This is a genomic window from Microbacterium sp. LWO12-1.2 (assembly GCF_040675875.1).
Taxonomy (GTDB): domain Bacteria; phylum Actinomycetota; class Actinomycetes; order Actinomycetales; family Microbacteriaceae; genus Microbacterium.
Genome location: NZ_JBEGII010000001.1, coordinates 2,196,260 through 2,251,670 on the forward strand (window position 1 = coordinate 2,196,260; position 55,411 = coordinate 2,251,670).

Annotated in this window: 54 protein-coding genes and 1 tRNA gene (2 of these 55 cut by a window edge); 12 read left to right on the forward strand and 43 right to left on the reverse strand. The window is 68.5% G+C overall.

Translation table 11 applies throughout. The annotated features are described in order from the left end of the window. A protein-coding gene (locus tag MRBLWO12_RS10535; RefSeq protein ID WP_363555237.1) for a LysE/ArgO family amino acid transporter crosses the window boundary here: on the forward strand, nt 1-590 show its 3' portion. Its footprint begins 73 nt before the window's first position; the window shows 590 of its 663 coding nt (coding positions 74-663); its start codon lies off the left edge, out of view; its stop codon occupies nt 588-590. Nucleotides 591-596: 6 nt separating this feature from the next. Here the strand turns inward: MRBLWO12_RS10535 and MRBLWO12_RS10540 are convergent, their stop codons facing one another. The 9 genes from MRBLWO12_RS10540 to MRBLWO12_RS10580 form a co-directional block, all read right to left on the reverse strand. Next, nucleotides 597-950 (reverse strand): iron chaperone, encoded by a 354-nt coding sequence (locus MRBLWO12_RS10540; protein WP_363555239.1) that lies wholly within the window; start codon nt 948-950, stop codon nt 597-599. Between the two features lie 49 nt (nt 951-999). Then, entirely contained in the window at nt 1,000-1,782 is a 783-nt protein-coding gene (locus MRBLWO12_RS10545) for an amino acid ABC transporter ATP-binding protein (RefSeq protein ID WP_363555241.1), read from the reverse strand. Beyond that, complete coding sequence (locus tag MRBLWO12_RS10550) at nt 1,769-2,431, reverse strand: amino acid ABC transporter permease (RefSeq protein WP_363555243.1); 663 nt, start codon at nt 2,429-2,431, stop codon at nt 1,769-1,771. Before MRBLWO12_RS10550 ends, MRBLWO12_RS10545 begins: the two co-directional genes overlap by 14 nt. A gap of 3 nt (nt 2,432-2,434) precedes the next feature. Beyond that, nucleotides 2,435-3,253, reverse strand: coding sequence for an amino acid ABC transporter substrate-binding protein (locus tag MRBLWO12_RS10555; RefSeq protein WP_363555245.1), 819 nt, complete (start codon nt 3,251-3,253; stop codon nt 2,435-2,437). Between the two features lie 222 nt (nt 3,254-3,475). Continuing rightward, nucleotides 3,476-4,165: a 50S ribosomal protein L1 gene (gene rplA, locus MRBLWO12_RS10560; protein WP_141871010.1), complete on the reverse strand. Its 690-nt coding sequence runs from the start codon at nt 4,163-4,165 to the stop codon at nt 3,476-3,478. A gap of 11 nt (nt 4,166-4,176) precedes the next feature. Then, nucleotides 4,177-4,608, reverse strand: coding sequence for a 50S ribosomal protein L11 (gene rplK, locus MRBLWO12_RS10565; protein WP_363555248.1), 432 nt, complete (start codon nt 4,606-4,608; stop codon nt 4,177-4,179). A 325-nt stretch (nt 4,609-4,933) separates the two neighbouring features. Continuing rightward, complete coding sequence (gene nusG, locus MRBLWO12_RS10570; RefSeq protein WP_363555250.1) at nt 4,934-5,977, reverse strand: transcription termination/antitermination protein NusG; 1,044 nt, start codon at nt 5,975-5,977, stop codon at nt 4,934-4,936. 42 nt (nt 5,978-6,019) lie between these two features. Then, nucleotides 6,020-6,292 (reverse strand): preprotein translocase subunit SecE, encoded by a 273-nt coding sequence (secE, locus tag MRBLWO12_RS10575; protein WP_141871008.1) that lies wholly within the window; start codon nt 6,290-6,292, stop codon nt 6,020-6,022. 40 nt (nt 6,293-6,332) lie between these two features. Continuing rightward, nucleotides 6,333-6,405: transfer RNA gene (locus tag MRBLWO12_RS10580), tRNA-Trp, on the reverse strand. Nucleotides 6,406-6,579: 174 nt separating this feature from the next. Here MRBLWO12_RS10580 and MRBLWO12_RS10585 point away from each other — a divergent pair. Together MRBLWO12_RS10585 and MRBLWO12_RS10590 are read left to right on the forward strand one after the other, a co-directional pair. Continuing rightward, complete coding sequence (locus MRBLWO12_RS10585; RefSeq protein WP_422656401.1) at nt 6,580-8,424, forward strand: HSP90 family protein; 1,845 nt, start codon at nt 6,580-6,582, stop codon at nt 8,422-8,424. A gap of 35 nt (nt 8,425-8,459) precedes the next feature. Beyond that, a complete protein-coding gene (locus MRBLWO12_RS10590) occupies nt 8,460-11,258 on the forward strand; it encodes a hypothetical protein (protein WP_363555254.1) in 2,799 nt (932 codons plus the stop codon). Nucleotides 11,259-11,294: 36 nt separating this feature from the next. Here MRBLWO12_RS10590 and poxB read toward each other — a convergent pair whose 3' ends face one another. The 8 genes from poxB to gabT form a co-directional block, all read right to left on the reverse strand. Further along, a complete protein-coding gene (gene poxB / locus MRBLWO12_RS10595; protein ID WP_363555256.1) occupies nt 11,295-13,019 on the reverse strand; it encodes a ubiquinone-dependent pyruvate dehydrogenase in 1,725 nt (574 codons plus the stop codon). A 115-nt stretch (nt 13,020-13,134) separates the two neighbouring features. Next, nucleotides 13,135-14,022 (reverse strand): endonuclease domain-containing protein, encoded by an 888-nt coding sequence (locus tag MRBLWO12_RS10600; RefSeq protein WP_363555258.1) that lies wholly within the window; start codon nt 14,020-14,022, stop codon nt 13,135-13,137. Between the two features lie 360 nt (nt 14,023-14,382). Beyond that, the gene (locus MRBLWO12_RS10605; RefSeq protein ID WP_363555260.1) at nt 14,383-15,747 is read right to left on the reverse strand and encodes an NAD-dependent succinate-semialdehyde dehydrogenase; all 1,365 of its coding nucleotides are present in this window, start codon (nt 15,745-15,747) and stop codon (nt 14,383-14,385) included. Between the two features lie 23 nt (nt 15,748-15,770). After that, nucleotides 15,771-17,246 (reverse strand): NAD-dependent succinate-semialdehyde dehydrogenase, encoded by a 1,476-nt coding sequence (locus tag MRBLWO12_RS10610; protein ID WP_363555262.1) that lies wholly within the window; start codon nt 17,244-17,246, stop codon nt 15,771-15,773. A gap of 27 nt (nt 17,247-17,273) precedes the next feature. Further along, nucleotides 17,274-18,815 carry an APC family permease gene (locus tag MRBLWO12_RS10615; RefSeq protein WP_363555264.1) on the reverse strand — a complete coding sequence of 514 codons (1,542 nt, stop codon included), beginning with the start codon at nt 18,813-18,815 and terminating at the stop codon, nt 17,274-17,276. After that, nucleotides 18,815-19,702, reverse strand: a complete 888-nt coding sequence (locus MRBLWO12_RS10620; RefSeq protein WP_363555266.1) for a universal stress protein — start codon at nt 19,700-19,702, stop codon at nt 18,815-18,817. The genes MRBLWO12_RS10615 and MRBLWO12_RS10620 overlap by 1 nt, the downstream gene beginning before the upstream one ends. Next, entirely contained in the window at nt 19,702-21,105 is a 1,404-nt protein-coding gene (locus MRBLWO12_RS10625; protein WP_363555268.1) for a flavin monoamine oxidase family protein, read from the reverse strand. Before MRBLWO12_RS10625 ends, MRBLWO12_RS10620 begins: the two co-directional genes overlap by 1 nt. Before the next feature lie 109 nt (nt 21,106-21,214). Then, nucleotides 21,215-22,576 (reverse strand): 4-aminobutyrate--2-oxoglutarate transaminase, encoded by a 1,362-nt coding sequence (gene gabT / locus MRBLWO12_RS10630; protein WP_363555270.1) that lies wholly within the window; start codon nt 22,574-22,576, stop codon nt 21,215-21,217. A gap of 103 nt (nt 22,577-22,679) precedes the next feature. On the opposite strand from gabT, the gene MRBLWO12_RS10635 reads away from it, so the two are divergent. After that, nucleotides 22,680-24,188 carry a PucR family transcriptional regulator gene (locus MRBLWO12_RS10635; RefSeq protein WP_363555272.1) on the forward strand — a complete coding sequence of 503 codons (1,509 nt, stop codon included), beginning with the start codon at nt 22,680-22,682 and terminating at the stop codon, nt 24,186-24,188. Nucleotides 24,189-24,197: 9 nt separating this feature from the next. Here the strand turns inward: MRBLWO12_RS10635 and MRBLWO12_RS10640 are convergent, their stop codons facing one another. The 6 genes from MRBLWO12_RS10640 to MRBLWO12_RS10665 are packed head-to-tail and all read right to left on the reverse strand — an operon-like array spanning nt 24,198 to nt 29,183. Next, nucleotides 24,198-25,064, reverse strand: coding sequence for a MurR/RpiR family transcriptional regulator (locus MRBLWO12_RS10640; protein ID WP_363555274.1), 867 nt, complete (start codon nt 25,062-25,064; stop codon nt 24,198-24,200). After that, a complete protein-coding gene (phnE, locus tag MRBLWO12_RS10645) occupies nt 25,051-25,866 on the reverse strand; it encodes a phosphonate ABC transporter, permease protein PhnE (protein WP_363555276.1) in 816 nt (271 codons plus the stop codon). Before phnE (MRBLWO12_RS10645) ends, MRBLWO12_RS10640 begins: the two co-directional genes overlap by 14 nt. Then, a complete protein-coding gene (phnE, locus tag MRBLWO12_RS10650) occupies nt 25,863-26,675 on the reverse strand; it encodes a phosphonate ABC transporter, permease protein PhnE (protein WP_363555278.1) in 813 nt (270 codons plus the stop codon). The genes phnE (MRBLWO12_RS10645) and phnE (MRBLWO12_RS10650) overlap by 4 nt, the downstream gene beginning before the upstream one ends. Then, nucleotides 26,672-27,475, reverse strand: a complete 804-nt coding sequence (gene phnC, locus MRBLWO12_RS10655) for a phosphonate ABC transporter ATP-binding protein (RefSeq protein WP_363555280.1) — start codon at nt 27,473-27,475, stop codon at nt 26,672-26,674. Before phnC ends, phnE (MRBLWO12_RS10650) begins: the two co-directional genes overlap by 4 nt. Before the next feature lie 22 nt (nt 27,476-27,497). Beyond that, nucleotides 27,498-28,487 (reverse strand): phosphate/phosphite/phosphonate ABC transporter substrate-binding protein, encoded by a 990-nt coding sequence (gene phnD, locus MRBLWO12_RS10660; protein ID WP_363555282.1) that lies wholly within the window; start codon nt 28,485-28,487, stop codon nt 27,498-27,500. 57 nt (nt 28,488-28,544) lie between these two features. After that, the gene (locus MRBLWO12_RS10665) at nt 28,545-29,183 is read right to left on the reverse strand and encodes an HAD family hydrolase (protein ID WP_363555284.1); all 639 of its coding nucleotides are present in this window, start codon (nt 29,181-29,183) and stop codon (nt 28,545-28,547) included. A 118-nt stretch (nt 29,184-29,301) separates the two neighbouring features. Here MRBLWO12_RS10665 and MRBLWO12_RS10670 point away from each other — a divergent pair, with 118 nt between their 5' ends. Next, entirely contained in the window at nt 29,302-29,955 is a 654-nt protein-coding gene (locus MRBLWO12_RS10670) for an amino acid deaminase (RefSeq protein WP_363555286.1), read from the forward strand. Here MRBLWO12_RS10670 and MRBLWO12_RS10675 read toward each other — a convergent pair. Further along, nucleotides 29,952-30,356, reverse strand: coding sequence for a riboflavin kinase (locus MRBLWO12_RS10675; protein ID WP_363555288.1), 405 nt, complete (start codon nt 30,354-30,356; stop codon nt 29,952-29,954). The two genes, MRBLWO12_RS10670 and MRBLWO12_RS10675, sit on opposite strands and share 4 nt — an antisense overlap. Further along, nucleotides 30,353-30,862: a flavin reductase family protein gene (locus MRBLWO12_RS10680; RefSeq protein WP_363555290.1), complete on the reverse strand. Its 510-nt coding sequence runs from the start codon at nt 30,860-30,862 to the stop codon at nt 30,353-30,355. The genes MRBLWO12_RS10675 and MRBLWO12_RS10680 overlap by 4 nt, the downstream gene beginning before the upstream one ends. 103 nt (nt 30,863-30,965) lie before the next feature. Here MRBLWO12_RS10680 and MRBLWO12_RS10685 point away from each other — a divergent pair, with 103 nt between their 5' ends. Further along, entirely contained in the window at nt 30,966-31,559 is a 594-nt protein-coding gene (locus tag MRBLWO12_RS10685; RefSeq protein ID WP_363555292.1) for a PadR family transcriptional regulator, read from the forward strand. Between the two features lie 22 nt (nt 31,560-31,581). Here the strand turns inward: MRBLWO12_RS10685 and MRBLWO12_RS10690 are convergent, their stop codons facing one another. From MRBLWO12_RS10690 to MRBLWO12_RS10715, 6 genes are all read right to left on the reverse strand, one after another. Beyond that, entirely contained in the window at nt 31,582-32,466 is an 885-nt protein-coding gene (locus tag MRBLWO12_RS10690) for a PfkB family carbohydrate kinase (protein ID WP_363555294.1), read from the reverse strand. After that, on the reverse strand, nt 32,459-33,838 hold the full coding sequence (locus tag MRBLWO12_RS10695) for an NtaA/DmoA family FMN-dependent monooxygenase (RefSeq protein ID WP_363555296.1): 1,380 nt from the start codon (nt 33,836-33,838) through the stop codon (nt 32,459-32,461). Before MRBLWO12_RS10695 ends, MRBLWO12_RS10690 begins: the two co-directional genes overlap by 8 nt. A 107-nt stretch (nt 33,839-33,945) precedes the next feature. Next, on the reverse strand, nt 33,946-34,797 hold the full coding sequence (locus MRBLWO12_RS10700; RefSeq protein ID WP_141870992.1) for an ABC transporter permease: 852 nt from the start codon (nt 34,795-34,797) through the stop codon (nt 33,946-33,948). Then, nucleotides 34,790-35,587 carry an ABC transporter ATP-binding protein gene (locus tag MRBLWO12_RS10705; RefSeq protein WP_363555298.1) on the reverse strand — a complete coding sequence of 266 codons (798 nt, stop codon included), beginning with the start codon at nt 35,585-35,587 and terminating at the stop codon, nt 34,790-34,792. Before MRBLWO12_RS10705 ends, MRBLWO12_RS10700 begins: the two co-directional genes overlap by 8 nt. Beyond that, nucleotides 35,587-36,687 (reverse strand): ABC transporter substrate-binding protein, encoded by a 1,101-nt coding sequence (locus MRBLWO12_RS10710; RefSeq protein ID WP_363555300.1) that lies wholly within the window; start codon nt 36,685-36,687, stop codon nt 35,587-35,589. The genes MRBLWO12_RS10705 and MRBLWO12_RS10710 overlap by 1 nt, the downstream gene beginning before the upstream one ends. Nucleotides 36,688-36,965: 278 nt before the next feature. Further along, the gene (locus tag MRBLWO12_RS10715) at nt 36,966-38,510 is read right to left on the reverse strand and encodes a helix-turn-helix domain-containing protein (RefSeq protein WP_363555302.1); all 1,545 of its coding nucleotides are present in this window, start codon (nt 38,508-38,510) and stop codon (nt 36,966-36,968) included. A gap of 140 nt (nt 38,511-38,650) precedes the next feature. Here MRBLWO12_RS10715 and aceB point away from each other — a divergent pair, with 140 nt between their 5' ends. The 3 genes from aceB to MRBLWO12_RS10730 all read left to right on the forward strand — a co-directional run bounded on the left by aceB (nt 38,651) and on the right by MRBLWO12_RS10730 (nt 42,500). Further along, nucleotides 38,651-40,297, forward strand: coding sequence for a malate synthase A (aceB, locus tag MRBLWO12_RS10720; protein WP_363555304.1), 1,647 nt, complete (start codon nt 38,651-38,653; stop codon nt 40,295-40,297). Nucleotides 40,298-40,324: 27 nt separating this feature from the next. Continuing rightward, entirely contained in the window at nt 40,325-41,920 is a 1,596-nt protein-coding gene (locus tag MRBLWO12_RS10725; protein ID WP_363555306.1) for an isocitrate lyase, read from the forward strand. Nucleotides 41,921-42,065: 145 nt separating this feature from the next. Continuing rightward, nucleotides 42,066-42,500 (forward strand): hypothetical protein, encoded by a 435-nt coding sequence (locus MRBLWO12_RS10730; protein WP_363555308.1) that lies wholly within the window; start codon nt 42,066-42,068, stop codon nt 42,498-42,500. A gap of 259 nt (nt 42,501-42,759) precedes the next feature. On the opposite strand, the gene MRBLWO12_RS10735 is transcribed toward MRBLWO12_RS10730, so the two are convergent. Further along, entirely contained in the window at nt 42,760-43,836 is a 1,077-nt protein-coding gene (locus MRBLWO12_RS10735; protein WP_363555310.1) for an AraC family transcriptional regulator, read from the reverse strand. Between the two features lie 237 nt (nt 43,837-44,073). Further along, nucleotides 44,074-44,592, reverse strand: coding sequence for an Lrp/AsnC family transcriptional regulator (locus MRBLWO12_RS10740; protein ID WP_363555312.1), 519 nt, complete (start codon nt 44,590-44,592; stop codon nt 44,074-44,076). A gap of 101 nt (nt 44,593-44,693) precedes the next feature. On the opposite strand from MRBLWO12_RS10740, the gene ald reads away from it, so the two are divergent. Then, nucleotides 44,694-45,779 (forward strand): alanine dehydrogenase, encoded by a 1,086-nt coding sequence (ald, locus tag MRBLWO12_RS10745; RefSeq protein WP_363555314.1) that lies wholly within the window; start codon nt 44,694-44,696, stop codon nt 45,777-45,779. 93 nt (nt 45,780-45,872) lie between these two features. Further along, nucleotides 45,873-47,072 (forward strand): pyridoxal phosphate-dependent aminotransferase, encoded by a 1,200-nt coding sequence (locus tag MRBLWO12_RS10750; RefSeq protein WP_363555316.1) that lies wholly within the window; start codon nt 45,873-45,875, stop codon nt 47,070-47,072. 122 nt (nt 47,073-47,194) lie between these two features. Here the strand turns inward: MRBLWO12_RS10750 and MRBLWO12_RS10755 are convergent, their stop codons facing one another. From MRBLWO12_RS10755 to MRBLWO12_RS10775, 5 genes are read right to left on the reverse strand one after another with little or no spacing between them, the layout of a single operon-like run. Continuing rightward, the gene (locus tag MRBLWO12_RS10755; protein WP_363555318.1) at nt 47,195-47,596 is read right to left on the reverse strand and encodes a VOC family protein; all 402 of its coding nucleotides are present in this window, start codon (nt 47,594-47,596) and stop codon (nt 47,195-47,197) included. 26 nt (nt 47,597-47,622) lie between these two features. Beyond that, nucleotides 47,623-48,753: a UDP-N-acetylmuramate dehydrogenase gene (locus tag MRBLWO12_RS10760; RefSeq protein WP_363555320.1), complete on the reverse strand. Its 1,131-nt coding sequence runs from the start codon at nt 48,751-48,753 to the stop codon at nt 47,623-47,625. Between the two features lies 1 nt (nt 48,754). After that, the gene (locus MRBLWO12_RS10765; protein ID WP_363555322.1) at nt 48,755-49,153 is read right to left on the reverse strand and encodes a MaoC/PaaZ C-terminal domain-containing protein; all 399 of its coding nucleotides are present in this window, start codon (nt 49,151-49,153) and stop codon (nt 48,755-48,757) included. Beyond that, the gene (locus MRBLWO12_RS10770; protein WP_363555324.1) at nt 49,153-49,617 is read right to left on the reverse strand and encodes an FAS1-like dehydratase domain-containing protein; all 465 of its coding nucleotides are present in this window, start codon (nt 49,615-49,617) and stop codon (nt 49,153-49,155) included. Before MRBLWO12_RS10770 ends, MRBLWO12_RS10765 begins: the two co-directional genes overlap by 1 nt. Before the next feature lie 41 nt (nt 49,618-49,658). Continuing rightward, entirely contained in the window at nt 49,659-50,459 is an 801-nt protein-coding gene (locus MRBLWO12_RS10775) for a sulfite exporter TauE/SafE family protein (RefSeq protein WP_363555326.1), read from the reverse strand. A 422-nt stretch (nt 50,460-50,881) separates the two neighbouring features. Here MRBLWO12_RS10775 and MRBLWO12_RS10780 point away from each other — a divergent pair, with 422 nt between their 5' ends. Next, nucleotides 50,882-52,456 (forward strand): AMP-binding protein, encoded by a 1,575-nt coding sequence (locus tag MRBLWO12_RS10780; protein ID WP_363555328.1) that lies wholly within the window; start codon nt 50,882-50,884, stop codon nt 52,454-52,456. 186 nt (nt 52,457-52,642) lie between these two features. Here the strand turns inward: MRBLWO12_RS10780 and rplQ are convergent, their stop codons facing one another. The 5 genes from rplQ to rpmJ all read right to left on the reverse strand — a co-directional run. Next, nucleotides 52,643-53,158 carry a 50S ribosomal protein L17 gene (rplQ, locus tag MRBLWO12_RS10785; RefSeq protein WP_363555330.1) on the reverse strand — a complete coding sequence of 172 codons (516 nt, stop codon included), beginning with the start codon at nt 53,156-53,158 and terminating at the stop codon, nt 52,643-52,645. Nucleotides 53,159-53,191: 33 nt separating this feature from the next. After that, complete coding sequence (locus MRBLWO12_RS10790; RefSeq protein WP_141870974.1) at nt 53,192-54,181, reverse strand: DNA-directed RNA polymerase subunit alpha; 990 nt, start codon at nt 54,179-54,181, stop codon at nt 53,192-53,194. Nucleotides 54,182-54,323: 142 nt separating this feature from the next. Beyond that, nucleotides 54,324-54,722: a 30S ribosomal protein S11 gene (gene rpsK, locus MRBLWO12_RS10795; RefSeq protein WP_017829189.1), complete on the reverse strand. Its 399-nt coding sequence runs from the start codon at nt 54,720-54,722 to the stop codon at nt 54,324-54,326. A 32-nt stretch (nt 54,723-54,754) separates the two neighbouring features. Then, complete coding sequence (gene rpsM, locus MRBLWO12_RS10800) at nt 54,755-55,129, reverse strand: 30S ribosomal protein S13 (RefSeq protein WP_017829190.1); 375 nt, start codon at nt 55,127-55,129, stop codon at nt 54,755-54,757. 181 nt (nt 55,130-55,310) lie between these two features. Then, nucleotides 55,311-55,411, reverse strand: partial view of a 50S ribosomal protein L36 gene (gene rpmJ / locus MRBLWO12_RS10805; protein ID WP_005050492.1) — the 3' portion only. 16 nt of this gene lie beyond the right edge of the window; the window shows 101 of its 117 coding nt (coding positions 17-117); its start codon lies off the right edge, out of view — the gene reads right to left on this strand; the stop codon is at nt 55,311-55,313.

The window sequence follows — 55,411 nt, forward strand, 5'->3', positions numbered from 1 at the left end:
TGCTCCGACAGGGCATCCGTCGAGAGCACGTGCTCGCGGTCGTCATCATCTGCGCGGTGTCCGACGCGCTGCTGATCATCGCCGGCGTCGCCGGGCTCGGGTACGTGATCTCCACCGCCCCCTGGCTCGTGGTCCTCGCGCGCTGGGCGGGCGCCGTATTCCTGCTGGTCTACGGCGTGCTGGCCGCCCGTCGCGCGTGGACAGGAACCGGCGAGGCTCTGCAGGTCGAGAACGAGGAGGAGCCTGCCACGCAGGCCCCTGGCAGCACACTCACCCGGACGCGCACGCGCACTCCCCTGGCCCCGGTGATCCTCACGGTTCTGGCCCTCACGTGGCTCAACCCGCACGTGTATCTCGACACAGTGCTGATGCTCGGCTCGATCGCCGCGACGCACGGTGAGGACCGCTGGCTGTTTGCTGCAGGAGCGGTGGCCGCGAGCATCCTGTGGTTCACCGCGCTCGGATTCGGTGCGCGCTACCTGGGTCGCTGGCTACGGACGCCGCTGTCGTGGCGCATCCTCGACGCGGTGATCGCGGTCGTGATGATCGCGATCGCCGTGAGCCTGGTGCTGCCTGTCCTGGCCGCGTGAACGCGCTCAGCCGTCGATCTGCGCCATGCGCGCCTGCACCAGTGCCTCGATGGCGCCCTCGGGCAGAGGATGCTCCGGCTGGAACCGGATCGTGCCCTTGTCGAGACCGATCCCCGGGTGGTCCGCCAGGATACCGGCGACCGCCGCGACCGCCGCGGGGCTGAACGGGTAGACCCCGATGTGCTTCTGGGCACGCATCACCGAGAGCAACGGCTTGCCCCGGTAGACCAGGGCCGGCATGCCGTACCCCTTGCCCTGTTCCGCCTCGGGCGCCAGAGCGCTCGCGAGGGCGTACACACGCTGGATGCTGTCACGATCCGCCGGTGCGAGCTCGGCCACGTACTCGTCGATGGTGCCCATCCCGGCATCCTGCCACCTCGGCCGGATGCCGTGCCACCGAGGGCGCGGTCTAGATCCCGTCGAGGGGGCGGAGGAGGCGAGTGAGGAAGCGCTGCGTGCGCTCGTGCTGCGGCGCCGTGAAGACCTGCTCCGGCGTCCCCTGCTCGACCACCACACCGCCGTCCATGAACAGCACGTGGTCGGCGGCCTCGCGGGCGAAGCTCAACTCGTGCGTGACGACCGCCATGGTCCAACCCTCGTCGGCCAGCTCCTTGATGACGACGAGCACGTCGCCCACGAGCTCGGGGTCGAGCGCGCTGGTCGGCTCGTCGAACAGCAGCAGGTCCGGCTTCAGCGCGAGCGCACGGACGATGCCGACGCGCTGCTGCTGGCCGCCGGAGAGCTGGTGCGGACGAGCATCCGCCTTGTCGCTCAAGCCGACGCGTTCGAGCAACGCCAGCGCCTCGGCGACGACCTCGTCCTTCGGGCGGCGCTGCACGCGCCACGGCCCCTCGATCACGTTCTCGAGCACGGTGAAGTGCGGGAAGAGGTTGTGATGCTGGAACACCATCGCCGAGCGGTCGCGCAGGGCGAAGCGGTCCGTCTGCGACGGACGGGTCGCGAAATCGATCTCCGGGCCGCCGTCGACCGAGATCCGGCCGGCATCCGGCGTCTCCAGCCCGTTGAGCGAACGGAGCACGGTGGTCTTCCCCGAACCGCTGGGACCGATGAGCACGACGACCTCGCCGCGATGCAGCGTCAGATCGATGCCGCGCAGCACCTCGTTCGAGCCGAAGCTCTTGTACAGTCCGCGAGCGGTGAGCAGGGGTTCTGCGGGGCTAGTTCGCGACACGGCTGTCCAGCCTCCTCTCCAAGAAGCTCTGGCCGGTCGACAGCACCAGGCAGAACACCCAGTACACCAGCGCCGCCGTCAGGTAGACGACCATGAACTGATAGGTGGATGCCGCGATCTGCTGCGACACCTTGAACAGCTCGGTCACCAGGATCAGCGACGCCAACGAGGTGTCCTTGACGAGCGAGATGAACGTGTTCGACAGGGGCGGCACCGAGACGCGCGCAGCCTGGGGCAGGATGACGCGGGTCAACGTGCGGGTGCGGCCCATCCCGACCGTGTACGCGGCCTCCCACTGCCCCTGCGGGACCGAGATGATCGCGGCGCGGATGACCTCAGCCGCATATCCACCGACGTTCAGCGAGAACGCGATGATCGCGCACGGCCACGGGTCGATCGTGACCCCGATGGACGGGAGCCCGTAGAAGATCACGAACAGCTGCACCAGCAGCGGCGTACCGCGGATGATCGAGATGTAGACGCGCGCGATGCCGGACACGATGGACCGCGTCGAGATGCGCATGAGCGCGACCCCGAGCGCGATCAGGAGGCCCAGCGCGAACGAGCTCAGCGCCAGCGGGATGGTGCCGATCAGCCCACCGAAGGCGATCGGTCCGATCGAGGCGAGGAAGAGCTCCCAGGGCGACATCGGCTACTCGGTGACGTCAGCGCCGAAGTACTTCTCGCTGATCTCGGCCAGGGTGCCGTCCGCGCGCAGCTCCTCGAGAGCGCCATCGACGGCGTCGACCAGGCTCTGCTTGTCCTTGGTGAACACGAAAGCCTGCTTGCCGGCATCCTCGGTCTCAGCGGCGATCTTCAGGCCCGTCGGGCCATCCGTCTTCTCGTAGTCGAGGAAGGTGAGCTTGTCGTTGATGGTCGCATCGACACGGCCCTGGCGGAGCAGCGTGACAGCCTGCGCCCATCCCTCGACGCCCTGGACCTTCGCACCGGACTCCTCGGCGAGGTCGTTCCAGTTGCTGGTCAGCGACTGCGCCGTGGTCTTGCCGTCGAGGTCGGCGAACGAGGTGATCGAGTCGTCATCGTCCGCGACCACGATCACGCCGGGCGACACGGTGTACGGGGCGCTGAAGAGGTACGCGGCTTCACGCTCGTCGTTGATGGTGACCTGGTTCGCGATCACGTCGAAGCGGCCGGCGTCGAGGCCCGCGAAGATCGCGTCCCACTGCGTCTCCTCGAACTTCACCTCGAGGTCGAGTTTGTCAGCGACCGCCTGGATGATCTCGACGTCGAACCCGGTCAGCTCGCCGCTGCCGCCGTCGTCGTGGAAGCTGAACGGGCGGTAGGTGCCCTCGGTCGCGACCGTGAGCGTGCCGTCGGTGACGAGGCCGAAGTCGGACGACGCGGAGCTGTCGCTGCCGCCCGTCGACTCGGGGGCGCTGGTGCCGCTGCAGGCGGTGAGAGCCGCGGCGGTGAGGACGAGAGCCGTGACGGCGATGAAGCGACGAGACATGGGCGGACCCTCCTGGGGTGCAGTGTGCGCGAGTGCTGTGGCGCGCGGTGTCAAAGGAACTCATTCACAGTATGCGTGCCCGGCCGCGACCGCGCATCGCATGACGCCGAGTTTCAGCATCCCCTCCACCGTGAATGCAGAAATGCCCCCGGGCGGACCCGGGGGCATTCCTCTGCGACTGGGTCGCTGCCCTTCGACAGGCTCAGGAACCGCGTCGAAGCGTCAGATGGCGTTGACGTCCAGCGGGATGCCGGGGCCGAACGTGGTCGACACCGCACCCTTCTGGATGTAGCGGCCCTTGGAGCTCGACGGCTTGAGGCGGACGATCTCCTCGAGAGCGGCGTCGATGTTCTCGTTCAGCTGCTCGGTGGTGAAGGAGGCCTTGCCCACGACGAAGTGCACGTTGGCGTGCTTGTCGACGCGGAACTCGATCTTTCCGCCCTTGATCTCCTCGACGGCCTTGGCCGTGTTCGGGGTCACGGTACCGGTCTTCGGGTTCGGCATCAGGCCACGCGGACCCAGGACCTTTCCGAGACGACCGACCTGGCCCATGAGCTCAGGGGTGGAGACGGCCGCGTCGAACGCGGTCCAGCCTGCGGCGACCTTCTCGATGAGCTCGGCGCCGCCGACCTCATCTGCACCTGCGGCGATCGCTGCCTCGGCCGCGGGGCCGGTGGCGAACACGATGACGCGGGCGGTCTTGCCGGTTCCGTGGGGCAGGATGACGGTGCCGCGCACCATCTGGTCTGCCTTGCGGGGATCGACGGCGAGCTTCAGCGCGACCTCGACGGTCGAGTCGAACTTCGCCGAGCCGGTCTCCTTCGCCAGGGCGACAGCCTCAGCGGGAGTGTAGAAACGGTCTGCCTCGATCTTCTCGACGGCAGCCTTGTAAGCCTTGGACTTCGTAGCCATGATTATTCTCCTCAGCCCTCGACCGTGATGCCCATGGAACGGGCGGTGCCGGCGATGATCTTCGAGGCGGCCTCGAGGTCGTTCGCGTTCAGGTCGGCCTGCTTGGTCTCGGCGATCTGACGGACCTGGTCCTTGGTGATCTTCGCGACCTTGACCGTGTGCGGGGTCGCAGAGCCCTTGGCCACGCCTGCGGCCTTCTTGATGAGCTCCGCCGCCGGCGGGGTCTTCAGGACGAAGGTGAAGCTGCGGTCCTCGTAGACGGTGATCTCGACGGGGATGACGTTGCCGCGCTGCGACTCGGTCGCGGCGTTGTACGCCTTGCAGAACTCCATGATGTTGACGCCATGCTGACCGAGCGCGGGGCCGATCGGCGGCGCCGGGTTGGCTGCACCGGCGTTGATCTGAAGCTTGATCAGGCCGGTCACCTTCTTCTTCGGTGCCATTCTCTTTCCTTTCATCGAATCGGATGCCGGAGCATCCGCTTCTCCCACAGATCCGGCATCTCCGGACCGTGGTCGTCTGTGCGCGCGCCGAAGCGGCACACAAACCACGTAAGTCTACCTGATCCCGGCCCACCCGGCGACCCCGCCCAGACCCGGGTGCCCCTGCCATCCCCAGGCCCACGGCACAGATGCACGATCGATGGACGGATGCACACCCGAACGAGCGGATGCGCCGTGCATCCGTCCCCTGATCGTGCAGGTGTACCCGCCCCCACACGCGAGAACGGCCGCCCCGGAAGGGACGGCCGTTCTCGTGAAGTGGGTGTCAGATCATCTTGGTGACCTGGTCGAACGAGAGCTCGACCGGGGTCTCGCGCTCGAACAGGGAGACGAGCACGGTGAGCTTGCCGCTCTCCGGCTTGATCTCGCTGATCGAACCGGGCAGACCCGCGAACGAGCCTTCCTTGATCGTGATGGTCTCGCCGACCTCGAAGTCGACCTCGGCCGGGAGCGGACGGGCCACGGCCACGCCACCCTTCGATGCGATGTTCTTCGCGGTGGGGAGGTCCTTGACCTCGACGAGGGACTTCAGCATGTTGAAGGCCTCTTCGAAACGCAGCGGCGTCGGGTTGTGGGCGTTGCCCACGAAGCCGGTGACACCGGGGGTGTGACGCACGACCGACCAGGTGTCTTCCGTGAGCTCCATGCGCACGAGCACGTAGCCCGGGATGCGCACACGGGTGACCATCTTGCGCTGGCCGTTCTTGATCTCGACGACGTCCTCCATCGGGACCTCGATCTGGTAGATCTCGTCCTCGACCTCGAGCGTCGACTTGCGCTGCTCGATGTTCGCCTTGACCTTGCGCTCGAAACCGGCGTAGGAGTGGATGACGTACCACTTGCCCGGGAGCATGCGGAGGTCCATGCGGAAGGCCTCGTACGGGTCCTCCTCCGCGTCCTCGTCGTCCTCATCGGAGGAGTCCTCGTCGGCCTGCTCGTCATCGGCACCGAGGTCGGGACCGTCGTAGGGGGTGACCTCGTCGGCCGCAGCGGCCTCCTGGTCAGCCGTCTCTTCGGCCACAGCGTCGTTCAGGACCTCAGCGGCTGCCTCAGACTCGGCCGCTTCGTCCAGGTTGAGAGCGTCGTTCACGATCGCGTCCGCCTCCGGGTCTTCGACGACGATGTCGCCATCGGTGTCAGTGTCTTCTTCTTCGCCGTCCACATCCTCGATGTGCAGGGCGACGTGCTCTGCCGCGGTGACCGAGAGTTCCTCTGCGGCGAGGACGTTGCCCTCCTGGGCCTCGTCTTCCTCGCTGGACTGCTCAGCCGCGGTCGCCCAGTCGGCGTCGTCGGAATATCGTTCAGACACGTTTCTTCTTCTCCATAGCTGCGGCGCGAGCCGCGGGCATCATCAGCCGGGGATTCCGAAAACCCAGTGCGTCACGAATGCGAACAGAGTGTCCAAGCCGTAGACGATGCCCATCACGATCAGAACGAAGACGAGCACCACCCCGGTGAACTTGAACAGCTCCTTGCGAGTCGGGGTGACGACCTTGCGGAGCTCGGAGATGACCTGGCGGATGAACAGGGCGATGCCCCCGAAGAACCGGGAGAAGGGGTTGCCCTTCTTCTCGCGGGTGGCGCCAGCCGCGACGACCTCGCCGCGCGGTTCGTCCTGATCCATCCTGAATGTACCTTTCGTGTGTCAGCGTTGCGCTGACGCGCAGGGCGGACAGGAATCGAACCTGCAACCTGCGGTTTTGGAGACCGCTGCTCTGCCAATTGAGCTACCGCCCTAGAGACCGTGTGGACTCGGGGGTGTCCTCTCCACTCTGCCACCGATTCCAGGATCGAGGACCCCAGGCATGGCGAAAGAATGCAGAAAACAACTGCCACATCAGTGTACGGCATCCGTCCGCTGCTGCCGAACCGAAGGCGCACGCGCGTGTTGTTGTTAGGCTCGGCGAGCGGATGCATCAGGAGGGAGCGCCGGTGAGCGCTGAAGTACAGCAGTTCCAGGTGGATCTGCGCGGGGTCGTCGATCTGCTCAGCAGGCACATCTACTCCAGCCCGCGGGTGTACCTGCGGGAACTCCTGCAGAACGCGCGCGACGCCATCACCGCCCGACGCGAGGTCGACGGCGGGGGCGGACGCATCCGGATCACGCCGCTGACCGCCGAGAACGGCGAGTTCGTGCTGCGCGACGACGGCGTCGGGCTCACCGCCTCCGAGGTGGCAGATCTCCTCGCCACCGTGGGCCGCAGCTCCAAGCGCGACATCTTCGATCTGCCCCGCAGCGACTACCTCGGCCAGTTCGGCATCGGGCTGCTGAGCTGCTTCATGGTCGCCGACACCATCGTCATCCGCTCCCGCAGCGCCCGCGGCGGTGCCTCGGTCGAGTGGACGGGCAGCTCCGACGGCACCTTCCAGGTGTCCGAGATCGACGAAGAGCTGCCGATCGGCACCAGCGTGCACCTGGTTCCCCGCTTCGACGCCGACGAGCTGCTCCGCCCCGCCGCAGTGCACGAGCTCGCGAAGACCTTCGGCGAGTTCCTGCCGGTGCGCGTCACGATCGACGCCCCCGGCGATGACATCGAGGTCACCCGCACCCCTCCGTTCCTCGACGTCGCGGACGACATCGACGCCGCGGTGGGCTATGGCCGCACCCTGCTCGGCGCCGGGCCGCTCGACGTCATCGAGCTCAGTGAGCCAGCCACCGGCACCCGAGGCCTGGCGTACGTGCTCCCCTACGCGCCGCCGCCCGGCGCACGGCAGGCGACCCGCATGTACCTCGGACGGATGCTGCTCTCGGAGCGCGTCGACGACGTGCTGCCGGACTGGGCGTTCTTCGTGCGCGCCGTGGTCGACTCGACCGGACTCGCCCCGACCGCCAGCAGGGAGTCCCTGGTCGAGGACGCAGCGCTGGAGCGGGTGCGCGAGCAGCTCGGCGCCGGGATCCGCCGCTGGGTGCTCGAGCTGGGCCTGCGCGAACCGCACCGCCTGGCGCAGTTCGTGGCCATCCACGAGGTGGGGCTCAAGTCGCTCGTGCGCCACGACCCGGAGCTCGCGCAGTTCATCACACGCTGGCTGACCCTCGAGACCACGCACGGCACGATCCGCATCGGCGACCTCGTCGAACGCTACCCGCACGTGCGCTACGCCGCATCGGTCGACGAGTTCCGCCAGGTGGCGGGCATCTCGCCGTCGTCCGAAGTGCTCGTCAACGGCGGCTACCTGTTCGACGCCGACCTGGTGCGGATGCTGCCCGAGCTGTACCCGAACGTCACGATCGAGCAGGTCGACGTCACCGGAGAGCTCGACCGCCTCGACCCTCCCCCTCTCGACGACCGCGACGCCGCCGTCGCCCTCGAGGCCCGTGCCGGCGCGGTGCTCGCCACCGCCGACTGCTCGGTCGTGGTGCGGTCGATCGACCGGCCGGAGCTTTCGGCGCTCTACGTCGCCGACCCCGAGGTGCTGCGCGCGATCGACCGCACGCGCACCAAGGGCATCACCGGCGCACTCTGGGGCGGTGTGCTCGACAAGATCGACCAGAGCCGCTCGCTCGGCCGTGACGACGACCTGCGCGCGCGACTGTGCCTGAACTGGAGCAACCGCGTCGTGCGGGCGCTCGTGCGGGTGCAGGACGACGCCGTGTTCGCCCGCACGCTGCAGCTGCTGTACATCCAGGCCCTGCTCGCGGGGCACCATCCGCTCACCGACGCCGACCGCGGGCTGATGACCACCGCGCTCAGCGATCTCGTCTCGCTCTCGGCCGGCCTCGAAGGGGACACCATCCCGTTCGACGAGGCCCGCTGAGCCACCACGTACCGACCCATCGAAGGGACCCGTCCATGGCACGTCCGAAGAAGCGCTTCCAGCAGCTGCTCGAGGAGATCGACCGCACCCCGTGGGGTCCTGCGGAGCAGGCCCTCGTCAGCGAGGCCGTCGCCCTGGCGCAGGAGATCGGCGACGAGCGTCTCGAGTACGAGGCACGCATGCGGCAGACCGCGTCGGCGAACATGAACGGCGCGACCGACGTCATGCTGAACTCGTTCGCATGGTGTCTCGCACATCACGACGCCGACCCGCAGCGCTTCCCGAGCGACCTCGACTACGGCGGCGCCGACCTGATGTGGCAGTTCAAGTGGATGGCCTCATCGCTGCGCTCCTCCCCCGCGTTCTCGCAGGAGCAGATCGTCGCGGTGCTCGACGACATGGAAACCCACTACCGCACCGCCGGTCTCGGCCTCAGCGGTGTGCTGACGGCCCGATTCGAGGACGCCTGGGATGCCGGACGGATCGCGGATGCCGAGGCGCTGCGCGTACAGCTCGAGGCCACTCCCCGCGACGAGCACAGCCACTGCGACGCGTGCGGCCGCAGCCAGTTCGCGGGCTTCTTCGCCGAGACGGACCGGGATGCCGACGCCATCCGCCTGGTCGAGGAGATGATCGAGGGCGGCTTCTCCTGCGGTGAGGAACCGGAGCACGCCCTGTCGCGCGTGCTGATCCCCTATCTCCGCGCCGGCCGCGGCGAAGAGGCGAAGACCGCGCACCTGCGCAGCTACCGCCTCGCCAAGGACAATCCGGACAACCTGCGCATCGTCGCCAACAACATCGTGTTCGCGGCGCTGACCGGCAACGAGGCGCGTGCGCTGGCGCTGGTCGAGCGGCACATCTCCTGGCTCGCGCATGACGGGCTCAACGTCGACGCGCACTTCGCCGCGCTGGCGGCCTTCGCGTTCGCCCTCGACCGCGTCACGGCGGCGGGCCACGGCGACACCCCGGTGCGCGGAGCGGACGCACCCGCCCTCGAGCCGTTCTTCGGCGCGCACGACGGCGCCTGGACGGCGCAGGAACTCGCGGCGACGGCCTGGGCCACCGCCGAGCGCATCGGTGCGCAATTCGACCAGCGCGACGGCACCGACGGCCACGCACAGGCCCTCGGGCGCATGCGGGCGCTGGCCTCCGAGCAGTACGACGTGCCGATCCGCTCCGACGCCTTCGTGGCGGCACCCGCGGCGGCGACCCCGGTCGACGCCGACGGCTGGTTCGACAGAGCGATGGAACTCGCACAGTACGGCGCCGAGCACGAGACGCTCGAAGCCCTGCCCCGCGCGAGCGGCGTCGCGGACCCGTACAAGCGGGCGCAGCTGCTGTCGATGCGCATCGGCATCCTGGTCGCGCTCGACCGCGCCGCGGAGGCGGCTGAGCTGCTTCCCGAGCGCGTGGCCGCGTTGCGTGAGGCCGGCAAGGACACGCAGGCTGCCCTCGAGGAGCGTCTGGGCCTCGCCACCTTCGGCCTCAACACCCCGGAGACCACGGCGGACCTCGAGGATGCCCTCGCCGACGCCGCGTCGCTGCCCGCCTGGTCGCGCGGCGACCTCGCGATCAGCCGTGCGTCGCTGCATCTGCAGTCCGATGAGGCGGATGCCGCGCTGGACATGGCGGAGCACGCAGCACGCGCCTTCGCGGAGGCCGAGGACACACGCCTGTCGAACACGACCACGCTCGTCGCGATCCACGCCGTGTTGAGCAAGGGCGACATCGAATCGGCCGCATCCCTGCTCGATCGCTTCCTGGCGCAGGACGATCTCAGCATCGGCCACCGCGCCCAGGCCCTGCAGACGCGCGCCCGCGTGCGCGGCGGCTCCGATGCCTATGTGGACGGCGCGACGGATGCCGATGAGGCATGCCGTCTGCTCGCCGGCCTCGGCGCCACCCAGGCCCTCGCCGCAGCCCACCTGCTCGCCGGCGCACTCTGGGAGGACGCCGGTCAGCCGGAGAAGTCCCTCGCGCGGTATCGGGTGACCTCACGACTGGTCGCGCAGGAGGGCGGCGACATCGCCGGAGCCAACTTCCGTCTGGCGCGCGCCATGCTCGCCGTGGGCGACGCCGAAGAGGCCGCGGAGCTGTTCGGCACGGTGCTCGAGCAGGAGGAGCAGGCCGAGGTGCCCGCCGCGTCCCGCGCCATGACGGCGTCGATGCTGGCACGCGCCCTGACCGGTGCGGGCGAGTACGGCCAGGCCGTCGGCGCATTCGGCTACGCGGCGACGCTCTACGGCGAGGCCGAGGAGCACGCCGACCAGGCGATCTCGATGACCGAGCAGGCCAAGATCCTCGCCCGGTTCGACGAGAACGACGACGCCCTCGCGCTGCTGGAGTCGGCGGCCGAGATCGTGCGCCGTGCGCCCGACGCCGTCGGCGCGCACGTCGAGGTGCTGCACAACCTCGGCCAGGTGTACGGCGGACGACAGGACGAGCGCGCGTTCGCCCTGTTCGACGAGGTCACCGCGCTCGCGCAGCAGCATGAGGCGCAGTGGCTGCTCGCCGACGTCACCGACTCCCGGGGTCGGGCGCTCGCCGAGATCGGCCGCATCGACGAAGCGGTCGCCGCCGCACTGACCGCTGCCGACGCGTTCGCAGAGATCGGCGACAGCGGAGCAGCCGGCGGGTCGGAGCTGTTCGCCGCCCGTCTGCTCGCCGGCAACGAGCGTGCGGGTGACGCGGTGGCCGTGTACCGCAGCGCGCTCGAGCACGGTGCCGAGCACCCTCCCCTGCGCCAGGTCGCGGGGCTGGAGCTCGGCGACACGCTCGAGGCGCTCGGTCGTCACGGCGAGGCCGCGGAGGTGCGCGCGCTCATCGAGAGCTGAGCGCGCGCCGGCAGCGGGCTCAGAACAGCGGCGGGCTCAGAACAGCTGGCGCCAGTTCGCTCGGGCGAGATCGAGCAGCTCGTCGCCGCGACCCGACATGACCGTGCGGATGGCGTAGAGCGCGAAGCCCTTCACCTGCGCGGCCTCGATCGCCGGCGGCATCGACAGCTCCTGCCGCTCGGTGACGACGTCGAGCAGGGCGGGGCCGTCATGGGCGAGGACTTCGCGGACGGCATCCGGCAGGTCCTCGCTGCGTTCGACGCGCCGCGCGAAGATGCCCATGGCCTCGGCGATCGCGGCGAAGCTCGGGTTCTTCAGGTCGGTGCCGTACGTCACGAAACCGGCGGCCTTCATCTCCAGCTCGACGAAGTTCAAAGAGGAGTTGTTCACCACGATCGTCTTGACCGGCAGATCGTTCTGCGTCAGGGTGATGAGCTCGCCGAGCATCATCGCGAGCCCTCCGTCGCCGGCCAGAGCGACCACCTGGCGGTCCGGATGCGCGACCTGCGCCCCGATGCCGTGCAGCAGTGCGTTCGCCATCGAGCCGTGGTTGAACGAGCCGACCAGGCGCCGGTGCTCGCTCATCTTCAGGTACCGTGCCGCCCAGACGGTGGGCGAGCCGACATCGGCCGTGAAGATCGCGTCATCCGCCGCCTGCTCGTTGAGCAGCCGCGCGAGGTACTGCGGGTGGATCGGGCGCCCGGCCTTGGTCGGCACCGCGAGGTCGTCGAGCTTCGCCCTGGTCTTGCGGTAGTGGGCGGTGGAGTCGTCGAGGTGCGAACGGTCCTGCCTCTCGGCCAGACGCGGCAGCAGTGCCTCTGCGGTGGCGCGGACGTCGCCGACCAACCCCAGATCCAGTGGATGCCGCTTGCCGAGCTGAGAGCCACGGATGTCGACCTGGATCGTCGTGGCGTGCTCGGGGTAGAACTGCTCGTAGGGGAAGTCGCTGCCCAGCACGAGCAGCGCGTCCGCGGCCTCCATCGCGCGGTATCCCGAGGCGAAGCCGAGCAGCCCCGTCATCCCCACGTCGAAGGGGTTGTCGTACTCGATGAACTCCTTGCCGCGGAGTGCATGCACGATCGGTGCGCCCAGTCGGTCGGCCAACGCGATGACCTCGTCATGCGCTCCTTCGACTCCGGCGCCCGCGAGGATCGTGACCTTCTTGGCCGCGTTCAGCAGCGTCGCCGCCTGCTCGAGCTCGGGGCCGCTCGGCACGATCACCGGACGGGCGCGCTCGATCACCACGGCGCGGTCGTCGGCGATCTCGGCCAGTGCCACGTCGCCGGGGATCACGAGCACAGCGACGCCGCGCTGCTCGATCGCGGCGCGCATTGCGATCTCCAGCAGCCTCGGCATCTGCTTCGGGTCTGCGACGTACTCCACGTAGACGCTGCACTCGCGGAACAGCTCCTGCGGGTGCGTCTCCTGGAAGTATCCGGTGCCGATCTCCGTGGTCGGGATGTGCGCGGCGATCGCGAGCACCGGCACGCGTGAGCGGTTCGCGTCGTAGAGGCCGTTGATCAGATGCAGGTTGCCCGGTCCGCAGGAGCCTGCGACGACCGCGAGCTCGCCGGTGGTGGCGGCATCCGCTGCGGCAGCGAAGGCCGCGGCCTCCTCGTGCCGCACATGGACCCAGCGGATCGTGCCGTCCTTGCGGAGGGCATCCGTGAATCCGTTGAGCGAATCACCGGGAAGGCCGTAGACACGGTCGATCCCGTTGGCGTGCAGAGTCTTGACGATGTTCTCAGCGACATTGGCCATGCTTCGACCCTACGCCCGGCCGGGTCGCAGGGCTCCGCGGCGACCCATGCTCGGGTGAGGGGTCACGACACGCCCTGGGCTGCAGCGGGCGCACGGCGTGTTCTGACCCCTCACGTCACGCGGCGGCGATCAGACGGCGGATGCGACGCACCAGCGCGACCGGATCGTCGAAGTCGCGCCTCGTCACGGTGGTGTAGCGGTAGCCGAGGGACTCCAGCTCAGCCCGCCGGATCTGATCGCGGCTCCACTGGTCGGGGTCCCGGTGGTGGTCGCCGTCGTACTCGATGATCAGTCCGAGGTCGCGGTAGAGCATGTCGACACGGGCGACGAACCGGGGCCCATTCCAGATCTCGACATTGCACTCCGGAGCAGGCAGTCCGGCATCGATGAGGATCAGGCGCAGCATCGACTCCCGTGGCGATTCGGCGCGCTCGTCGGCGAGCTCCAGCGACCGCTCTCGCGCGCGCGAACCACGTCCGCCTCTGAACCGCTCGTGCAAGTCCGTGAGCTCGGCGAGAGATACCAGCGGTCGCCGCCGGCTGATGAGCGCATCCGTCAGCGCGAGCAGGCGCGGCGGGGTCACGGCGCGTGAGACGTCGATCCACGTACGAGCCGGCGATAGCACGGCCACGCCATTCACGAACCGGATGTCGCCGTCGTCGATCGCGAGACGGTGGCCGACCATACCGGCACGTCGCACCCTTGTCTCATGCTGCGGGACACCGATGCGTGGTGCCGCCCAGGCATCCGCTTCGATGACACCCGGCAGCGGAAGCCTCCACACGGCAGCGGCCGTGGTGCCGCAGATGAAGGCATGAGCAGGTACCGCGTCGAACAGCAGCCGTACTCGCTCCGCATCTGTCAGAGCTTCGCGGGACCGCGTCCCGTGGAAGGGACTGCTCAGATCCTTCGCGCGCAGGCGCTGGGGGGCGACGCCGTGCACGAACGCCTCCGAGACCGTGAAGGCGACAGGGAGTTGGGAGGGAAGCGGGGCTGGACGCATCCGCCGATCGTGGCCGCACCCGCATCCGCTGCCTGACCCGTTCCCCAGCACCCGTGCATAACTCGCCGTGACGCCCGCCTGGGCAGACCAGGTGAGGGGTCAAGACACGCCGCAGCCGGGCTCGTGCGTGCGGCGTGTCTTGACTCCTCACCTCAACCCGGTCACGGGGCGCGAAGGCGCGCGCCCCGGCACGTCGTGAGGGGTCAGGACACGCCGCAGGTCCGCGTCCGCAGAGGGCGTGTCTTGACCCCTCACCGAGGCGAAGGCCCGACCGGGTACGCGAAAGCGCCGCCTCCCCGGTCGGGAGGCGGCGCTGGTGCCCCTCGATGCGCGGGTGAGCGCGTGAAGGGGCGCGAAGGCTCAGCCGATGCGGATGAGCTTGCGGTTCACGAACTCGTCGGCGGCCAGGTGGCCGAGCTCGCGCGAGGTGCCGCTGCGCTTCACGCCGCCGAAGGGCAGCTCCGGGCTGTCGGCCAGCACGAGGTTGACGTAGACCATGCCCGCCTCGATCTTGTCGGCCACGCGCTCGGCCTGCTCGGCATCCGTCGTGAAGACGTAGGAGCCGAGGCCGAACGACGTGTCGTTCGCGAGGGCGACGGCCGCATCCTCATCCGCGACGCGGTACACGACGGCTGCGGGGCCGAAGAGCTCCTCGTGGTAGACGTTCATCTCGGGCGTGACGTCGGCGAGCACGGTGGGTGCGAAGAACGCACCGTCACGGGTGCCGCCGGTGAGCAGCGTCGCGCCCTGATCGACGGCCTGGTCGATCTGCTTCTGCAGGTTCTCGGCCGCGGTCTCCGAGGCCACCGGTCCGAGCACGGTGTCGTCGAGGGTGGGGTCGGTCGCCTGCACGGATGCCATCGCCGCCGTGAACTTCTCGACGAAGGAGTCGTAGAGACCGTCGACGATGATGAACCGCTTGGCGCCGTTGCAGGCCTGGCCGTTGTTATCCAGACGTGCGTCGACACCGGCCTGGACCGTGGCGTCGAGATCGTCCGTGGAGAGCACGATGAACGGGTCGGAGCCGCCGAGCTCGAGCGCGACCTTCTTGAGGTGACGACCGGCGATCTCGGCGACCGCCGCTCCCGCACGCTCGGAACCGGTGAGCGAGACGCCCTGCACGCGGGGGTCGGCGATCATCGTGGCGATCTGCTCGTTGGTCGCCAGCACGTTCTGGTAGGCGCCCTTCGGGAATCCGGCATCGTGGTAGATCGCTTCGAGGGCAGTCGACGACTCGGGGCACTGCGGGGCCGGCTTCAGCAGGATCGTGTTACCGACGATGAGGTTCGGGGCTGCGAAACGCACGATCTGGTAGGCCGGGAAGTTCCACGGCATGATGCCGACGAGCGGGCCCAGCGACGAACGGCGGATGATCGCCGTGCCGTCTCCGAGGATCGCGATCGGCTGGTCGGCCATGATGGCCTCCGCCTGGTCGGCGTAGTACTCGGCGATGTCGGCGGCGAAGTCAACCTCCCCCAGGGCCGCCTCGCGCGGCTTGCCCATCTCACGCACGAATACGTCGGCGAGAGCCTCACGGCGCTCGCGGTGCAGCTCGGCGGCGCGACGCAGGAGCGCAGCACGCTCAGCCACGGTCGACGAGCGGGACCACTCGCGGTGCGCCTCGTCGGCGGCCGCGACGGCCTCCTCGATCTGCGCATCCGTGAAGGTGTCGAAGGACGCCAGCGTCTCTCCGGTGGCGGGGTTGATGACGGCGTAGTCGGTCATGTCTCGTCCTCTCTGCAGGCCGGTCAGGAGACCGGGATCAGCGTGTACTTGGTGGACAGGTACTCGTGGATGCCTTCGAAGCCGCCCTCGCGGCCGACGCCGGACTGCTTGACGCCGCCGAAGGGAGCGGCCGCGTTCGACACCACGCCCACGTTGAGACCCATCATGCCGGTCTCGAGCGCGTCGATCATGCGCTGGCCGCGCTGCAGGCTCTCCGTGAACACGTACGACACCAGGCCGTACTCGGTGTCGTTGGCCAGGCGCACGGCCTCTTCCTCGGTCTCGAAGGTCGCGATCGCGAGCACCGGTCCGAAGATCTCCTCACGCAGGATCGCGCTGCCGGCGACCACGTCGGTGAGCACGGTCGGCTCGTAGAAGCTGCCGACGCCGTCGAGCGCCTTTCCTCCGGCGAGCAGCGTGGCGCCCCGGCCCACGGCCTCGTCGACGAGCTCCCCGGCCTTGGCCACGGCGTCGTCGTCGATCAGCGGTCCGATCGCCACACCATCCTCGGTGCCGCGACCGATCTTCATGGCGTCGACGCGCTCGGTGATGCGCTTGGCGAACTCGCCCGCGATGTCCTTGTGCACGATGAAGCGGTTGGCCGCCGTGCACGCCTGCCCGATGTTGCGGAACTTCGCGGCCAGCGCCCCCTCCACTGCCTTGTCGAGATCGGCGTCGTCGAACACCACGAACGGCGCGTTGCCGCCGAGCTCCATCGACACGCGCAGCACGCCCTCGGCGGCCTGCGCGATGAGCTTGCGGCCCACCTCGGTCGAGCCGGTGAAGGAGAGCTTGCGCAGACGCGGGTCGGCGATGATCGGAGCCGACAGCGCGCTCGATCGCGAGGTCTGCACGACGTTCACGACGCCGGCCGGAAGACCCGCCTCCTCCAGCAGCGACACGAAGAACATGGTCGTGAGCGGCGTGAGGGCCGGGGGCTTGATCACCACGGTGCATCCGGCTGCCAGAGCGGGCGCGATCTTGCGCGTGGCCATCGCGAACGGGAAGTTCCACGGGGTGACGAAGAACGACGGTCCGACCGGACGCTGCGACACGACCATGTGGCCAGTGCCTTCAGGGTTGAGCCCGTAGCGGCCGTTGATGCGCACGGCCTCCTCGCTGAACCAGCGGAGGAACTCGCCGCCGTAGCCGACCTCGCCGCGCGCCTCGGCGAGCGGCTTGCCCATCTCCAGCGTCATCAGCAGCGCCAGATCCTCCTTGCGCGCCTGCACCAGGTCGAACGCACGGCGCAGGATGTCGCTGCGCGTGCGCGGCGCCGTGGCCGCCCACGCGTCCTGTGCGGCCACCGCGGCATCGAGCGCACGGATGCCGTCGCCCGGTGTCGCGTCGGCGATCGTGCGGATGACCTCACCGGTCGCCGGATCCTTCACATCGAAGGTGCCGCCGGTCTCGCCATCCGTCCACTCTCCGCCGATGAAGAGGCCGGTGGGGATGCTGTCGAGCAGCGCCTGCTCGGCCGGTGCGATCTGAGTGCTCATGGATTCTCTTTCTGTGGGGAGTGTGGGTCAGCGGCGACGCAGGCTCGGCGGAGCATCCATGCCGAGCGTCTGGCCGCGGAAGAAGGCGGGCCGCTTGATGGCGTTCCAGATCATCACCGCGATACCGACCACGATGATGACCATGCCGAGGATGAACACGATCCCTACGCCGCCGATCTGCGATCCGGATCCGTACCCCGGGTCCATCGAGTCGATGAGGGTCGTGAAGAACAGCACCGCGAGGATGGCGCCTCCCACCAGCGGGAACAGGAACGTGAAGAAGAAGTTGCGCGTCGAGTCGAACCACTGCTTGCGGAAGTACCAGACGCAGGCGAACGCGGTGATCCCGTAGTAGAAGCAGATCATCATGCCGAGCGTGAGGATCGTGTCCCACAGGGTGTCTTCGCTGACCACGCGCATGACGGCGTAGAAGGCGGAGGCGACGATGGCGGACACGATGGTCGCGAAGCCCGGGGTGAAGAACCGGGGGCTGACCTTGGCGAACGACTTCGGGAGTGCGCCGTAGTGGCCCATCGCCAGTAGCGTGCGGGCCGGTCCCACGAAGGTGGACTGCAGCGACGACGCGGAGCTGGTGAGCACGGCGAGCGAGACGAGGAACGCGAGTGGTCCGAGGATCGGACCGGACAGGTGGAAGAACACGTTCTCCTGGATGTCCTCGTTGCCGAGGCCCAGAGCCCCCGTGCCGACGCCCGCGAACATGATCATCGCGACCGCGAGGAGCAGGTACAGCGAGACGATCGTGAGAACGGTCGCCGTGGCAGCACGTCCCGGCGTCTTCTCGGGATCCTTCGTCTCCTCGTTCATGGTCAGGGTGACGTCCCAGCCCCAGAAGATGAAGATCGAGAGCGAGAGTCCGGCAGCGACGGCGCTGAAGGACGAGATCGCGAACGGGTTGAACCAGTTCAGGTCGAACGGCTGGTAGTCGAATCCGTTTCCGTTGACGGCCTGCGTGATCGCGGCGACCGCGAAGAACACCAGGACGAGGATCTGGAAGCTGACCAGCCAGTACTGCAGCTTCTGCGTCGTCTGCATGTCGCGGTAGGAGACCCAGGTGGCACCGAGCATGAACAACAGGCACACGGCGATGTTGATGAACGTGTTGCTCGCGAGATCTGCGATATCGGGGTTCCCCGTGATCTGCGAGATCAGCAAGAAGAGGAACTCGACCGCGATGCCGGCGAGATTGGAGAGGACGAGGATCGTCGCGACGACGAGGCCCCATCCGGCCATCCACCCGATCCACGGACCGAATGCCCGGGTCGCCCAGGTGAAGGAGGTGCCGGAGTCCGGCATGCGGTTGTTGAGCTCGCGGTACCCGAAGGCGACGAGCAGCATCGGGATGAAGCCCACCAGGATGATGGCGGGGATCTGCGGACCCACCGTCGAGGCGGTCGGTCCGACCGCCGCGGTGAACGTGTACGCCGGGGCGATACACGAGATGCCGATCACGATCGCGCCGATCAGGCCGACCGTTCCGGCGCTCAGACCCTTGCTGGAAATGCCTGTGGTCACGGGGTCGGGCTCCGTTGCCCTGTTCGTGCTGCTCATCAGCGGACTCCTGCTTCGGCGCGGGTGCGCGGGACGACGATCATCGGAACGGGCAGTTCGTGCAGCATCTTCGCTGCCGTGGAGCCCAGGAACAGCCGGCGCGGCTGCGCGAGGCGGCTGGAGCCGACAAGGATGACCTCGCCGGGGAGCCAGGAGAGGTTCGAGACGGCATCCTCGACGGTGTCGCCCGGTGCTTCTTCGATCACTGCACCCAGGTCGTGGGGCAACAGCTCCTTGGCGACCGCCAGCACCTCGTGTGCGTGCGTGGTGCCGGCAAGTCGGATGGCGCCGGTGTCGAGCCCCGGAGGCACATCGAACGGCACCAGCGAGACGAGCCGCAGTCCGACACCGCTCTCCGCTGCGATCGATGCCGCCTCGTCGAGCAGGTTCTCGGCGCCGGGACGGGTGCCGACGGCGACCGTGACCCGCGGGATGACGTGGTCGTCCTGCCCCGCCGTACCCGCGGGCGCGAGGGCGACTGGAATGGTCGACGAGTGCAGCAGCTCGGAGGCCACGCTGCCCAGACGGTGACGGCCGAACAGGCCGCCGCCGGCCGCACCCACGACGATCAGGCGGGCGCCGAACTCCTCGCCGGCGGCGATGAGCCCCTCGGCGAACGACTCCGCGATGCGCACGTGTCCGGTGCGCGTGATCTCCTGCGGCAGGCGGACGATCGCGTCTTCGAGCCACTTCTTCGCCTGTGCGCGGATGTGCTCCTCGTAGGCGCGCTCCGGCGGAACGACCGCGGGGCTGCGTGTGCCCTCGGCCGGGAGCACCAGGACGAGGTGCAGCCTCGCCCCCGTGCTGCGGGCGAGCCGGGCACCGAGCGCTGCGGCATCCGCACCCGAGTCCGTCGCGGTGTAGCCGACGACGATGGCCCCGGACATCAGTTGCTCTCAGCCGGTTCGCCGGCGGAACGGCTCGAGTCCACGATCTGCGAGGCGACCAGGCGCCCCATCCGGATCGCGCCGTCGACGTGCTGGTAGCCGGCGCCCGCCATGTCGCTGCAGGCGAAGCTGATGGGCCCGACCGGAGTACGCAGGTCGGCGCCGTAGCGGTGCAGACCGCCCATGTCGAAGCTCGCCGCGTACGCGCCGCGGGTCCATTCTTCGCTGCCCCAGTCGCTCTCGTAGTAGACGACCGGGTTCTTGGCCTCGGGGCCGTAATAATGCGACAGCGACTCGAGGATGCGCTCCTTGCGCTCCTCGGCCGAGAGCTCGAAGACGCCGTCCGCGTTGCGGTCGGAGACGAAGCCCACCAGGGTGCCGCGCTCGTCGCCGTGGTTGGTGTTGTCGTAGGCCTCGTGCGAGAGCTCGTAGGGGCTGAAGGCGGTGCCGCTCAGGCCCTGCTCACGCCAGAACGGCCGGTCGTAGACGGCGTGCACCTTGATCACGAAGCCCATCGACAGGTGCTGGTGCAGCTGGTGCTGACGGCGCGGCAGCGGCGGCACGAACGAGATGCGGTCGTACAGCACCGGGGCGTGCGCGAGGATGGCGAATCGGGCGCTGATGGTGTGGTCGTCGGTCGTGGCCCGCACGAACTGGGCCCCCGCGCCTGTCGAAGAGTCGCCCCACTCGAGCGTGCGCACCGGCTGGTTCAGGAACACGTCGTCACCGAGGCGCTCGGCGAGCAGGATCGGCACCTGCTGGAGTCCGCCGACGACGCGCTTGTCGAGGATGAAGTCCGCGTCGACCAGGTGAGAGTAGGAGCCGGCCGATGCGGCCATCAGCAGCGACTGCAGCAGCGAGAACGCGTGCGTCGGCTTGGTGAGCATCGCGGATCCGGTGGCGAAGGCGAGGTTGCGCACGGCTTCGTCGTCGTCGGTCTGGGCCCGCAGCCAGGCGTCCCAGGTGACGGAGTCCCACTCTGCTGCGTTCGGGTGCTCCCACGGCTTGTCCGGGTCGATCTCGGCGACCATCGCGTCGAGCCGCTCGGTGATCTCGGCGATGACCTTCTCGGTCTCGGCCGATACCGGGAACATCTCCCCCGTGAACCGGTGACTCTGGCCGTCGGGTCCGACGTAGACGCTGTCGCCCTCGCGGTAACGGCTGTAGGTCTCCAGGCCGAGCTCGGCGACTGTGTCGATCAACGCATCCTGATCGGGCGAGACCCACTGTCCGCCGATCTCGAGCATGGCGCCGTCGATGACGTCGGTCCACAGACGTCCTCCCACCCGGTCCCTCGCCTCGAGGACGGCGACCGAGAGGCCGGCCTTCCGCAGGTCGTTCGCTGCCGTGAGCCCTGCGGCTCCGGCGCCGACGATGAGCACGTCGCGTGTGATCTCAGCCATCTGCAACTCCTTCGTTGGGAAAATGCCGGTCGCGACCCGAAATCCCCCGATTGGGGTCGCGACCGGACGTGGGGTGGAGGCCGCGCGGGAGCGCGACCTCATGCTGGTCCTACGCCGCGGCGAGCGCCGCAGCGACGACGTCGATTCCTTCGTTGAGGAGATCGTCGCCGATCGCGAGCGGGGGAAGGAAGCGGATGACGTTGCCGTAGGTACCGCAGGTGAGGACGATGACGCCCTGGGCGATGCACGCCTTCGCGACGGCCGCGGTGAGCGCGGCGTCGGGAGCGTTGGTCTCCGGGTCGACGAACTCGGCCGCGATCATCGCGCCGTGACCGCGGACGTCGCCGACGCGCGGGTCGTTCTGCTGGATCGCGGTGAGACGCTCGGTGAGGATCACGCCGATCTCGCGGGCGCGCTCGATCACTCCGTCGTTCTCGAAGACGTCGATCGCGGCGAGCGCCGCAGCGCAGGCGATCGGGTTGCCGCCGTACGTGCCGCCGAGACCGCCGGCGTGCGAGGCGTCCATGATCTCGGAGCGACCGGTGACGGCGGCGAGCGGAAGTCCGCCGGCGATGCCCTTGGCCGTGGTGATCAGGTCGGGCTCGATGCCGAAGATCTCGCTCGCGAACATGTGGCCGGTGCGGGCGAAGCCGGTCTGCACCTCGTCAGCGATGAAGACGACGCCGTTCGCGCGGCACCACTCGACGATCGCGGGCAGGAAGCCGTCGGCCGGGACGATGAAGCCGCCCTCGCCCTGGATCGGCTCGATGATCACGGCGGCCAGGTTGTCGGCGCCGATCTGCTTCTCGAGCTGAAGGATGACGCGTGCTGCGGCTTCGCCACCGTCGAGTCCGTCGCGGAACGGGTACGACATCGGGGCGCGGTACACCTCGGGAGCGAAGGGGCCGAATCCGCTCTTGTACGGCATGGACTTGGCGGTCAGCGCCATGGTCAGGTTCGTGCGACCGTGGTAGCCGTGGTCGAAGGCGACGACGGCCTGGCGACCGGTGTACTTGCGGGCGATCTTGATCGCGTTCTCGACCGCCTCCGCACCGGAGTTGAACAGCGCGCTCTTCTTCGCGAAGTCACCGGGGGTGACGCGGTTCAGTGCCTCGGCGACCTCGATGTACGACTCGTAGGGCGAGATCATGAAGCAGGTGTGCGTGAACTGAGCGGCCTGCGCGGCGACAGCAGCGGCGACCTTCGGGTGCGCGTTGCCCACCGTGGTCACGGCGATGCCGGATCCGAGGTCGATGAGCGAGTTCCCGTCCGCGTCGACGACGACGCCGCCACCCGCGGCCACGGTCGCGACGGGCACGGTGTGACCGACTCCGGCGGCGACGGCATCCGCTTTGCGCGCCAGGATCTCGGCCGAGCGAGGCCCGGGGAGTTCAGTGACCAGACGACGCTCCTGAGGGAGCTCGGGTCCGCCGAGGGGAACTGCAACAGCTGCGGTGTCGAGGAGTGCCATGCCGCGAGCGTACGGCGGCCTCTGGATCTGTCGCATTCGCCGCCTTGTACAATCTGGATATTCGTATGTACACCTTGTACATACACCGAGGCCGGGAGGACGCATGGCCACCCCCGAGCAGCCGACCCTGCGAGCTCTGCTGTACCGCCGCGACCTGGGGCTGCGGCTGGTGTCCCCTGCCGACTCCCTCTCGTCCGATGCGCTCGATCGCCCCCTGCGCTGGGTGCACAGTTCCGACCTCGCCGATCCCACACCGTTCCTGGCGGAGGACCTCGTGCTCCTCACCACGGGCACCCAGTTCGACGACGCAGGAACGGCCGATCTCTACGTCAGTCGCCTGATCGACCGGGGAGTCCTCGGGCTCGGCTTCGGCACCGAGGTGCATCGCGCCGGCATCCCCGAGGATCTCCTCGCCGCCTGCGTCGCGCACGGCCTGCCCCTGTTCGAGGTCCCGTACCGCACGCCGTTCATCGCCGTGGCCCGCGCCCACTCCGAGGCGATCGCCGCACAGGCCTATGCGCGGCGATCGTGGGCGCTCGATACGCAGCGCGGCCTCGCCCTCGCCGCTCTCCGTCCGCGCGGTCTCGACGCGACACTGGACGAGCTCGGGCGCCGCCTCGATGCCTGGGTCGGGATGTTCGACGCCGCCGGCTCGCTGGTCCTCGCCCATCCCCGCGATGCGATCGAGCGGGACGCACTCGACCGACTCGGCGAGCGGGTGCTGGAGATCCTCACCCGCGGGCTCGAGGCGGGGCAGTCCCTCACGATCGACGACCACACCTTCATGCTGTTCACGATCGGACGCGGCGGGCACCTGCGCGGAGTGATCGCGCTCGCGATCGATGCGCTCGATCAGGAGGCGCGCTCCGTCGTGACCTCGGTCATCGCGATGGCCGGGCTCGCGATGGAGCAGAGCGAGCAGCTCGCCCGCAGCCGCCGACGTCTGCACACGCAGCTGCTGTCCTCACTGCTCGACGACGATCCGGCACTGGCTCGCCGGGTGCTCGGTAGCCTCCCCGCGACACCTGTCGTCGTGGCCGTCGCGGCCGACGCTCCCGCCGGATCACTCACCGACTGGTGGGAGCGTCAGAGGTCAGAACACGGCACCGCCTTCTTCCTCGCCGAGTCCGACGACGGCCTCACCATCTGCTTGTCGGCGAGCGACGAAGCGCTGCTCGACGAGGTGGCGACGCGCTTCGCCATCCGGATCGGCATCTCCGAGCCGGAGGGGTTCGACGCCTTCTCGCGCGCACACGCGCAGGCCCTCACCGTGCTGCGTCAGCACGGGACGCCCGGCGCCGAACGGTATGCCGACACGATCGGCGCCAGCATCCTCTCCGCCCTCGCGACGGACGAGGCGCGGCTGGTGGCCGAGTCGCGCCTGGCTCCCCTGCGCGAGCACGATGCCCGCACCGGAGCCGAACTCGAATGGTCGCTGCGATGCTGGCTGGAGCACGACGCCCGCGCAGAATCCGCCGCTGCGGTGCTCGGTGTGCATCGCCACACGCTCCGCGCGCGGATCGCGCAGGCCGGTGCCCTGCTGGGCACCGACCTGTCGACGTTCCCGGCCCGCGCGGAGCTGTGGACGCTGCTGCAGACGGCCAGGGAATGACCGTCGTCGTCAGTCGGAGGCGTTCTCACCGAGATTCTCGGACACCACCTCGAGCACATGGGCCCGCGCCTGAACCGCGTCTTCTCCCCGCTCCGTCGTGACGGCGGCTGCGAACACCTCGGCGAAGACCAGGAACGCGACGCGGGACGCATGCTGCAGCTCATCCCGGAAACTCACGCCGGTCGGGGCGATGACGAGAGACACCGACGCCACCTCCGTCAGCGCCGAGGTCGCGAACGACGTCAACGCGATCACCGTGGCCCCGCCGCGCGCGGCGGCGGTGGCGACCCGCAGGCTCGCTTCATTCGCCCCGGATCCGCTCACGATCAGGCAGACGTCGTCCGTGGTGAGATGACGCGCCGCGATCTGCTGGGCGATCGCGTCGGCGATGAACTCCGCCGACCGCCCTGCGGCTGTGAGCCGCATCGCGAGATCGTTCGCGATCGGCGACGACAGTCCGTTCGCGAGCACGAGCACGCGACGAGCGGACGCTGAGATCCGCACGGCTTCGGCGACGGCGTCCGCATCGAGGAGGCTCGCGAGGGCGGGGAGAGATGAGGCCACCCTGTCGATCTCGCTGCGCATCCTCCCGAGCACACTGGGGCCATGATCGACCCCCGTCTCCCCCTGGCCGCTGCCCAGTTCCGCCGCGAGCGCGACGCGCAACTGCGGATATCCCCGATAGCCGAAGCTCTGGCAGGCGCGCACGACGGTGGCCCGGCCGACACCGGCGCGTTCGGCGAGTTCCTGCGCCGTCCACTCCACGACTGCGTCGGCGGATTCGACGATCAGCTCGGCCACACGCCGCTCCGCGGGCTGCAAGGTGTTGAGCACCGCGGCGATGCGCACGGTGGGCGGGGCGCTAGGCGAGAACACGGGCGGGGACTCCCTCCATGATCCGACGGCGGACAGCGCCGGAGACCGCATCGATCAGCATGGTCACCACGACGACGACGATGAGCAGGACACCCACCGTCGACCACTCACGGTACTGGGTGTAGGAGGTGAGCATGTCACCGATTCCGCCGACGCCGATCAGTCCGAGCACCGCCGAGGAGCGCACGTTGATCTCGAAGCGATAGAGCCAGAACGACCAGAACGCCGGCTCGACCTGAGGCCACACGCCCCAACGGAGCACCTGGAGCGTGCCACCACCGGCTGCGGTGGCCGCTTCGATCGGCCCGCGCGGCACGGCTTCCACCGCTTCGTATCCCCATTTGCCCAGAGTGCCGATGCCGTTGACGGCAAGCGCGAGGGCTCCGGTGAAGGGCGTGAGCCCGGTGACGGAGAGGATCACGATCGCGATGATGATCTCGGGAACGGCACGGATCAGTGAGAACAGCCCACGCAGCAGGGCACGCAGCCAGGCCGGCCCGAAGCCGCGGGCGGCGAGCAGGCTCAGGGGTGTGGCGAGCAGGATGCCGAGGATCGTGCCGACCCAGGCCATCTGCACACTGCGCCACGTCTGCCACAGCGCCTCCGGCAGCTTCTCCCAGTTCGGATCGGCGAACATGAGGAACGTGTATCGGATGACCTCGGCAGGCAGGTCGGCGAGGCGGGTCCAGTCGATCGCGATCGACCAGAACGCGAGCACGACGATGCCCGTGACGATGCACCATCCCGCGATCGCCCACGGTCGTCGGGGACGAACCGGGATCGCCGTGAGCGCCGCAGTCATACGAGCCTCCGTCGGATCGCGTCGGAGACGAGGTCGATCACGATGACGACGATGAGGATCTCCAGGATGATGAGCGAGAGCTGGTCGTAGCGGTAGAACGTGCGGACCGCATCGATGAGCAGCCCCATGCCACCCGCCCCGACGAGACCGAGCACGGTCGAGGCCCGCACGTTGAGCTCGAATACGTACAGGGTCTGGTTGGCGAATGCGGGCCAGGCGTCGGGCAGGGCGATCGTGCGGTTGATCTGGGCCTGGGTCGCACCGACCGCACGTCCCGCTTCGAGGGGGCCACGGTCGTTGGTGTCGATCGCCTCGGACACGAGCTTGACGATGATGCCGACGTTGAAGAGCAGCAGTGCCAGGATCCCGGGGAGCGCACCGACGCCCACCATCGCCACGAGGATGGCCGCATAGAGGAGGTCGGGGACGCTGCGGATCACGTTGAGGGCGCCACGCAGCGCGATCCGCGCCGGGGCGTTCGGATTTGTCGCACGGGCAGCCCAGAAGCTCAGCGGCAGCGAGACCGCAGCGCCGATGGCGGTCGCGATCACCGCCATCTGGAGCGTCTCGATGAGCGGAGGGATCGTCCGGGGGAAGAAGCTCCACTCGGGCAGGAGCAGCTTGACGATCTTGTCCGCCCCGTTCTGCCAGTTGCGGGCGATCGCGGAGAGGTCGACGCCGATCCCGATCCCCGGCAGGCACGTCACGACCGTGACGAGGAGGAGCACCACGACGATGAGGGGGCCTCTCCATGCTCCGGGCGGTCGCGCCGGGATGTCGAGGGCGGACGCCTGTTCCACCGCGCTCACGCGTCCAACCGGTCTTCCGGGGTGAGCGAGCGCCCGTAGATGCTCTCGAAGTCCGCATCGGTCGCGCTCGTGGCCGGTCCGTCGTAGACGATCTGGCCGGCGCGCATGCCGATCATCCGCGCACCGTACTCGCGGGCGAGGTCGAGGAGGTGCAGGTTGACGACGACCGTGATGCCCAGATCGCGGTTGATCCGACGCAGGTCGTTCATCACACCATGCGCCGTGGGCGGGTCGAGGCTGGCCACCGGTTCGTCGGCGAGGACGATGCGGGGCTCCTGCGCGAGAGCGCGCGCGATCGCGACGCGTTGCTGCTGACCGCCCGACAACTCGGAGGCACGGGAATGGAGTTTCGGAAGGATGCCGACGCGGTCGAGCGCCCGATAGGCGAGCTGCTTGTCGGCCTCCGGATACGCCCCGACGAGCGTGCGCCACAGGGGCGTGTGCGCGAGGCGTCCGACGAGCACGTTCTGGAGCACGCTCGCCCGACCCGCGAGGTTGAACCCTTGGAACACCATTCCGATGTCACCGCGGAGACGGCGGAGTGTGCGCGGCGACGCGCCGCTCACCCGGTGCTCGCCGACGTCGAGCGTGCCGCGCGTGACCGGCACGAGGCCGTTGATCGTGCGGATGAGAGTGGACTTCCCCGAGCCGGAGAGCCCGACCACGGCGACCATCTCGCCCGCTGCGATCTCGAGCGACACGCGATCGAGACCGAGGGTGCCGTTGGGATAGCGCACCGTCACCTCGTCGAGGCGGATGGACCACGGCGTGGACGCCGCAGCCGAAGCTGCGACGTCCACGTTCTGGAGCTGGTCGGACAATTTACTGGAGCCCCAGAGCCTGTGCGGCGCGGGCGACGACGTCGAGCGAGTCGGGGTCGGCGGGGGCGAGCTTGGTGATCGAGTAGATGCTGGTGAGGATCTCGGAGCCCTCTGGCGTGTTCGAGAAGTCCTCGAGCGCCTTCGTGATCCGGTCCTGCAGCTCCGGCGAGAGGTCGGCCGAGAGCGCGACGCCGTCGTTGGGGATCTCCTCGGTCAGCGCGAAGACCACGACCTTCTCACCGACGTCGGGGGTGTCCTTCTGCACGATGGTCCGGGCGTCCCAGAAGCTGAAGCCGACTTCGGCGTCCCCGTTGTAGACCGCGAGCACGGAGGCGTCGTTCGCCGTCACCGGGATCTGCTGGATGTCGGTGTCGGTGTCGAGACCCGCCTCCTGCAGCGCGAGGACCGGGTAGATGTAGCCGGCCGGAGAGCCCGGTCCGAGCAGGGCGACCTTGGCGCCCTTGACCTTGTCGATGCTGTCGAGGCCGGCAGGACCCGACATCGCGTCGGCGCCGTTGCAGAACAGCATCCCGTCCCGCTCGACCGGCTGGTCGTCGCAGTACTTGTCGGGGTTGTTCGTCATGAACTGCGCCGGGTAGGTGATGTTGCCGTTGCGCTCGGTCTGGAGCACGACCGAGGCGTCGTACATGTCGTTCGCCTGCCACAGCTGCAGCGAAGGCAGGAAGCCGACCTGCGCCTGGCCCGCCCCCATCGCCTCGACGGCGGCCTGGTAGTCCTTCGAGACCACTCCGGTGACCTCGATGCCGAGTTCCTCGGTGAGGTAGTCGGTGAGAGGCGCGGCGGTGTCCACGAGCCCGTCCTGGTCCTGCGACGGGACGAGAGCGAGCACGATCGAGTCGGGGTCGGCCGCTGGAGCGGCAGAGTCCTCCGGTGCGGCAGTGGCACCGGAGCAACCCGCGAGCACAACGGTCAGCAGGGCGCCGACGGCGAGGGCGCCCGCTGCGGAGGAGCGGAGGGGGGAGATACGCATGTTCATCCTTCTGGGGTGAGAGGGGTGGGAGGAAAGGGTGGGATGGGAGGGTGGGCGTCAGCCGCGCAGCCACGCCTCGAGCTGGGGAACCAGCGTCGAGAACTCGGCTGCGCGGAAGGTGGGGGTCGCGTCCGGGTCGGGGAACCCGCCGATCAGGGCGGTCGCGTGGCCGCGAGCGTGCGCGGGAGCGAGGTCGTTGCGCCAGATGTCGCCGATGCTCAGCACCCGGGCGTGCGTGGGCAGATCGTCGAGCACGGCATCGAGTCCCCGCGGCTTGCGGGCGTCGGTGACGATGCGGTCGAACACGCCGCTGAGCCCGAGAACGTCGAGCGCCTCGGTGATCCGGATGGCGGGAGCGTTGGTGACGAGGAGTCGCTCGGCCTGGGCGCCCTCCAGGAACGCGACGAGGCCGTCAGGCACCGAGATGGGGGCGTCGGCGGTGGCGAGCTGAGAACGGCTGGCGAGATATGCGGCGCTGAGGAGACGGGAGTCCGCGCCTCTCTTCACCGCTGCGCGCCGCACCGCGTCGTAGCCGTCGCGGGCTTCGCCGCCGTGGGAGGCCAACTGGAGGCGGATGTCGTCGACGAAGTCGCCGTCATCATCGAGTGCGGCAGCGACGTGCTGGGCGTACGCGAGGACAGGCCCTTCGCCGAGCGCGATCGTGCCGTCGAAGTCGAAGAGGAGGATGGAGTTCACGAGATTCTTTCTGTGGGGACGCTCCGTCCAGCATGAGCAACGATCGTGGACGGAAAGCCCCTGCCGCGTGAACGCCGCGTGAACAATCCGTCCACCCGACTGCCGTATGGTGAGCGCCGTGTCCGAACTCGATCACCTCACTCGCGCCGCCTCCCTCGCCGCCGAAGACACGGCCGCAGGCGTGCGTGCAGCCCTCGATCAGATCCCCTGGCTCGAGGCCGCGATCCACGGCGATCGCGCCGCCGGCCGCTTCGAGGCGTGGGGTCAGTCGACGATCATCGACGAGCACACCGGCACGCCCCTCCTCTCGCGCGCGCTCTTCGACGACCTGCACCGGAGGGCGGGCATCGACGCGGACTGGCCGATCGGCAACGCCGGACTCCTGCACTGCTACGGATACCTGCTGTCAACGGCGATGACGCCGTACGGCCTCAAGCGGGACCGTTGGATCGGCGCCGCTCTGGCATCGGCCTGCGGTCTCCCGGCGGACGCGTTCCACCCGTGGCACGAGGAATCGACGCTGCTGGCAAGAGCCACCAGGGCCGCGACAGCCGTTCGCGCCTCACCGGGCGTCGAGGCGACCCGCACATTCGGTGGGCGTGAGGCGCACGTCGCCCTCGCCTCCGCGCGGGGTCCGAGCGCTCTCGCGTTCTCGATCGCCCCGCGCGCCGCGACACCGGCGCTGCTGATCACGATGTTCCCGGTCACCGAGAGCGCCACGCCGCTCGCCGACTTCACGGCCGCGGAGCAGCCGCCCTGGAACGCCGTCTAGACGCGCGCGGCGTCCTCGGCCAACAGTGCCGCGGACAGGGCGACATCCTCGATCGTCTGCGCGATCAGCGCTTCGACGCCGTCGAAGCGGAGCGTCGGGCGGAGGTGAGCGATGAGCTGCACGACCAGCCGGCGGCCGTACAGGTCGCCGGCCGCGTCATGGAGGTGCACCTCGACGCGTCGCTCACGGCGCCCCGGGAAGGTGGGGTTGGCCCCGATACTGACACTGGCAGCGCATCGCCGAGGGTCGTCGCCGACGCGCACCCATGCGGCATAGATGCCGTCGACAGGCGGGACCCCGGAGTCGAGGGCGAGGTTCGCCGTCGGGAACCCCAGTTCGCGCCCGCGCCCGTCGCCGCGGACGACCACGCCCTGGAGCACGTCGAATGCCGCTGCGGTCACTCGATCTCGGATGCCGCGATCGAACGGTAGCGGCTCTGCTGGAACACCAGCGGCTCGACGTCATCGAACACCGTGATGTCGGCGATCTCGTAGAGCGCCACCTCGTGGTCGCCGCCGTCGAAGGTACTGTGCAGGCGGCAGGTGAGCCACAGGGCGGCATCCTGCACGAGCACGGCGCCCTGCTCGCTCCGATGCCAGCCGTGGGTGCCGAACCGGTCGTCCTCCCGCGAGGAGAGGAGCCGGCTGAGCGGCTCGTGATGCGCAGCGAGCACGCTCATACCGAGCTCAGGCACGGCGCGCAGCACCGGCCAGGTCTTCGAGGTGCGCGCAGCGCTGATCGCCACGAGCGCGGGCTCGAGCGAGATGGAGGTGAACGAGTTGACGGCCATCCCCACCGCTCGACCGTCGACCTCGGCGGCGAGGGCGACGACACCGGTCGGGTACACCGAGAAAGCACGGCGGAGGGCACGATCCCTGGGCAGGGTCTCAGTCGCGGCAGTCGTCATTTCTGCGTCCTTTCGGTAGTCAACTTTGACTAGTTCTGATCATAGGCAACTTTGACCATGCAAACAACCACGACTTCCGCGCCCCAGCCGTTAGCATGAGGGCATGTCGACCACCCGCCTCGTCGTCCTCGGCGCCGTGAAGCAGTTCCAGCCCGTGCACGGGTACTTCCTCCGCCGAGAGCTGATGACCTGGCACGTCGACGAGTGGGCGCACATCCAGCCCGGCTCGATCTACAACGCCCTTCGCGCGCTCGAGGTCGACGGCTACATCACCGAGAGCGGCACAGAGACCGAGGGCAAGCGCCCGGCGCGCACGACCTACAGCATCACTCCGGCCGGCGAGGTGGAGCTGCAGCGGATGCTGCGCGAGAACCTCTGGAACGTCGCCGCCTTCGACACCCAGGCCATCATGACGGTCGCCTCGTTCATGTTCGTGCTGAGCCGTCAGGAGGTGATCGCCGGCCTCGAGCACCGCCTCATCAAGAGCGACGCGATCATCACGCAGAACGGCTTCGACGTGCAGGACACGCTGCGCTCCGAGACGACGCCCAAGTACGTCAGGGAGATCTTCGACCTCTCCACCGCACGCCTCACGGCCGAGAAGCAGTGGCTGCTCGACCTGCTCGGGCGCCTGCGCGACGGCGAGTACGTGTTCGCCGGCGAGGCGGTCGCGGACACTGCCGCGCCGGCCGAGTAGGCACCGGCCCTGAGCGCGCAGGTCAGCGCGTCGCGACGAGATCTGCGCTCGCGGCGGCGCTGAGCGCCGCGGTGTTGGCGCCACGGTGCTGCGCCACGATCGCACCTGCAGCGCAGGCACGTTCGAGCGCATCGGCGATGTCGTCCCCGGCGGCGAGCGCCGCCGCGAGCGCGCCGCAGAAGGCATCACCGGCGCCGGTCGTGTCGACGGGGTCGATGCGGAACGCGGGGACGTGCAGCGGCTCGGCGCCAATGCGGTGCAAGGTCACTCCCCCGGCTCCGCAGGTCAGCACGATCTGCGCGGCGCCGGCTGCGTGCAGGCGTTCGACACCGCCCAGCTCGGCGCACTCCGTCTCGTTCACGATGAGGATGTCGACGTCGGGAAGCAGGTCCAGCGCGGCGGTCGCGGCCGGAGCCGCGTTCAGCAGTGTGAGCGCACCCGCCTGTCGCGCGGCGCACAAGGCTGCGGCGACACTGGGCACCGGCACCTCCAGCTGTGCCAGCACGACCGCGGCGCCCGCAACGCCGTCGACGGCATCACGGACGCCGAGCTCGGCGTTCGCTCCAGCGGCGACGATGATGCTGTTGTCACCGTCGTCCAGGGCCAGCACGTGCGCGACGCCCGTGGGCGCGGTGTCGGTGCGGCGCAGCGCCCCGGCGACTCCGGCATCCGTCAGCGTGCGCTGCAGCTCGTCGCCCGCCTCATCCTGACCGACCACGGCGCAGAACCGGGTGGGAGCGCCACTGCGTGCGGCGGCGACGGCCTGGTTGAGACCCTTGCCGCCGGCGAAGCGGCCACCCGCACGCCCGAGCAGGGTCTCGCCGACGTGGGGAGGGCGCGACACCTCGACGACGAGGTCGAGGTTCGCGCTCCCCACCACGGCGACGCCCGTGAGGGTGTCAGACACGCGACATCGTCCGGCGATACTGCGATCCGGTGTGCGTGTCGGCCAGCGCCGGGGTCGGCGTGCCCATCAGCCGCTCGCGCAGGCTCTGCGGCTCGGCCGGCGGGTCGACGATGGCCCCACGCTGCTTGAGGATCGGCAGCACGTGCTCGATGAAATCGACCGTGGATGCCGGCGGGATGACGGGGGCGAACAGGAATCCGTCGAGGTCGGCGCCATCGGCGAGCTCGATCATCCGGTCCGCCACCTGCTCGGGAGTGCCGACGATCGGCCGAGCGCCGACACCGTGCGCGTGCCAGTCGCCGAGCACGTCGCCGACCGTCTTGTCGGCGAAACGGCCCACCTGCGTCTGCGACAGCTCGGTGCTCAGCTCGGCCATCGGCGTGCTCGGCGCGTACGCCGACAGGTCGAGGCCGGTGAACCAGGCGTACGAGGCGACCGTGACGTCGGGGTTCTGCGCGTCGGCGACCTCGGCGTACTTGCGCTGCGCCTCCTCCTCCGTGCTGCCCACGATCGCGGCGAACGCCGACATGATCTTGACGTCGCTCGCTGCGCGGCCGTTCTTCACGGCCTCTTCACGGATCGCGGTCGAGTGCGCACGCAGCTGCTCGACCGAGCCGCTGCCCACGAAGATCGCCTCGCCGTGCTTGCCACCGAACTCGCGCCCGGCGGGAGAGGCTCCTGCTTGGAAGAGCACAGGGGTGCCCTGCGGCGAGCGCGAGGTGTTGCCGTAGCCGTGGGAGCGGAAGTACGGGCCGTCGTGGGCGATGCGGTGCACCTTGGACGGGTCCGCGAAGCGTCCGGACTTGTCCCGCTCGAGTGCCCCCTCCTCCCAGGCCTGCTCCCACAGCTTGTAGACGACCTGCATGAAGTCGTCGGCCATGAGATAGCGCTCGTCGTGACCGACCATCGGGACGCCGAAACCCTGCACCGCGGTGTCGGCCGTGCCCGTGGTCACGACGTTCCAGCCGATGCGTCCACCGGAGAGGATGTCGAGGGTCGCCATCCGACGCGCGAACGCATAGGGCGGCTCGAGCAGGGTCGATCCGGTCGCGACCAGTCCGAGGCGGCTGGTCTCGGGGATCAGCGCGCCGAGGATGATCGCCGGGTCGAGGCGCGGCAGGTCCAGCCCCTCGACCGAGCAGATGTCCGGCCGTTCGCCGGCGACGTCGGCCCAGCCCCAGGCATCCGCGAGGAAGAGGAAGTCGAAACCGGCATCCTCGACCATCCGGGCGGTATCGCGCCAGTACTCGAACTTGTCGAAGAGGTACCGCTTGTTGTCGGGGTGACGCCAGGTCGCGGTGCCGGAGTCGTTCGCCTGGGCGTTCTCGAAGAGGCCGAGACGCAGCTGCTTGACGCTGTTCTGATCGGTCATGTGCGGTGCCTTCCTTGTGGGTGGTTCGTGTCGTTCTCCCCTGGCGCTGGGCACGCCGGAGGAACCCGGGGCGGGCGGGGGTCCCGCCCCGGGATGAGGATGCTGCGTCAGCCCTTCGCCGTGACCTCGCCGTCGCTCCACCACAGCACGCGCTTGCGCACGATCGCGAGGAGGATGATGAGGAGCACGCCGAGCAGGCACAGCAGGGCGATGCTGGCCCACGTGACGGGGAGATTGGCCTGTGCGGCCGACGTCGTCACGAGCGAGCCGAGACCGGCCTGCTGTCCGGCCGCCACGAACTCCGCGACCGCGGCGCCGACGACGGCCAGGGGCAGCGCGATCCGCAACCCGGCGAAGACGTAGGGCATGCTGCCGGGGAAGCGCAGCTCGCGGAAGATCTCCCAGCGCGAGGCATGCAGCGTCTTGAAGACGTCGAGTGCACGCTGGTCGACGTCACGGAGCCCGGCCAGCGAGTTGACCAGCATCGGGAAGAACACCACGAGACCGGTGACGATGAACTTCGGCACCATGCCGAAGCCGAACGCCACGACGAGCGCAGGGGCGATCGCGACGATCGGCGTCACCATCACGATGATGACCAGCGGCATCACCGCACGCTCGATGATCTGGAACTCGGCCATCACCACCGCGAGCACGAAGCCCGCGAGGATGCCGGCGGAGGCGCCGACCACGACCTCGAGCAGTGTGACCAGGAAGTTCGACCAGTACATGCCGGCGTCGTCGACGAGGCTGCCGCCGATCGCCTCCAGCGTCGGGAGCACGTACGGGTTGGTCCAGGCCACCACCTGCCACAGTGTCGCGGCGATCACGAAGGTGATCAGCGTCGGAACCCAGGAACCCCAGCGCAGCCACGGCGGGATCCCGCCGCGTCGTGCACCCGCACGCAGTCGCGCGGTGGCGAGCGTCGCGGTCGTATCGCGGATCGTCATCTCAGACATGGGCCTTCTCCGTCTGCGCGCGCAGAGTGGTGCGCACGACTGCTTCCAGTTCGCGGAACTCGTCGGTCGCGTACGCCTCTTCGGTGCGCGGTCGCGGCAGGTTCACATCGATCACCGCGGCGATGCGCCCGGGGTGGGCGGCCATCACGACGATGCGGTCGGAGAGCATGATCGCCTCCGGCACCGAGTGGGTGACGAACATGACCGCCTTGCGGTTCGACTGCCAGAACTCCAGCAGCGCGATCCGCTGCAGGTCGCGGTTCATCTCGTCGAGCGCCGAGAACGGCTCGTCCATGAGCATGATGGCCGGGTCGAACACGAACGCCCTGGCGATCGCCGCGCGCTGCTGCATGCCGCCGGACAGCTGCCCCGGATACTTCTTCATCGCCTGACCGAGGCCGAAGGTCGACAGCAGTTCCTGGGGGTCGCGCAGGGCACGATCCCCGTTCGCCTTGCGGTTCAGCCGCACCGGCAGCTCGACGTTCTCCTGCACGGTCTTCCACGGCAGGAGGGCGGGAGACTGCGGCACCAGGCCGATCTTCTTGTCCCTCGACGCCGCAGCGACGCTCTCGCCGTCGATCGTCACGCTGCCGGAATCGGCGTCGATGAGACCTGCGACGACCTTGAGCAGCGTCGACTTGCCGCATCCGCTGGGACCGATCACCGACACGAACTCGCCCATGCCGATGGTCAGGCTCACGTCGTCGAGCACGGTCACCCGCGCGCCATCGACGCCGAACGTCTTGGTGACGCCTCGGACCTCGACGCCTGCACCCTGTGCGGACGACATCACTTCGCCGGCCAGATCAGCGCGTCGCCGTCGTAGAGGTCGGCGACCAGGCCGGCATCCATCATGTCCTCGATCGCGGGCAGGTCCTTGACGTCGCCGTACTTCTCGACGAGCGCGTACTCGGGCTCCCACATCGCGGCGTTCTGCACGCCCGGGTTGCCGCCGGCGCTCTCGCGGACCCAGGCGGACTCCACCTCCCACGTGCGGGCGAGCTGGTCGCGCGGGAAGGCCGCACCCTGGTTGTTGTCCTCCGCGAGCTGCGCGAGCTTGTCGATGCAGGCGTCGGACTCGTCGAGGCAGTACTGCAGCGCCTTGAGGCTCGCCCGCATGAAGTCGGCAGCGACCTCGCGGTGCTCGTCGAGGAAGCGGGAGTTGACCTCCATCACGTTGTACGTGCCCTCCACGCCGAGGTCGGCGGGGAGGAACTCGCTGAACGGCAGGTCCTGCGCCTTGAGCGACTGCGGCTGGTTGGAGGCGTAGCCGACGATCGCGTCGACCTGCTCGCGCACGACCACGGTCGGGTCGTAGTTCGTCATCTTCACCATCTCGACCTTCGAGACGTCGACGCCTGCCTCGTCCAGCATGGCGGAGGCGATCGGGGTGAGATTGATGAAGTAGCCCAGCGATCCGCCCTCGAGGTCCTTCAGGCTCTTCAGCTTCTCGTTGCCGAAGATCGAGAACGGCGGGGTGGTGCCGTAGGTGGCGACCGCGGTGAGGTTCTTGCTGTTCGCCGCCGCGAGCATCACATCGGATGCCGATCCCAGCGCGGTGAACTGCGCCTGACCAGAGGCCACGAGCTGCTGCCCGTTGGCGCCGGAGGCGTTGATCTCGACGTCGAGGCAGAGCTCGTCGAAGTAGCCCAGTTCCTCGGCGAGGAACACGTCGAGCTGTCCGGCGCTGGCCGAGTAGCCGTAGCCGGAGATGTAGGTGATCTTGCCGGCATCCTTGTTGCGCTGGCAGGTGTCGGATGCTGCATCCGTGGGGGCGGTATCGCTGCCGGCTGGTTGCGCGGAGCAGGCTCCGAGCGTCAGCGTGGCGGCGAGAACGCACGTCAGGGTGGCAGTGATGCGGAATCGGGTTTCCGCAGAGGAAGTAGCCATGGGGGTCCCTTCTCGGCCGTTCATCATTGATGGCTCGTTGAAAGTAACATAGTCAAGATTGACTAAGCAACAACAAACTACTTTTTGACGGTCGGCGGATGTCGGGGGGCCGGAATCCGCGGATGCCGCACGGTTGCGGCCCGAGCCCACATGCACGACCCCGGCACGGATGCACGACCGGCTTGCCTCTTTGGGCGTGCATCCGTGATCGAATCGTGCATCCGGGCGCAGGAAGAGTCGACCAGCACCGGGGAGGCGGCCGGCCGACGCGACGTGAGTCAGGCGCGCGGCGCGTGCGCCTCCAGGAACTCGTAGACATCGGTCGTGTCGACCCCGGGGAACGCACCGGTCGGCAGGGTCGCGAGCAGCGTGCGCGGGGTCTTCACATTCGGCCAGGAGTGCTCGCGCCAGCGCTCCTCGAGCTCGGCGGGCGCACGGCGGCAGCACACCTCGACCGAGTGCTTCGAGACGCCGCGGTGGGGGGTGTCGCGACCCACGAACCACTTCGTGTCGTCGAAGCGCACCCCCACGCTCAGTGAATGCAGCCCCTCGCTCGACGCCTCCACGCGCGCGGTGCACCAGTACGTGCCGTTGCCGGTGTCGGTGTACTGGTAGTACGGGTTGAAGCGGTCGTCTTCATCGAACACGACACGACTGGTCCACTTGCGGCAGCACATCTGCCCCTCGATCGCGCCGAGGCGGTCGGTCGGGAAGTTCACGTCGTCGTTCTCGTAGGCCTTCGTGATCGTGCCCGACTCGTGCACCTTGAGGAAGTGCACCGGGATGTCGAGGTGCCTGGTGGCGAGATTTGTGAACCGATGCGCCGCGGTCTCGTATGACACGGAATAGGCGTCGCGCAGGTCCTCGATCGAGATCGCGCGCCGCGCCTTGGCCTCCTTCAACGCAGGGACGACATGCGCCTCGGGGATCAGCAGCGCCCCGGTGAGGTAGTTGGTCTCGACCCGCTGGCGCAGGAACTCCGCATAGCTGCGCGGTTCGGAGTGGCCGAGCATGCGGCTCGACAGCGCCTGCAGCACCGCAGTGCGCGCATCACCCTTGGCCTGCACCTGACTCGACAGGTACAGCCGCCCGTTCGCCAGGTCGGCGACGCTGCGCGTGGTCTGCGGCAGATCGGGGGCGTAGTGCAGGGTGAATCCCAGGTAGGCGGCGATCTCGGATGCCGCGCGCTGGGTCAGCGGTCCGCCCGAGTGTCCGACCGCGGCGAGGATCTCCGAGGCCTTGGCCTCGAGATCAGGGAAGTGGTTGTCCTGACGGCGCATCAGATGGCGCAGCTCGACGTTCGCACGCCGCGCCTCCTCCGGGGTCGCCGCCCGCTCGTCCTTGAGGCGGTCGATCTCGCCGTGCAGCGCGAGCAGTGCCTTCAGCGCGTCCGTCGGCAGAGTCTTCGCGATGCGGAACGGCTCGATGCCGAGCGCCTGGAAGGTCTGTCCCTTCATCGCACGCTCGAGCGCGATCTCCACAGCGCTGCGCTCGTCGAGCGGCTCCCCCTCCATCAGCGCGTCGATCGTCACGCCCAGCGCACGCGCGATCGCCTGCAGCTGCGTGAGCTTGGGCTCGCGCTTGCCGGTCTCGATCATCGACATCTGGCTCGGCGCGCGGTCGACGGCGGAGGCGAGCTCTTCGAGCGTCATTCCCCGGGCAGTGCGGAGCTGCCGGATGCGTCGGCCGATCGTGAGGGCGTCGGCCTCTTCTGCCGCGGCCTGGGGCCCCGAGCTGACCTGGGGCCCCGAGCCCACCTGGGTCCCTGAGCCGACCTGGGTCCCTGAGCCGACCTGGGTCCCTGAGCTTGTCGAAGGGTACATGGCGGCGATTCTGTCACAGAAACAGAATATTGATCAAACTTCACACGCATTTTGGTCAGTTGAATGCGCGAACTTCACACACAGTGGTCTCAAGCCACACGGCGTCACAGCCGGACCGTTCGAAGAAAGGGCTTCTGATCATGAGCACTCCCACCGTCACCGCGCCGATCCAGACGACCCAGCCGGGTCCGGCGATCGAGGTCACCGGACCACTCCGCGACCGCTACGACGAGATCCTCACCCCCGAGGCGATCGCCTTCCTCACCGAGCTGCACCACCGGTTCGCCTCGCGCCGGCATGACCGTCTGGCCGATCGCATGCGCCGCCGCTTCGAGATCGGCAACGGACACGACCCGCGTTTCCGCGAAGACACCGCGCACATCCGCCAGGATGCCGAGTGGCGCGTTGCCGGCGCTGGACCGGGGCTCGAGGACCGCCGCGTCGAGATCACCGGGCCCACCGACCCCAAGATGACGATCAACGCACTGAACTCCGGCGCCCGCGTCTGGCTCGCCGACCAGGAGGATGCCACGAGCCCGACCTGGAAGAACGTGATCGAAGGTCAGCTCTCGCTGCGCGACGCGATCCGCGGAGAGCTGTCGTTCACGTCGCCTGCGGGCAAGGAGTACCGCGTCACCGCGGAGCGCACGCCCACCATCGTGATGCGTCCTCGCGGCTGGCACCTGCCCGAGAAGCACATCTCCTTCATCGACAGGGCGGGGCGCCGCACCTCGACCTCCGGCTCGCTGGTCGACTTCGGGCTCTACTTCCTGCACAACGCGCAGGCGCTGATCGACACCGGCCGTGGCCCCTACTTCTACATCGCCAAGATCGAGTCGAGCGAGGAGGCGAAGCTGTGGGATGACGTCTTCTCGTTCAGCGAGGAGTACATCGGCATCCCGCACGGCACCATCCGGGCGACCGTGCTGATCGAGACCCTTCCCGCCGCGTTCGAGATGGACGAGATCCTGTTCGAGCTGCGCGATCACTGTGCCGGTCTCAATGCCGGCCGCTGGGACTACATCTTCTCGATCATCAAGAACTACCGCGGCCGCGGCGCGCGTTTCGTACTCCCCGACCGCAGCGAGGTCACGATGACAGTGCCGTTCATGCGGGCCTACACCGAGTTGCTGGTGCAGACCTGCCACAAGCGGGGCGCGTTCGCGATCGGCGGCATGAGCGCATCGATCCCCAACCGCCGCGACCCCGAGGCGACGGCACGGGCGATCGAGAAGGTCGCTGCCGACAAGAAGCGCGAGGCGGGAGACGGCTTCGACGGCACCTGGGTCGCCCACCCCGACCTCATCCCCACGGCGCTGGCCGAGTTCGACGCCGTGCTCGGCGACCGTCCGAACCAGGTCGACCGCCAGCGGGACGACGTGCACGTGGAGGCTGCGGATCTGCTCGACCTGCACATCGGGCGTCCGATCACCGCCCAGGGCGTGCGCGACAACGTATCGGTCGCGATCCGCTACATCGAGGCCTGGCTGCGCGGCCTCGGCGCCGTGGCGATCGACAACCTCATGGAGGATGCCGCGACCGCCGAGATCAGCCGCTCGCAGGTGTGGCAGTGGATCCACCAGGACCGCACCACGCAGGACGGCACGGCCATCACGGTGGAGTACATCGAGGAGCTGATCACGCAGGTGCTCGCCCAGGCGACGCGCAGCGCGGGCGACCGCTTCGACGATGCCGCAGACGTCTTCCGGGAGGTCGCGCTGCAGGAGGAGTTCCCCACCTTCCTCACCCTGGGCGCGTACTCGCGTCACCTCATCGAGAACAACTGACCCGCTCACCACGAAGAAGGACACGACATGACCCAGTACCAGGACGACATCGACGCCATCCGGGCACTGAAGGAGGAGCACGGCTCCGCCTGGAACGCCATCGATCCCGAATCGGCCGCACGGATGCGGGCGCAGAACAGGTTCCGCACCGGACTCGAGATCGCGCAGTACACCGCCGACATCATGCGCCGAGACATGGGCGAGTACGACGCGGATTCCTCCGTGTACACGCAGTCGCTCGGAGTCTGGCACGGCTTCATCGGGCAGCAGAAGCTCATCTCGATCAAGAAGCACCTGAAGTCCACGAACAAGCGGTACCTCTACCTCTCCGGATGGATGGTCGCCGCGATGCGTTCGGAATTCGGTCCGCTCCCCGACCAGTCGATGCACGAGAAGACCGCAGTGCCCGCCCTGATCGAGGAACTGTACACGTTCCTCCGCCAGGCCGATGCCCGCGAGCTGGACCTGCTCTTCACCCAGCTCGACGCCGCCCGCGCCGCCGGCGACGAGACAGGGGCGGAGTTCATCCAGTCGCAGATCGACGACTACGAGACCCACGTCGTCCCGATCATCGCGGACATCGACGCCGGCTTCGGCAACCCGGAGGCGACCTACCTGCTCGCGAAGAAGATGATCGAGGCCGGGGCGTGCGCCATCCAGATCGAGAATCAGGTGTCGGACGAGAAGCAGTGCGGCCACCAGGATGGCAAGGTGACCGTTCCGCACGAGGACTTCCTCGCGAAGATCAACGCGGTCCGCTACGCGTTCCTGGAGCTCGGCATCGACAACGGCATCATCGTCGCCCGCACCGACTCGCTCGGCGCGGGGCTGACCCAGAAGCTCGCCGTCTCGCAGGAGCCCGGCGACCTCGGCGATCAGTACAACTCCTTCCTCGACGTCGAGGAGATCTCGGAAGCCGGTCTGAGCGACGGCGACGTGGTCCTCAAGCGAGACGGGAAGCTGCTGCGTCCGAAGCGCCTGGCCAGCAACCTCTACGAGTTCCGCCCGGGAACCGGAGAGGAGCGCGTCGTGCTCGACTGCATCACGTCGCTCCGCAACGGCGCCGACCTGCTGTGGATCGAAACGGAGAAGCCGCACGTCGAGCAGATCGCGGGCATGGTCGACGCGATCCGTGCGGAGATCCCGAACGCGAAGCTGGTCTACAACAACAGCCCCTCGTTCAACTGGACCCTGAGCTTCCGGCAGCAGGCCTACGACCTGCTCGCGGAGCAGGGCCACGACCTGTCGGCGTTCGACCGCAGTGCGCTGATGAGCGTCGACTACGACGACACCGAGCTCGCACGGCTGGCAGACGAGAAGATCCGCTCGTTCCAGCGCGACGCCTCCGCCCGCGCGGGAATCTTCCATCACCTCATCACACTCCCGACCTACCACACCGCGGCGCTGTCTACCGATGACCTCGCGCAGGGGTACTTCGGCGACGAAGGGATGCTCGCCTACGTCAAGGGCGTCCAGCGTCGCGAGATCCGCGGGGGCATCGCCACGGTCAAGCACCAGAACATGGCGGGCTCCGACCTCGGCGACAACCACAAGGAGTACTTCGCGGGCGACGCCGCACTCAAGGCCGGCGGTCAGCACAACACCATGAACCAGTTCAGCTGACGACGAGTCCGTGACGCCCCGCCGACAGCCGATTCCTGGTCCACGAGGCCTGATCCGTCGTCCCGAAGCCCCTCGCCCGTTCCCCCACGGGCGAGGGGCTTCGCCTGTCCGAGCCACCGGTTCCCTGCGGGCGTAGCCTGGAGCCATGACCGACGCATGGCACGGCATCGCCGAGGAGTTCCTCCACCTCTACCCGACAGGACGCCGGCTGCTGGCCGTGGCGGGTGCGGATGCCGAGCGCTCCCGCACCGCTGCCGACGCTCTCGCGTCGGCGCTCGTCGGCGCCGGCCACGAGGTCGAGCGCACGCACAGTCAAGACGGTGACGAGCAGACGCTGCGCGCCGATGTCGTCACGCCGTTCCGGAACGGGCCGAAGGCCGACCGGGTGCTGATCGTCTCCGGCCCCTCCGCCCTGCTCAGCCCGACGGCGCGCGGCATGTGGAACTTCACGCTGTGGCAGCTCTTCGGGGAAGAACCGCCGCACAGTGTGGCGTCCGCGCTGGTCGACCTGACCGATCCCGTGAACCCGGTCCGCCGCACCGCCGACTACTGCGCATTGCCGGCGTCGTTCGGTTCCTGAGGCGGAGGCCCCCGAGCTTCCGGGCGGGGCGCCGAACCGCACCCGGAAGTCGTGACGGGGCGCTGGGGAGGCAGCCTCGGCTCGCAGGAGCCTTCCGTCAGAAGCCCGACTGGGGAAGCGGGCAGATTCAGAGTAGGCACCCACCACGACCGCGGAAAGTGCGCGGGAGCGGTCTGTCACCGGGTGGCGCCAAACCGGGCACGGGATGACCGGCTTGGCACCGGTTGCGCGATCACATGTCGCAGGATCGCTGCTGCGCTCACCGCGAGGGACCGGTCTGCTCATCGGTCAACAGCATCGCCTCGGCGAGCTGCACCGGCCGGGAGCGGGCCGCGAGGCGGAAGGCGCTGGGACTCCCGCCCACGTGTCGCGAGAACTGCGCGCGCAGAGCGGCAGCGTCGACGAACCCCGCACGCTTCGCCACCACCGCGAGCTCCTGGGCCGGGAGCACGAGAAGCTCCTCCCGTGCGGTCGTGAGGCGCCGACGCAGCAGCTGTGCCGAGAGGCTCTCATCGGCCCCTGCGAAGAAGCGGAACAGCTGACGACGACTCATGTGCAGCTCGGCCGCGAGCTGGTCGATCCCGAACTCCGCGTCACGGTGCCGGCGTTCGATGATCTGCGCCGCCTCCGCCCTGATCCGGCTGACGCGGTCGGTCTCGCCGTCGCCGGGGAACTGACGGAACAGTCCCCGCACCAGCGCGACCAGCGCCGCCTCCGTTCCGGCGAGCGCTCCGGCCCCCTGATCGGGATCCTGCACCCACTCGTAGAGCATGCGGCCCACCGCGACCCCCGCCGCCCGCGTGAGCGGGGTGTCGGGGAACAGGCCGGCGCCGGATGCCAGCACGTGCTGGTATCCGGGGATGGCCGCGACCGGGACCACGACCCCGGTCGTCTCGCTCAGGCCGAGATGCTCGGCGGCAGACGGCCCCACGCTCGACATGAACCCCATACGGCCGACGCGCAGATCGTGGACGCCATGGGCGGTGTGCAGCCGTTGCCCACCGAGGTTCGAGACCCCGACGATGATGATGTCCTCGTCCTGCGGGGCGCCACGATCGTAGGTGACGGTGTGCGGCGTCTCGAGCGTGCTGAACAGCATCGTCGCGCCGATGGAGCGTCGCAGCAGCGCCGCCTCGAAGCCGAGAGGGTCGGCGGCCTTCATGGTTCCGAAGTTCGACAGCTGCTGCATGCCGATCGGACCGTCGAGCCGGATCACCGCGGAGGTGTACCACTCCGGTGGGTGCTGGTCGCGGTCGTCGTCCGTCTCCTCGCGCCAGAGGCCGCCGGACAGGCGCCGCATCCAGGCGGCGGTCTCGCCGGCGGTGATCGCCGTCACGCCCGACGCTCGCGCACGACGGCCAGGCGCGATGCGCGCACGACGAGAGCGTCGGAGTTCCCCAGAGTTTGCACCATCACGGTCCCCCATGTCAGGCGCGCGCCGCCTGCGCGACGCGCGCACCCCATCCCCGGAGCCACACTAGCCAGGCGCTTTGCGCGCGTGCAATATACGACGTGGCGCCCCGCTGCGCCTCGCCGTCCACGCCCCCTGAGCACCGGGAACGCGCAGCGCGGGCTAGCTGAAGGTCGCGGCGACCGAGTTGCGGTGATAGTCGAAGACGATGCTGGTGCGAGTCGACGCGACGCTGCTCTGCGCCGAGAGGTGCTCGAGCACGAACTCGCGCATCTGCGAGGAGTCGGCCACCGCGATGTGGAGCAGGAAGTCGTCCTCTCCCCCGAGGAAGAAGACCTGGATCACCTGGGGCAGCGCCCGCACCCGATCGGCGAAGGCCACGATGCTCTCGCGTCGCGCGCTCGGGCGCAGACTGACCCCGATGATCGCCTGCAGCCCTGCGCCCAGCATCCGCTCGTCGACGCTCGCATGGAAACCGGTGATGACCCCGCGCTCGATCAGCGAGCGCAGGCGCGCGTGCGCCGTGGATGGTGCCACGCCGAGCGTGCCGGCGAGTTCCGCGTTGGTCATCCGGCCGTCCGCGCCGAGCAGGCGCACGATCTGCGCATCGATCGCGTCGAGCGCCGGCGCCCGAAGAGTGTTCGGCGAACCTGCCGCATTCGACTGTTCCATACGAAGCATTATTCAGGATTCTCGATCCTGTCGAATGTTCTGAACAGAATCTGTTGATGAGCCGATGTTTCTGCGATTCTGTGTGCATCACACCCACACGAGGAGGATCGATGAAGATCGGCGTACCCACCGAGGTCAAGAACAACGAGAACCGCGTCGCGCTGACGCCCGCCGGCACCGATCGCCTCGTCAACGAGGGGCACCGCGTGCTCGTGCAGTCCGGCGCCGGCCTCGGGTCGAGCATCTCCGATGACGCCTACCGTGCCGCCGGCGCCGAGATCCTCGACTCCGCTGCCGAGGTGTGGGGCGCGGCCGACCTGCTCATCAAGGTCAAGGAGCCGATCGCCCAGGAGTACGGCTTCCTGCGGCCCGACCTCACGCTGTTCACCTACCTGCACCTCGCCGCCGACCGCCCGCTGACCACGGCTCTCGTGGATGCCGGGACGACTGCCGTGGCCTACGAGACCGTGCAGCTGCCCGACCGCAGCCTGCCGCTGCTCGTGCCGATGAGCGAGATCGCCGGGCGGCTCTCGGTGACCATGGGCTCCTACGCGCTGCTGCGCTCCAACGGCGGCCGCGGCACCCTGCTCGGCGGCATCGCCGGCACCCCGCGAGCCAAGACCGTCGTGATCGGCGGTGGCGTCGCCGGTGAGCACGCCGCCGCCAACGCGCTCGGCCTCGGCTCAAAGGTCACCGTGATCGACATCTCGCTGCCGCGCCTGCGCGAGCTCGAGCACCGCTACGGCGGCGCGCTCGAGACCCGCGCCTCCAGCCGCTACGACATCGCCGAGGAACTCGCCACCGCCGATCTGGTGATCGGCTCCGTGCTCATCCCCGGCGCCGCCGCCCCCAAGCTCGTCACCGACGACATGGTCGCGACCATGAAGCCCGGCTCGGTGCTGGTCGACATCGCGATCGACCAGGGCGGATGCTTCGAGGGCTCGCGGCCGACCACGCATGACGCTCCCACGTTCGCGGTGCACGATTCGATCTACTACTGCGTGGCGAACATGCCCGGCGCCGTCCCCGAGACCGCGACCCGGGCACTGACCAACGCGACCCTCCCCTATGTCTCGGCGATCGCCGGAAAGGGCTGGGAGCGCGCTGCCACGGATGACGCCGCGCTGGCGAAGGGCCTGAACGTGCAGGGCGGGCGCATCGTGCTGGAGGCCGTCGCGCGGGCGCACGCTCTGTGACCCGTCGTCGGACGACTCGAAACCGAAAGAACTCAGGATCTTCATGACGACTCGGCCCTCACCGGCACGGGCGACCCGAGTACGCTCGTAATCGTGACTGAACGCGCTCCTCTCTCCCGCAAACTGTCCGCGATCGCCGAGTCTGCGACCCTCAAGGTCGATGCCAAGGCGAAGGCTCTCAAGGCGGAAGGCAAGGACATCATCTCCTATGCCGCCGGCGAGCCGGATTTCGCGACCCCCCAGTTCATCGTGGATGCGGCAGCCGACGCTCTCGCGGACCCCGCGAACTACCGGTACACCCCCGCTGCCGGGCTTCCGGCGCTGCGTGAGGCGATCGCCGCCAAGACCCTGCGCGACTCCGGCCTCGAGGTGTCCCCGAGCCAGGTCATCGTGACCAACGGCGGAAAGCAGTCCGTCTACCAGGCGTTCCAGACCGTCGTGAACCCCGGCGACGAGGTGCTGCTCCCCGCACCGTACTGGACCACCTACCCGGAGGCCATCCGTCTGGCCGACGGCATCCCCGTCGAGGTCTTCGCCGGCGCCGACCAGGACTACAAGGTCACGGTCGAGCAGCTCGAAGCCGCCCGCACCGAGCGCACCACCGTGCTCGTCTTCGTATCTCCCTCGAACCCGACCGGCTCGGTGTACACCGCGGAAGAGACCGCGGCCATCGGCGAGTGGGCGCTCGAGCACGGCATCTGGATCATCAGCGACGAGATCTACCAGAACCTCACCTACGAGGGTGTCAAGGCGACCTCCATCGTCGAGGCCGTGCCCGCTGTCGCCGGGCAGACGATCCTGGTCAACGGCGTCGCGAAGACGTACGCCATGACCGGATGGCGCGTGGGCTGGATGGTCGGTCCGGTCGATGCGATCAAGATCGCCGGCAACCTGCAGTCGCACCTCTCGAGCAACGTGAACAACGTCGCCCAGAAGGCCGCGATCGCCGCGCTCAACGGACCGCAGACCGAGGCGGAGCAGATGCGCGAGGCGTTCGACCGCCGCCGCCGTCTCATCGTCTCTGAGCTGTCGAAGATCGACGGCCTGGTCGTACCCAACCCGCTCGGGGCCTTCTACGTCTATCCCGATGTGCAGGGCCTGCTCGGCCGCACCTGGGGCGGCGTGACGCCGACGACCTCTCTCGAGCTGGCGGACCTGATCCTGGAGCAGGCCGAGGTGGCGGTCGTACCCGGCGAGGCCTTCGGCCCCAGCGGCTACATCCGTATGTCGTACGCTCTCGGCGACGACGCACTCCTCACGGGCGTGCAGCGCCTGCAGCGCCTGTTCTCCTGAGGCACCCTGGCTCGGGAACCATCGCCCAGACCCCACCGTACCGACGAGACCCCCTCCTGCCGACACGTGCAGGAGGGGGTCTCGTCACGGTGGGGGGGTCTCGACGCACGCGGCGCCGGCCCTCAGTCCTGCGGGTGATACCCGATCAGCCAGCGGATACCGTAGCGGTCCACGAGCGTGCCGTCCCAGTCGCCCCAGGCGCGCCGCTGCAGCGGGTCAATCACCCGGCCGCCGACGGAGAGATCCGCGAACCAGCCGGTCAACGTCGATGCATCGGCTGTCCCGAGCAGCGAGAGAAACATACCGTTCATCTGCACCGCGTCGTCGTCGATGCCGGCGTCCGCTCCGGAGAGTTCCACGACGCCCTGCAGCGTCGCGTGACCGATCGCATCACTCGGACCGTCGTGCCTGTCGAGCTGGGCGTAGTCGAACATCTGCAGCACACCGCCGAACACGGACTGATAGTGCCGCATCGCCTCAGCCGCGTTGCCGGGGAACAGGAGGTAGGGGATCAGTCCACTCATGCCGCGAGTGTAGCCTCGGCCGACCGTCAGAGCTCGACGCCGACCAGCACCGGCTCAGGCTGGAGCACCAAGCCGAACTCCGCGTGGACTCGGCTCTGGATGAAGCGCGCGAGCTCGGCCACCTCCGCGGCGTTCGCTCCCCCGCGGTTCGTGAGCGCGAGAGCGTGCTTGGTCGAGACCGATGCCCGCGATCGCGGGAGCTTGAAGCCCTTGCGGATTCCGGCCTGTTCGATGAGCCAGGCCGCACTCACCTTGACATCGGTGGGACCGCGACGCGGGGCCGGCACCAGACCGTCGTAGTTCGCAAGAGGGATGACGGTGATCGCGTCGAGATCGGGGTTCACCGGCCACCGCGGGCACTCCGCCGGCAGGGCACGGGCGACGGATTCCGGGACGATCGCGTTCTGGAAGAAGGATCCGACGCCGTGCGTATCGGGGTCGTTCTCGTCGAGCAGCATCCCCTTGGACGCGCGCGTGTCCAGAATGCGCTCACGCACCCAGGTCAGAGCGACCGGAGCGTCGCCCTCGAGGCCGAGTGCGCGGCGCAGTTGCTCGCCGCGCACGATGCGCTCCGGCGTCACGACCAGATCGACGGTCACCGACAGGATGACGGCGCGGCGCTGCGGCTCGCTGCCGTAGTGATGCTTGAGCACCGATGTGCGGAACCCGAGGCCCAATGCTGCGGCGGGGACGGTGGAGATCTCTCCCGTGCTCGCATCGATCAGTTCGACCTCGACGAGCGTCTCCTGGACCTCCTGGCCGTAGGCGCCGATGTTCTGCACCGGAGCGGCACCGACCGTGCCGGGGATCCCCGACATCGCCTCCAGCCCCGCGTACCCGTGCTCGACGGCGTAGGCGACGAAGTCATCCCACCCGTGCCCGGCCTGGGCTCGCAGACGGATGCGACCGGCATGAGGCGAAGGGAGCTCTTCGATCCCTGTCGTCAGGATGCGGACGACAGTGCCCTCGAAGGGCTCGTCGCCGACGAAGAGGTTGGACCCGCCGCCGAGCACGAACCAGTCGTCGCCCCGTGCCCAGGTGTCGCGCAGTGCCTCGACGAGCCCTGCGGTGGTCGTCGCCTCCTGCATCCGCTCGGGCGCAGCCCCGGTGCGCAGCGTGGTGAGGTCGGCGAGGCGGATCGGATCGATCTCTCTCATGTCAGACCGCGATGCGCAGCTGCGCCTTGACGAGCACAGTGGCGTCGCCGAACGTGACCTTCAGGTCGACGCGCGCGGCATCGTCATCGACGGCACCAACTGTTGCGGTGACGTGCACATCAGCACCGTCCACCGGGTCGACGACGACCGGCTTGGTGAAGCGCACGCCGTAGTCGAGGATGCGCACGCCGGGCTCGAGCGCGGCGAGGAGCACGGACGAGGCGATACCCATCGTGAGCATGCCGTGCGCGAGGACACCAGGCAGTCCCACGGAGGACGCGATGTCGTCGCGGTAGTGGATGGGGTTGAAGTCTCCGGATGCTCCGGCGTAGCGCACGAGCGACTCGCGCGTCAGGTGCACCGTGCGCTCGGCGAGGACGTCTCCGACGGAATACGACATCAGCGCGTCGCCTCCTCTTCCTTGTCATCGCCGACCAGCAGCACGCTGGTCGCGGTCACCACATGGGCGCCGTCGACATCTGTGATCTCGGCTTCGCTGGTGATCAGCGCGTTTCCTGCCATCGCGCGGATGGCGGTGACGCGCAGCTGCCCGACGAGCTCATCGCCGGCGACGATCGGACGCGAGTAGGCGAACCGCTGCTCCGCGTGGATCGTACGCGCCAGCACGATGCCGGAATCCGGCAGTGCGAGGAGCTGCTGCAGGGTCAGATCCTGGATGACCATCGCGAAGGTCGGCGGCGCGACGACGTCGGCGTATCCGGCCGCGCGGGCGGCCTCGACGTCGGTGTGCTGCGGAGCCTCGGCGAAGACGGCGCGAGCGAACTCGCGCACTTTCTCCCGGCCGACGAGGTACGGGGCGGTCGGCGGGAACTCCCGGCCGATCAGTTCTGTGTTCACTGCCACCCCTCGATCCTATCGAGCATGGCGGTCGCCCGGTTCCGCGCTCAGCCCCTGCGGCGGCCCCGTACCGCCTTGATCGCCATCTGCACGGCGATGACGACGAGATATGCCGCGAAGAGAATGTTCCCGGCAGTCGGATCGATGAGGGTGGCGATCCACGCGCCGAGAGCCGTCGTGGTGCAGGCGGACACGCCGATCAGCACGGCGGCACGCAGGTCGACGTTGCGGGTGCGCAGGTTCCCGATCGTGCCCGACACCGCGGTGGGGATCATCATGAGCAGGGAGGTGCCTTTGGCCACCAGGTCGCTCGTGCCGAACGCCAGCATCAGGACGGGGACGACGATCACGCCGCCGCCCACGCCGATGAGGCCGGCGAGCACCCCAGTGCCGAGTCCCACACCGACCAGGGCGAGCCCCGTGAGCAACGTCAGTTCGAAGGTCGCATCGCGCGACGGGATCACGAGGAACAGCGTGATGATGACGAGGACCAGGAAACCGACGAAGCCCCAGCGCAACGCGGTCTGGGAGATGCGTGGGAGCAGCCTGGTGCCGATCTGTGCGCCGACCACGGCTCCTGCCGCGAGGATGAGCGCCGGAATCCATGCCACCGAGCCGGAGACGGCGTAGGAGATCACTCCGACGCTGGCCGTGGGCACGATCGCTGCGAGCGAGGTACCAGCGGCAATGCGCTGGTCGAACTGCAGCAGCAGCACGAGCAGCGGCACGATGACCGTTCCGCCCCCGACTCCGAAGAGACCGGACAGCAATCCGGCGAGAAGGCCGATTCCGATGAACGCCGCGTATGCGCGCGGCCCTCGACGCAGACCTGCCGCGGCATCGTTCACGCTGCGTTCCTCCCCCGCGACGCACGACGGCCGCACCGCGACAAGCCTACTCCCGCGCCGCACACCTGCCCGACGCCCTGGACGAGCAGAAGACCCGATCTCGGGGGGAGCCGTGACCGGGTCTTCCGGTGTGCCTGTGCATCGTCGCGCAGTGGGAGTCACGCGACAGCCGCGATCAGTTCACGAGGGGCGCAGCGCTGTGGGGAATGGGGAGATGCGCGCGCCTCTCGCTCCCAGGAGAGCACAACCGCTCGCTCGCGTCACCCCTCCTGCGCGGGATCCCCCAGTTGCCGGGTGCTTTCGCCGCATCGCACGTCACTTGAACGCGATCCGCAAACCCCTGGGACGCAGTCCCGTCATATGCGAGACTGGATCGCAACACCGGCGATGGCGCCGGCGTCGACCGGATCGAAGGAGATCTGATGGTTCGCAGCACGTTCCCCGACCTGGAGATCCCCGACGTCTCCGTGTACGACTTCCTGTTCGGTGACCTCGATGACGCACGGCTGGACGCCGTCGCACTGATCGACGGCACGAGTGGCGCGACCACGACCTATCGCCAGCTCGTCGGGCAGATCGGCCTGTTCGCGGGCGCCCTGGCAGCACGCGGTGTCGGTGTCGGCACGCGCATCGGCGTCCTCTGCCCGAACATCCCCGCGTTCGCCTCGGTCTTCCATGGCATCCTCCGCGCGGGCGCCACCGCGACCACCATCAATTCCCTCTACACGTCAGATGAGATCGCGAACCAGCTCACCGATGCCGGCGCCGAGTGGCTGATCACCGTCTCGCCCCTGCTTCCCGGCGCTCTTGCCGCTGCTGCGGAGGTCGGCATCGACGCCGACCACCTGATCGTGCTCGACGGCGCCGAGGGCCACCCGCCGCTGCCCGCCCTCCTCGGAGAGGGGCATGCGGCCCCTGAGGTCTCCTTCGACCCCGCGACGCATCTCGCGGTGCTCCCCTACTCGTCCGGCACGACCGGACGGCCGAAGGGCGTGATGCTGACCCATCGCAACCTGGTGGCGAACGTCACGCAATGCCGGTCGACGATCTCGCTCGGAGACGACGACCGGGTGCTGGCCGTGCTGCCGTTCTTCCACATCTACGGTATGACGGTGCTGCTGAACTTCGCGCTCAGGCAGCGGGCGGCACTGGTCACCATGCCGAAGTTCGACCTCGTGGAGTTCCTGCGTGTGGTCGCGGAGCATCGCACCAGCTGGGTGTTCATCGCCCCGCCCATCGCCGTCGCTCTCGCGAAGCATCCGCTCGTGGATCAGTACGACCTCTCGGCGATCAAGGTCATCTTCTCGGGGGCAGCACCCCTGGACGGAGCCCTCGCTTCGGCCGTCGCCGCACGTCTGGGGTGCACGGTCTGCCAGGGTTACGGCATGACCGAGACCAGCCCGGTCACGCACGCGATCCCCTTCGACCGTGACGACATCGACCGTTCCTCTGTGGGGTTGCTGCTCGCAAGCACCGAAGCGCGCCTCCTCGATGCGGAGACCGGCGCCGAGGTCGTCGTGCCCTCCGCGGGTGCGAGCGAACCCGGCGAGCTTCTCATCCGCGGGCCACAGGTGATGAGCGGGTACCTGAACCGTCCGGATGCCACGGCCGAGATGCTCGATGCCGACGGCTGGCTGCACACCGGAGACGTCGCCACGGTCACGCATGACGGCATCTTCCGCATCGTCGATCGGCTCAAGGAACTGATCAAGTACAAGGGGTACCAGGTCGCGCCCGCGGTGCTGGAGGCAGTGCTCCTCGAGCATCCGTCCATCGCGGACGCGGCGGTGGTCGGCGCGCTCGACGAAGACGGCCAGGAAGTGCCGAAGGCGTTCGTCGTCGTGCAGCAGGGCGCGGAGATCGACGCGGATGCGGTGATGGCGCACGTGGCCGGGCGGGTGGCCCCGCACGAGAAGGTTCGTCAGGTCGAGTTCATCGACGCCATCCCCAAGTCCAGTTCCGGCAAGATCCTGCGCAAGGATCTGCGCGCCCGCTGAGCTGACCGCGGGTCGTACCGCCCGACGATTCACGGAGCTTGTGACGATCTGCGGAGGTTTCGGTGGCGGATGCTCCGCGATCCGTCCCCACCTCCGTGAAACGTCACGGCGCACGGCGCCGCACCCGGACACGAAGAAGCCCGCCGCCCCGGAAGGGGCGGCGGGCTTCGCCATGAAATCGAGTGATTACTCGGACTTCTCCTCGGCGGGAGCCTCGGTGGTCTCCTCAGCGGGAGCCTCCTCAGCGGCAGCCTCGGGAGCCTCCTCGACGGGAGCCTCCTCGACGACCTCTGCCGGCTTCTCAGCCTTGGCGGTCTTCTTGGCCGACTTCGGCTTCGGGTTCACGGGCTCGAGGACGAGCTCGATCACGGCCATGGGGGCGTTGTCGCCCTTGCGGTTCCCGACCTTGGTGATACGGGTGTAGCCACCCTCGCGGTCCGCGACGAGCGGAGCGATCTCGGTGAAGAGCGTGTGCACGACGCTCTTGTCACCGATGACCGCGAGCACGCGACGGCGCGCGTGCAGGTCGCCACGCTTGGCGAAGGTGATCAGACGCTCGGCGAGCGGGCGAAGGCGCTTGGCCTTCGTCTCGGTCGTCTTGATCGACTTGTGGGTGTAGAGCGCTGCTGCGAGGTTCGCAAGCATGAGGCGCTCGTGTGCGGGGCCGCCTCCGAGGCGGGGACCCTTAGTGGGCTTGGGCATAATCGTCTAGCTCCTGGTCAGAAAGGTCGGGTATCAGAAGGACTCGTCTTCGCTGCCGCCGTAGAAGTGGGCGCCGTCGAAACCGGGCACCGAATCCTTGAGCGACAGACCGAGCGAGATGAGCTTGTCGCGCACCTCGTCGACCGACTTCTGGCCGAAATTGCGGATGTTCATGAGCTGCGTCTCCGACAGGGCGACGAGCTCAGAAACGGTGTTGATGCCCTCACGCTTCAGGCAGTTGTACGAGCGGACCGACAGGTCGAGGTCCTCGATCGGCATCGACAGCTCGCTGGAGTTCACTGCCTCCACCGGTGCCGGGCCGATCTCGATGCCCTCGGCCTCGACGTTCAGCTCGCGAGCGAGACCGAACAGCTCGGTCAGCGTCTTCGCAGCCGAAGCGACGGCGTCGCGGGGGCTGATCGACGACTTGGTCTCGACGTCGAGGACGAGCTTGTCGAAGTCGGTGCGCTCACCGGCACGAGTCGCCTCGACGCGGTAGCTGACCTTCAGGACGGGCGAGTAGATCGAGTCGATCGGCACCTGGCCGGCCTCGGCGTACTCGTTGCGGTTCTGCGTCGCCGAGACGTAGCCACGGCCACGCTCGATCGTCAACTCGAGCTCGAACTTCGCGGTGTCGTTCAGGGTCGCGATGACGAGCTCGGGGTTGTGGACCTCGACACCGGCCGGAGCCGAGATGTCAGCGGCGGTCACTTCGCCCGCACCGGTCTTACGCAGGTACGCCGTGATGGGCTCGTCGCGCTCCGAGGAGACGACCAGCTGCTTGATGTTGAGGATGATCTCGGTGACATCCTCCTTCACGCCGGGGATGGTGCTGAACTCGTGCAGCACACCGTCGATGCGAACGCTGGTGACCGCGGCGCCGGGGATCGACGACAGCAGGCTGCGGCGCAGCGCGTTGCCGATCGTGTAACCGAAGCCGGGCTCCAGAGGCTCGATGATGAACCGGCTACGGTTCTCGACGATCTTTTCCTCGGTCAGTGTGGGACGCTGTGCAATAAGCACTCTGTGTTCCTTTCGATCACATGCCCGCTATATGACATGTGGTGGGTGAGGTCTTGAGTTGTGGAAGTCGATGCCCGCACGCGGGCGGAGAGCCGCTCGGCGCTTCAGTATGTCGAAGGCACGAGCGGCTCAACCAGCCGGATCAGACGCGGCGACGCTTCGGCGGGCGGCAGCCGTTGTGCGCCTGCGGGGTGACGTCCTGGATCGAGCCGACCTCGAGGCCGGCGGCCTGGAGCGAACGGATCGCGGTCTCGCGGCCGGAGCCCGGACCCTTCACGAGGACGTCGACCTTCTTGACGCCGTGCTCCGCAGCCTGACGGGCAGCGGACTCGGCAGCCATACCGGCGGCGTACGGGGTCGACTTGCGGGAGCCCTTGAAGCCCACGCCACCCGACGATGCCCACGCGATGACAGCGCCGGACGGGTCGGTGATCGAGACGATCGTGTTGTTGAACGTCGACTTGATGTGGGCCTGGCCCAGCGCGATGTTCTTCTTTTCCTTGCGGCGCGGCTTGCGCGCGGCGGCCTTGGGTGCAGCCATGAAAGTGTTCTCCTAGTCCCTGGGGCCGCTGCTTAGCGGGCCTTCTTCTTGCCTGCGACGGTGCGCTTCGGGCCCTTGCGGGTACGGGCGTTGGTCTTGGTGCGCTGACCACGGACCGGGAGACCACGACGGTGGCGGATGCCCTCGTAGGAGCCGATCTCGACCTTGCGGCGGATGTCTGCGGCGACCTCGCGGCGCAGGTCACCCTCCACCTTGTAGTTGCCTTCGATGTGGTCGCGGAGGGCGATCAGCTGGTCATCACTGAGGTCCTTCACGCGGATGCTCTCGTCGATCTCAGTCGCCTTGAGGATCTCGACCGAGCGGGTACGGCCGACGCCGTAGATGTAGGTAAGGGCGATCACCACGCGCTTATCGCGCGGGATGTCAACGCCGGCAAGACGTGCCATGCGGTTCTCCTGGGTGTTGTGGAGGTATGGAACAGGATCGGTGCCCGGGCCTCCGCCCGAGGTGTCAGCCTCAACCGCTCCGCCGGTTACCCGGTCGCTGAGCCTGTCGAAGCGTCTGATCCTGCCGTATGTGTATTCAGTTGTGAGATGTGCGAGAGCGGTGGCCGCACAGCGCAGGTGCTTAGCCCTGGCGCTGCTTGTGACGCGGGTTGCTCTTGCAGATCACCATGACGCGGCCGTGACGGCGGATCACCTTGCAGTGATCGCAGATGGGCTTGACGC

Bases quoted from the DNA above. Each gene is read 5' to 3' on its own strand.
- poxB (WP_363555256.1), bottom strand. From the start codon at position 13,019: ATGGCCAATGTCGCTGAGAACATCGTCAAGACTCTGCACGCCAACGGG.
- ald (WP_363555314.1), top strand. From the start codon at position 44,694: ATGAAGATCGGCGTACCCACCGAGGTCAAGAACAACGAGAACCGCGTC.
- secE (WP_141871008.1), bottom strand. From the start codon at position 6,292: ATGGATCAGGACGAACCGCGCGGCGAGGTCGTCGCGGCTGGCGCCACC.
- phnE (WP_363555276.1), bottom strand. From the start codon at position 25,866: ATGACTGCGGCGCTCACGGCGATCCCGGTTCGTCCCCGACGACCGTGG.
- MRBLWO12_RS10685 (WP_363555292.1), top strand. From the start codon at position 30,966: ATGTCGACCACCCGCCTCGTCGTCCTCGGCGCCGTGAAGCAGTTCCAG.
- MRBLWO12_RS10635 (WP_363555272.1), top strand. From the start codon at position 22,680: ATGGCCACCCCCGAGCAGCCGACCCTGCGAGCTCTGCTGTACCGCCGC.
- MRBLWO12_RS10555 (WP_363555245.1), bottom strand. From the start codon at position 3,253: ATGTCTCGTCGCTTCATCGCCGTCACGGCTCTCGTCCTCACCGCCGCG.
- MRBLWO12_RS10680 (WP_363555290.1), bottom strand. From the start codon at position 30,862: ATGACGACTGCCGCGACTGAGACCCTGCCCAGGGATCGTGCCCTCCGC.
- MRBLWO12_RS10725 (WP_363555306.1), top strand. From the start codon at position 40,325: ATGACCCAGTACCAGGACGACATCGACGCCATCCGGGCACTGAAGGAG.
- MRBLWO12_RS10550 (WP_363555243.1), bottom strand. From the start codon at position 2,431: ATGTCGCCCTGGGAGCTCTTCCTCGCCTCGATCGGACCGATCGCCTTC.
- phnD (WP_363555282.1), bottom strand. From the start codon at position 28,487: ATGCGTATCTCCCCCCTCCGCTCCTCCGCAGCGGGCGCCCTCGCCGTC.
- MRBLWO12_RS10605 (WP_363555260.1), bottom strand. From the start codon at position 15,747: ATGACCGACTACGCCGTCATCAACCCCGCCACCGGAGAGACGCTGGCG.
- MRBLWO12_RS10740 (WP_363555312.1), bottom strand. From the start codon at position 44,592: ATGCTTCGTATGGAACAGTCGAATGCGGCAGGTTCGCCGAACACTCTT.
- rplQ (WP_363555330.1), bottom strand. From the start codon at position 53,158: ATGCCCAAGCCCACTAAGGGTCCCCGCCTCGGAGGCGGCCCCGCACAC.
- MRBLWO12_RS10755 (WP_363555318.1), bottom strand. From the start codon at position 47,596: ATGAGTGGACTGATCCCCTACCTCCTGTTCCCCGGCAACGCGGCTGAG.
- MRBLWO12_RS10620 (WP_363555266.1), bottom strand. From the start codon at position 19,702: ATGTCCGGGGCCATCGTCGTCGGCTACACCGCGACGGACTCGGGTGCG.
- MRBLWO12_RS10625 (WP_363555268.1), bottom strand. From the start codon at position 21,105: ATGGCTGAGATCACACGCGACGTGCTCATCGTCGGCGCCGGAGCCGCA.
- aceB (WP_363555304.1), top strand. From the start codon at position 38,651: ATGAGCACTCCCACCGTCACCGCGCCGATCCAGACGACCCAGCCGGGT.
- MRBLWO12_RS10695 (WP_363555296.1), bottom strand. From the start codon at position 33,838: ATGACCGATCAGAACAGCGTCAAGCAGCTGCGTCTCGGCCTCTTCGAG.
- MRBLWO12_RS10540 (WP_363555239.1), bottom strand. From the start codon at position 950: ATGGGCACCATCGACGAGTACGTGGCCGAGCTCGCACCGGCGGATCGT.
- MRBLWO12_RS10765 (WP_363555322.1), bottom strand. From the start codon at position 49,153: ATGTCGTATTCCGTCGGAGACGTCCTCGCCGAGCGCACGGTGCACCTG.
- MRBLWO12_RS10760 (WP_363555320.1), bottom strand. From the start codon at position 48,753: ATGAGAGAGATCGATCCGATCCGCCTCGCCGACCTCACCACGCTGCGC.
- gabT (WP_363555270.1), bottom strand. From the start codon at position 22,576: ATGGCACTCCTCGACACCGCAGCTGTTGCAGTTCCCCTCGGCGGACCC.
- MRBLWO12_RS10710 (WP_363555300.1), bottom strand. From the start codon at position 36,687: ATGGCTACTTCCTCTGCGGAAACCCGATTCCGCATCACTGCCACCCTG.
- rpsM (WP_017829190.1), bottom strand. From the start codon at position 55,129: ATGGCACGTCTTGCCGGCGTTGACATCCCGCGCGATAAGCGCGTGGTG.
- rpsK (WP_017829189.1), bottom strand. From the start codon at position 54,722: ATGGCTGCACCCAAGGCCGCCGCGCGCAAGCCGCGCCGCAAGGAAAAG.
- rplA (WP_141871010.1), bottom strand. From the start codon at position 4,165: ATGGCTACGAAGTCCAAGGCTTACAAGGCTGCCGTCGAGAAGATCGAG.
- MRBLWO12_RS10730 (WP_363555308.1), top strand. From the start codon at position 42,066: ATGACCGACGCATGGCACGGCATCGCCGAGGAGTTCCTCCACCTCTAC.
- MRBLWO12_RS10615 (WP_363555264.1), bottom strand. From the start codon at position 18,815: ATGAGCAGCACGAACAGGGCAACGGAGCCCGACCCCGTGACCACAGGC.
- MRBLWO12_RS10600 (WP_363555258.1), bottom strand. From the start codon at position 14,022: ATGCGTCCAGCCCCGCTTCCCTCCCAACTCCCTGTCGCCTTCACGGTC.
- MRBLWO12_RS10705 (WP_363555298.1), bottom strand. From the start codon at position 35,587: ATGTCGTCCGCACAGGGTGCAGGCGTCGAGGTCCGAGGCGTCACCAAG.
- MRBLWO12_RS10700 (WP_141870992.1), bottom strand. From the start codon at position 34,797: ATGTCTGAGATGACGATCCGCGATACGACCGCGACGCTCGCCACCGCG.
- MRBLWO12_RS10610 (WP_363555262.1), bottom strand. From the start codon at position 17,246: ATGAGCACTCAGATCGCACCGGCCGAGCAGGCGCTGCTCGACAGCATC.
- MRBLWO12_RS10585 (WP_422656401.1), top strand. From the start codon at position 6,580: ATGCATCAGGAGGGAGCGCCGGTGAGCGCTGAAGTACAGCAGTTCCAG.
- rplK (WP_363555248.1), bottom strand. From the start codon at position 4,608: ATGGCACCGAAGAAGAAGGTGACCGGCCTGATCAAGCTTCAGATCAAC.
- MRBLWO12_RS10780 (WP_363555328.1), top strand. From the start codon at position 50,882: ATGGTTCGCAGCACGTTCCCCGACCTGGAGATCCCCGACGTCTCCGTG.
- MRBLWO12_RS10590 (WP_363555254.1), top strand. From the start codon at position 8,460: ATGGCACGTCCGAAGAAGCGCTTCCAGCAGCTGCTCGAGGAGATCGAC.
- MRBLWO12_RS10715 (WP_363555302.1), bottom strand. From the start codon at position 38,510: ATGTACCCTTCGACAAGCTCAGGGACCCAGGTCGGCTCAGGGACCCAG.